Raw genomic sequence first — 56,241 nt, forward strand, 5'->3', positions numbered from 1 at the left:
AACTCCGCCCGCACCTCCGTGAACGGCGTGACCGTCACATTCCCCTCGGGAACGGTCGTCGCCTCCGGATGCTCCGTCGGCGTGATCCGCACCGCATACGGATGCGGACCCGCCGCCGCGTCCGACGTACGCGGCGGAGCGAACGACACCTCCACCGTCCCCGTCGTCCCCGGATACAACCGCAACGACTGCGGCTCCACCCGCGCCCACGGCGCAAGATCACCCACCGGTTCGAACCGGTACTCGTCCACCACGTCACCGGTGTTGCGCACCCGCAACCGCACCGTCGCACTACCACCGGGATCCACCGTCGTCGACGCCGGCTCAAGAGAAGTCCATAGGCTCACGCAGCGACGCTACGGGCTGCGGCACGGCCCGTCAGGAGTCCCGGGGGCAGCGTCAAGTGCCCTGCGAGGCCGAGTGGTTGCCCTGGCCGCCGCAGGGGCCACCCCGGCCCGCGCCTTCGTCCCGGCCGGGGCGGAAAGGCCCCCTGCCGGGCAGGCCCTCAGGCCCGCGCAGGCCACTGACGCCGACGCCCCGTTGCCCTTCCGGGCAACACGAATGCCCCGCATACGGCACTCGCAGACGTTTGTACGACGCGCTGCGCGCGCGAGGGTGGGCGTAGACCTGACTTGTACCCCGAGGAGAGCAGAGCATGCCGTCCTACCTGTCGCCGGGCGTCTACGTCGAGGAGGTGGCCAGCGGCTCGCGCCCCATTGAGGGGGTGGGAACGTCGGTGGCGGCCTTCGTCGGGCTCGCACCATCCGGTCCGCTGAACACGCCGACACTGGTGACCAACTGGACACAGTTCGTCGCCGCCTTCGGTGCGTTCACCGACGGGTACTACCTGGCGCACTCCGTCTACGGCTTCTTCAACAACGGCGGCAGCGCCGCCTACGTGGTCCGCGTCGGCGGTGCCGCGGGCGGTGCCACCGGTGAGGCGTCCGGCGCCCCCGCCGAGGTGACCGGTTCGGCCGCGCCGGCCGCGCTGCCCGCCGGGGCACCCCAGCAGCTCGGCACGTTCACCGTGACCGCCGTGGCCGCGGGTTCCGGCCCCCTCAGCGTCGAGGTCTCCGACCCCGAGGGCGAGGGTCCCGCCGAGCGGTTCAAGCTCGTCGTCAAGGACGACGGCAAGGCCGTCGAGTCCTTCGACGTGACCGCCAAGAAGAGCGGCCGCAACTACGTCGTCACGCAGGTGAGGGAGCGCTCCAAGCTCATCACCGTGCAGGAGGCGACGCCCGCCGCGCAGCTCGTGCGCCCGGAGAACCAGACCGTGGCCCTCGTCGCCCCTGCCGCCGCGCCCGCCGCCGCGCCCGTCGCCCCGGCCGTCGCCGGCGCCACCGGGGGCCACCCCGGCCCGGCCCAGTACCTCGGCGACTCGGCGGACCGTACCGGCTTCGGCGGCCTCGAGGCCGTGGACGAGATCTCCATGGTCGCCGTTCCCGACCTGATGGCCGCCTACCAGCGCGGTGCCATCGACCTGGAGGCCGTCAAGGCCGTCCAGCTCGGCCTGATCGCGCACTGCGAGCTGATGGGCGACCGGGTCGCCGTCATCGACCCGCCGCCCAACATGAACGCCCGCGACATCCGCGTGTGGCGCCAGGAGACCGCCGGCTACGACTCCAAGTACGCCGCCCTCTACTACCCGTGGGTCAAGGTCTTCGACCCGGCGAGCGGCCAGACCAGGACCGTCCCGCCGAGCGGCCACATCGCCGGCATCTGGGCCCGCAACGACTTCGAGCGCGGTGTGCACAAGGCGCCCGCCAACGAGGTGGTGCGCGGCGCCGTCGACCTGGAGATCCAGATCACCCGCGGCGAGCAGGACCTGCTCAACCCGGTCGGCGTCAACTGCATCCGCGCCTTCCCCGGCCGCGGCATCCGCGTCTGGGGTGCCCGCACCATGTCCTCGGACCCGGCCTGGCGCTACCTGAACGTCCGCCGGTACTTCAACTACCTGGAGGAGTCGATCCTGATCGGCACCCAGTGGGTGGTGTTCGAGCCCAACGACCACCAGCTGTGGGCCAGGATCCGGCGCAACGTCTCCGCCTTCCTCGTCAACGAGTGGCGCTCGGGCGCCCTCTTCGGCGCCCGGCCGGAGGAGGCGTACTACGTCAAGTGTGACGAGGAGACCAACCCGCAGGAGTCGGTCGACCTCGGCCGGGTCATCTGCGAGATCGGCATCGCGCCGGTCAAGCCGGCCGAGTTCGTGATCTTCCGCTTGGCCCAGTTCTCCAGCGGAAGCGGGGAGCTGGAGGAGTAGGGGGAGGTTTCCCCCGCGTTCTCCGCCCTCCCATCCCCCGGTCCCGCCCCCGGCTCGCGCCGCGGGCGGGCCGCTCAAGGTCAGAAGGAAAGAAAGATAAATGAGTCTGCAGCCGGGTGACGCCCTTACGTCACACAATTTCGGCCTCCAGATCGACGGTGTGATGGTCGAGTACCTCGCCGAGGTCAGCGGCCTCAGCCTCGAGCAGGACGTCATCGAGTACCAGCAGGTCTCGGCCCAGGGCAAGCCCGTCACCAAGAAGATGCCGGGTGTGAAGAAGGCCGGCACCTGCACGGTCGTCCGCGGCATGACCCAGTCCGCGGCGTTCAACCAGTGGATCAACGAGTCGGTCAACGGCGCGATGGCCACGGCCCGCAAGAACGCCACCATCATGGTGATGGACTACCAGAACAACCCGGTCAAGCGGTACAACATGCGCAACGCGTGGTGCAGCAAGATCGACACCAGCACGGTGAAGGCCGGTGAGGCCTCCGCCCTGTCCGAGACCGTGACCATCACGTTCGAAGAACTGGTCATCGAGTAATGCGCCGTACCACTGCCCGGCCGGGATCCGTCCCGGCCGGTTCCGGTCCCGGAACCGGAACCGACCAGGGGCCCGTCGCCGTCGCGGAGAGCCCGACACAACCGGAGCAGACCACCCTGCCCACGCCGCCCGCGGAAGCGGCCCCGGCCGGTCAGGTGCTGCGCACCGAGTTCCCGTTCGAACTGCCGCGCGGGTACGTCGACGACTCCGGAACCGTGCACCGGCACGGTGTGATGCGGCTCGCGACCGCCCGGGACGAGCTGATCCCGCTGCGCGACGTCCGGGTGCAGGAGAACCCCGCCTACCTGTCGGTGGTCCTGCTCGGCCGGGTGATCACCCGGCTGGGCACGCTGCCGATGGTGCACGACGGGGTGGTGGAGAACATGTTCGCCTCCGACCTGGCGTTCCTCCAGGACTTCTACCGGCAGGTCAACGCCGAGGGCCACACCCGGGCCGGCGTGACCTGTCCCCACTGCGAGCAGCCGTTCGAGGTCGAACTCGGCGGGAGCCGCCTGGGGGAATCGTGACGTACGCGACCGACCGGCTGCACGAGGAGATCGCGTACATCGCCTACCACTTCCACTGGAGCCTGGAGAACATCCTGGACCTCGAACACGGCGACCGCCGCCGGTACACGGAGCAGATCACCTCGCTCGTCACCCGCGCCACGGCGGAGGGCTGACACGGCATGGGATTCCTCGACCGGTTGCGGAACGCGCCGGGGAGGCGGGGCGGGGCCGGCGCATCCAGCGCGGCCGACACGTCCACGCCGTCCCCGGCCACGAGTGCTGCGCAGGAGCCCCCCGGGGCGTCTCCGGGTGCGTCCTTCGCGTCCGCGGGATCCGCCGACGCCGGTGACAACGGCGGCGGCGCGTCCGTGGTGCGGACCGCCGGCTGGCCCGGACTGCCGCCGATCCAGCGGGCCACCGCCCGGCCCTCGTGGCCCGTCGCCGACTCCGGGTTCGGTGGCCGGCTGAGCACCTGGCAGAACCCGGCCTTCATGGGCACGCTCTCCCACGCCGTGCTCGACGGCGCGCCCGGCGGGCTGGTCCAAGGAGTCCTCGCCACCTCGGCCGAGCCCTCACCGGGACTCGAACTGCCCTCGCTCTCCATGCCGGTCGCCGCTCCCCGGACAACGCACCCGGAGCCCGGCGAGCACAGAACCGGGCACAGCACCGGGCACAGCACCGGGCACTCGGGCGACGGCACGGAGGTGCCGCCGGTGCAGCGCGCGGCAGCGCCCCTCACCGTCACCCGGCCCTCGGGCCCCTCGGTCACCCCCGTCCACGCCCCGGCCCACCGGCCCGCAACACTGACCCGGACGACGGCCACGACAGCACCCCTCCAACGGCGTGCCCTGCCGGTCGCCAGGGGCAAAGGCAGGGGCGGCTCCGGTACACGCCCGGCCGCCTCACCGGCTCCCGCGGTCACCCCGCCGTCCTCCCCCGCCCCGGCCGCCGGGGGGACCGCTCCCGCCGGCGCACGTCGCCGGCCGCTGCTCGGCGCGCCTGTGACGGCCCCGCCCCCGGGTTCCGCCCCGCTCACGAACGCCCCGGCCCCGGCCCCCGTACAGCGCGCGGCCGTGCGGCCCGGTACGGGTACGCAGGCCGCCGGTAGTCGGGCCGGTACGGACTCCGGCACGGGTACGGCCTCCGGTACGGGTACCGCTACGGAATCCCGTACGGGTACGGCCTCCGGTACGCGGGCCGGGGTGGAGGTTCCTCGGGGCATCGAGGGCGCCGGCCGCCCCGGCGGGCAGGATCCTGCGGTCCAACGGTCCGTCACGTCCGCGCGACCGGCGTCCGGTACGCCCGGCCCCGACCCGGCGCCGGTGTCCGTACCGCGCGGGAACACCGAGGGAGCCGCGGGGGAGCAGGCACCGGCACGAGCGGTTTCCTCCCCGGCGCCCGCCACCCCGGCGCCTCCCGTGGTGCGGTCCCTGGCCCCGGCCCGCGCGCTGGCTCCCGCCGTACCGTCCGCGCTGTCGCCGATGGCACCGAGGCTCCGCCCCGCACCCGCCGCCGTACCGCTGCGACAGACCGCGCCCGCCGTGCAGCGACGGGCGGCCCGGTCCGGCGGCGGTGCCACGAGCACGCGGCAGCCCGACGCCTCCGGGCCGTCGGGCGGCCCAGGACCCGGACGGCCCGGCCCCGGCCCGGCGGACGACGGTGGCGGTGGCGGTGGCGGTACTGCGACTCCCGCTTCGGTGCCTTCCGTTGCGCCTTCCCTCGTGCCTTCCGCGCTCTCTTCCGGTACGCCTTCCGTCGCGCCTCCCGCGTCCGGTGCCGTGAGCCCGGCAGCCATGCCCTCGGCGGCGCCTTCGGCCGGCCCTTCGGGGACGCCGGTCACGTCGTCCGGAGCGTCGGTGGTGCAGCGCGCACCGGCCACCCCCACCGGACCGTCGGCCGGCCCTCCTGGGAGCGCCCGCGGCAGCACACCCACGCCCGCTCACGGCGCGTCCGCGCCGACCACCGGCCCCGTGCCTGCCGTGCAGCGCCTCGCCCGGCCCGGTGCCACGGCACCCGCCGCGCCGATCCGGCGTGTCCCGTCGTCGTCACCGGCGCGCCGGGACACGACCGTCCCCGTATCCCCCGGGGCCACGGCCACGCCCGGTTCCTCCCCGTCCGTCGCCGCGGCCGCCGAGGTGAGCCCCGCCCAGCGGGCCCGGAACACGCACATCGCATCACCGTCCGGTGCCCCGGCCACCACTCCGGCACCCGCAACGGCCGCTCCCGGAGCCACCGCTCCGACCGTGCAGCGCCACACGGGCTCCGGAGCGACGATCCCGGCCACCCCCACCCCCGCTCCGACGCCCACAACGGCCGCCCCCGGAGCCACCGCCCCCGCCATCCGGCGCCGTACGAGCCCTGGGACAACGACCCCGACCGCCCCCGCGCTCCCCGTCGCCGCCCTCGGCGACACCCCCGCCATGCCCGGCAGCCGCGCTCTCCCCGGCATATCCGCACCCCCTGCCGTCCAGCGCCGTCCCGGCCCCGGGGCGTCAGCGGAGGGCGCGGGGCGTGCCGCGCTGCCGCCGCTCGGTTCCACCTCCGTCCCCGTGCCGAAGCCGAGCCGCACCGCTTCCGCCCCGGCGTCCGTCGCCCCGGCCTCCGCCGCCACTCCCGTCGGGCCCCCCATCCAGCGGCTCGCGGCGCCCCGGCCCAAGCCGCCCGGTCCGTCCATCCCCCTGGCCACGCCCACCGCACCCGTGGTCCAGCGCTCCGGTTCCGCCCGGCCGACCGAGTTCTCCAAGTCCACCGGCTCCGTCGGTTCCGTCGGTTCCGTCGGCAACAGGAGCGCGCCGCCCGCACCCGTCCCCAGCACCCTTCCCGTACCCCGCGCCGAAACGGACGCGCCCGTGCAGCGTCTCGCCCTGCCCGGCTCAACGGAGCCCGCCCGCCCGGCCGGCTCCGCGCCCGCACGGCATCGCCCCGCGCTCTCCGTCCCGCAGGTCAAGGCTCCCTCCGCCCCCGCACGGCCCGGTCTCGGCGCTCCCCTCCAACGCCGCACCACGCCTACGCCTACGCCCGCACCTGTACCTGCTCCTGCTCCTGCTCCTGCGTCCAGCTCCGTCCCCGAGAGTTCTCCGGGCGCGCTCGCGTCCACGCCCTCCGCCAAGTCCCCGACGCCGTCACCCGCGTCGCCGCTGTCCGCACCCGCACCCGCACCCGCACCCGGGCAATCCGCGCTGCCCGGGGCACAGGGCGCCGTCCCCGTCCAACGCACCGCCTCACAGAGCCCGGTGAAGAGCCCCATGTTCATGCCCTCGATTCCCTCGTCCGCGGCGCCCGCCTCACCCGCCCCGGTCCCGCTCCGCGCACCCGCCGCTTACGCCCCCGCCCTCCCGGCCCCCGCCGTTTCCTCCGCGCCGCCCGTGCAGCGGGCGACCACGGCGGGCCCGTCCACGACGGCCGCCCCCTCCGTGGCCCGGTTGCACGCCCCCGCCGCCCCGGCGCTTCCCGACTTGCCGGTCCCCGTCCAGCGCGCCGTGCCCACCGCGCTCAAGTCGCTCTGGAAGAAGTTCACCGGCTCGCCATCGACGAACACCCCCGGCTCGCCACCGACGAACACCCCTGGGCCCCCACCGCCGTACACCCCCGGGCCGCCCCCGCCGCCGTACACCCCGGAGCCGCCCCCGCCGTACAGCCGCCGCGACCCGCATCCCGGCGGAGGAGGGTCGCACTCCGCGCAGTCCTTCGACCCTCGGACCCTGACCGACGGGCAGCTCGACGAGCTGACGCATCGTCTGATCGGCCCGCTCACCCGCCTCCTGCGCACCGAACTGCGGATGGACCGGGAACGTATCGGCAGGCTCCGCGACCCCCGCACCTGACCCGCGCCTGACCCGCTTCCGGCCTCGCGCCTGCCCACCGAGACCCACCACCCGCCCCCGAAAGGCCCTCCGATGCCCAGCGATCTCGACCCGGGATCCACCATCTTCTTCACCCTCACCATCGACGGGCAGAGCCTCGGCGCGTTCAACGGATGTGAGGGCCTGGCGTCGACGGTGGAGATCGAGCAGCACCAGGAGGGCGGCAACAACGGGTTCGTGTGGCAGTTGCCGACCCGGGTCACCTTCTCCACCATCCGGCTGACCCGCCCGCTGACCCCGGAGACCTCGAAGGTCGCCGCCTGGATCTCGTCCGTGACCACCGGCGTCACCCGCCCCACCGCCCAGATCTCGGCGCTGCGCGCGGACGGTTCGGAGGTGGCGCGCTGGGGGCTGATCGACGTACTGCCGGTCAGCTGGCAGGGCCCCTCCCTGGACCCCGCGAGCCCGGGCGTGGCCACGGAGGTCCTGGAGATCGCGCACCACGGATTCACGGACTGAGCGGGACCGGAGCCACGGACCGGGCGGACTCCACGGACGGACCACCACACCGCCCCGCACCACCGCACCACCGCACACCAAGCACCGCGTACCGCGTACCGCGTACCGCGTACCGCGTACGAAGTACCAGTACCAGTACCAGCACCAGCACCAGCACCAGCACCGAGGACGGAGACGAAGGACCATGGCAGCCAAGGGAGGCAAGGGCTCCAAGGGCGGCGCAGGCAAGAGCCTGGTGCGGGCCACGCTGGCCATCCACGAGCCCCCGATCGGCGACAGCACCACCCCGGGCGGTCTGATCAGGACCTTCGACTTCGACTTCAACCCGGCGCAGCTGACCCTCACCCGTCGCGCCCAGTGGAAGAGCACGCCGTCCGCCGCCCTGCGCGACGGCCCGCTGCCCGAGTTCATGGGGGCCGAGGGCCGGAACCTGACGATGGAGATCTTCCTGGACTCCTCCGGTGACCCCGGCGACAACAGTGTGCTGAAGAAGGTCGAGGCGTTGTTCTCCTGCTGCGAGGTGACCAGCAAGAGCATCGCGGCGGACCAGCCGTCCACGCCGTGGGTGGTGTTCGAGTGGGGGTCGTTCTCCACGGCACGGTTCACCGCGTACATCAGCAGTGTGGGGGCGAACTACACGCTGTTCGGGACGACGGGCGTGCCGATCCGTGCGGCCTGCCAGGTGGAACTGAACGAGATCCCCAGCCAGACCAAGGGCCAGAACCCGACCTCGGGCGCGCTCACCGCGCGGCGCGTGCACCGGGTCGTGGCGGGCGACACGCTGCAGTCGCTGGCCTGGCGGGAGTACGGGGACGCCTCGGCCTGGCGCACGATCGCCGAGGTCAACGACATCGACGACCCGTCCCGACTGCCCAACGGCACCGAACTGATCCTTCCGGCGGCCGGGGAGGTCGTGTTCTGATGGTCAAGCCCTCCTTCTCCAACATCGTCGACGTCACGTTCGACGGCAAGCCGGTGCCGCCCTACTTCGCCCCGCTGCTCGTCGGCGGCTGGGTCGACCTGGGGGCCGGGGTGCCGGGCGCCTTCCGGGTCACGTTCCGGGACGCGCACGGGCTGGTGCTCGGCAAACTGGGCATCAAGTTCGGCACCAAGGTGGTGATCTCCCCCGTCGCCCACGGCAAGGGCGCCGGCGACCCGCTGCTGACCGGCGAGGTCACCGGCATGGAGACCGACTACGACGGCACCGGCACCTTCACCGTGATCCGCGGCTACGACCGCGGCCACCGCATGATGCGCCGCCGCCGGGTCGCCGCCTACCGCAACCAGACGGCGTCGGACATCGCCCGCACCCTGGCCGGCCAGGACGGCGTCGCCGTCGGCGAGGTGCAGTCGACCAGGACGGTCTACGAGTTCATCAGCCAGGCCAACGTCACCGACTGGGACTTCCTGTCCCGGCTCGCCGACGAGAACGAAATGGTGATGTCCGTGGACCCCAAGGGGAAGTTGCGGTTCGTCAGCCCCGATCCCGCCTCCGGCGCGCCCCCCACCAGCACCCCGGGCGAGAAGAGCCCGTTCGTCCTCCAGGCCGGCACCGACGTGCTGCGCTGCAGGGCCGCGGTGACCGCCGCCGACCAGTACGGCCGCGTCGAGGCGCGCGGCTGGGACGTCGTCGCGAAGAAGGAACTGACCGCGACGGCACCCACCACCGCCAACCCCGGCATCTCCATCGGCACCACCCCCCAGAAGGCCGCCTCGGCGTTCGGGATCGTCACCCTCGTGGAGACGGAGAAGCCCTACGACCGGCAGAACGAGGTGAAGTTCGCCGCCGACTCCCTCGCCGACGACGTGACCTCGTCCTTCGCCGAGCTGGAGGTCGTCGTGCGCGGCAATCCCAAGCTGCGTCCCGGCGTCCCCGTCACCCTCACCGACGTCGGCGCCCCCTTCGAGGGCAAGTACACGGTGACGTCCGCCCGGCACGTGTTCGGCGACGGCAAGCACTACGAGACCTGGATCACCGTCAGCGGCCGTCAGTGGCGCTCCCTGTTCGGCCTCACCTCCGGCGGCTCAGGCACCGGCGCGGCCGCGCCCCGCCTGCCCGGTGTCGCCAACGCGCTGGTCACCGACGTACAGGACCCGCTCAAGCAGGGCAGGGTCAAGCTGAAGTTCCCGTGGCTGGACGACACCTACGTCTCCGACTGGACCCGCACCGTGCAGTTGGGCGGCAAGCGCGGCGGCGGCATCTTCCCGCTCGACGTGGGCGACGAGGTGCTGGTGGCGTTCGACCGGGGCGCCCTCGACCATCCGTTCGTCGTCGGCGGGCTCTACAACGGCGTGGACAAGCCGTCCCCCGTCCGGGACGTGCCGCTGCACGACACCGTGAAGCGGCGGGCGATCCGGCACACCCTGTCCGACCGCGAGGCCAACCGCGTCGACCTGCTCAGCCAGACCACCGGCGCCCGCAAGCAGGGCGTCCGCGTGGCCTCCGGCGACGACAAGCTGATCATCAACCTGGACCGTACGAAGACGGAGATCACCGTCGACAGCAAGGGCACCGTCGTCATCAAGGGCAGCCGCTCGGTGTCCGTCGAGGCGGGCACCGACCTCACCTTGAACGGCAAACGGTCGGTGACCATCAAGAGCGGCGGCCGGCTCACCCTGGAGGGCCGCGGCGCGGTCAGCCTCAGCTCGTCCATCGGCGCCGTCAACGTCGACGCCAAGGGCGCGCTCTCCCTGAAGGCCATGGGCACGGCCAGCCTGTCCGCGATGGCGAGCGTGCAGATCAACGCGGTGGCCAGCGTGGGCATCCGGGCCGCCACCGTTCCGATCATGGGCATCCTCACCGCCAACGGAAAGCCGGTGATCTGATGGCCGAGCAATTCGTCGGATCCGGCTGGGCGTTCCCCCTGCGCATCGGACCCACCGGGGGCATCGCCCTGGTCAGCGGCGAGAAGGAGATCGAGGAGGCCATCCGGCTGGTGCTGGCCACCGCGCCCGGCGAGCGGCCGATGCGCCCGGAGTTCGGCTGCGCCATCCACGACATGGTGTTCGCCCCCGTCAACGAGGCCACCGCCGGCCGCATCCAGCACGAGGTGTACGCGAGCCTCGACCGCTGGGAGCCCCGCATCGAGGTCGAGGACGTGGAGGTCACCGCCGGCCCCGGCGAGGGCGTCCTGCACATCGACGTCCGCTACTCCGTCCGCGGCACCAACAACCCGCGCAGCCTCGTCTTCCCGTTCTACGTCATCCCCTCCCACGACGAGCCCGGCACGGCAGGCACGGCCGGTGCGGGCGAGTCGGGCGGCCCCCTCCCCGAAAGCGACCGCTGATGGCCCTGCCCTCCCCCCATCTGGACGACCGCCGTTTCCAGCAGTTCGTCGACGACGCCAAGCGCTACATCCAGCAGCGCGCCCCGGAGTGGACCGACCACAACGTCTCCGACCCCGGAGTCACGCTGGTGGAGGCGGTCGCGCACATGGCGGACCAGATCGTGTACCGCCTCAACCGGGTGCCCGAGAAGAACCACCTGGCCTTCCTCGACCTCGTCGGCATCACCCTCTTCCCCCCGACGGCCGCCCGCACCGACGTCACCTTCTGGCTGTCCGCGCCGCAGGACGAACCGGTGGTACTGCCCGAGGGGACCGAGGTGGCCACCACCCGCACCGAGCGCGACGAGGCCGTGGTCTTCGCCACCGAACGCGAACTCACCGTCGTCCCCTCCTCGTTGCGCCGGCTGGCCGTGCAGAACCAGGGCGCGCCGGTCGCCGACCGCACCGACGACCTGACCGAGGGCAAGGACGTCCTCTGCTTCGCCGAGGCCCCCCGCCCCGGCGACTGCATGCTGTTCGGCCTGAGCGCCGCCGTCCCGCACTGCGCCGTCGCCCTCGAACTCGACAGCCGCGTCGACGGCGTCGGCGTCGACCCGCGCCAGCCCCCGCTGGTGTGGGAAGCGTGGACCGAGGACGGCTGGACGGAGTGCGAGATCGACCGCGACGTCACCGGCGGCCTCAACCGGCCCGGCGAGGTCGTCCTGCACGTCCCCGGCGGACACGTGCTCTCCCGCAACGGCGGGCACGAGGGCGGCTGGCTGCGCTGCCGGGTCACCGAACCCCTCGCCGGCCAGCCCTTCTACACCACCTCCCCGTCCGTGCGCTCCGCCGAGGTGTACACCCTCGGCGGCACCACCGGCGCCGTGCACGCCGAGACCGTGCACGACGAGGCGCTCGGCGAGTCCACCGGCCTGCCCGGCCAGCGGCTGCGCCTCGCCCACGCCCCCGTCGTCGGCGACACCCCGCCCGTCCTGCTGCAGACCGCCGAACACGACGGCTGGACCGACTGGGACGTCGTCGCCCACTTCGCCGCCTCCCGCCCGCGCGACCGGCACATCACCCTGGACGCCGCGACCGGCGAGATCGCCTTCGGCCCCGCGGTACGCGAACCCGACGGCACCCTGCGCCAGTACGGCGCCGTCCCCCCGAAGGGCGCCGTCATCCGCGCCCTCCGCTACCGCACCGGCGGGGGCAGGGCCGGCAACGTCGCCCGCGGCGCCGTCCGCGTCCTGCGCCGCTCCGTGCCGTACGTCTCCGAGGTCGTCAACCGGGAGGCCGCGCGCGGCGGCGTCGACGGCGAGACCGTGGACGAGGCCAAGACCCGGGCACCCATCACCCTGCGCGCCCAGGAACGCGCGGTCACCCTGCGCGACTACGAGGAACTCGCCCGCCGCGCCGCCCCCGACACCGCCCGCATCACCTGCCTGGAGGGCGAGGAGAGCGAGCACGGCGCCTACGCGGTACGGGTCCTGGTCGTCCCCCAGGCCGTGGCGGACCCCGGCGGACGCCTGCGCTTCGAACAGCTCGTCCCCGGCGACGCGCTGCTCTCCCGCATCACCCGCTACCTCGACGAACGCCGGCTGATCGGCACCCGCCTCGCCGTCGGCCCGCCCTTCTACCAGGGCGTCACCGTCGTCGCCACCGTGCACGCCTTCCGCGGCACCGACACCGACCGGGTCCGCCGCCAGGCCCACGACGCCCTCTACCGCCACCTCGACCCGCTCACCGGCGGCACCGACGGCACCGGCTGGCCCTTCGGCCGGCCCGTACAGGCCGGGGAGATCTTCGCGGTGCTCCAACGCGTGCCCGGCGTGGAACTCGTCGACCAGGTCCTGCTGCACCCCGCCGACCCGATCACCGGCAAGCGCGGCGAGGCCACGGACCGGATCGACCTCTCCGCCCCGTCCCTCGTGTTCTCCTTCGACCACCGGATCCGCGTGATCGGGGACGGCGCATGAGGGGCTCCGTCGACGGGCTCGCCTCCTCCGCGCCGATCGGCGCGATGCTGCCCGCGATCTTCGCCGACGACGATCTGGCGCAGCGCTTCGTCGCCGGGCTCGACGAGGTCCTCGCGCCCTTCCTCGTCGTCCTCGACAACCTGGACTCCTACTTCGACCCCGCGCTCGCCCCGGTCGACTTCACCCGCTGGCTGGCCGACTGGGTCGGCGCCGAGACCGACGGCATCGAAACCGACGGCGGCATTGCTCTCGGCACCGGGACCGGCGGCGCCGCGGCCGGTGGCGCCGAGGGAGAACGCCGGCTGCGTGCCGCCGTCGCCGCCGCCACGTATCTGCACCGGGTACGGGGCACCCGGCGCGGCCTGTCCGAGGCCGTTCGCCTGGTGTTCGGCGTGACGCCGCAGATCACCGAGAGCGGCGCCGCCGAATGGCACGCCCGGCCGCTCGGACCGGTCCCCGGCGACCGCCGCCCGCACCTGCACGTCTCGCTGCCGCTGCCCGACCCGACCTCCGCCGACGAATACCGGCTGGACGCCCTGGTCGCGGCCGCCCGCCCCGCCCACATGCCGTACACGGTCAAGGTAACCGCCGCGACCGCTGCCGAAAGGACCACCGACAGATGACCAGCCAGACCTCCGGACCCGGCCGGGCCGCCCCCAGCTGCGCCGAGTGCGGCACCCCGGCGGAACCCGGCCAGTCCTTCTGCGACTCCTGCGGAGCGGTCCTCAGCTGGGCCGACAGCAGCCGGCCGGGACGGACCGAGCCCACCGGACGAGCCGAGCCCACGGGACGGGCCGCGACGGCCGACGCCCCCGCCCGGACCCGCACCACGGACGGCCCCGGCACCGACGACCGGCCGGGCCCCACGGGCCGGACCGGCACCGACGACGGGGCCGGACGGGCCGCCGGCGGACGCAGGGGCGACGCGGACGACTGGCCCGGCACCGACAACAGGGCCGCGCGCGCGGCCCGCAGGGGCGACACCGACGACTGGCCGGGAGCCACCGGCCGGACGACCGGCACCGACGACAGGGGCCAGGCCGCGATACCGCACCCCCGGACGGGAGCGGCGGACGACGGCGTCCGCACGACCACCCCGGCACCGGCACCGACCCCCGCGTCGGCACCGACGACGCACGCCGACGAGCGGACCACCGCGCCGGAGGCACCGGAAGCACCGGAAGCACCGGGGACAGCCACGCCCCACGCCTCGTACGGACACGACGGAACGGACCGCGCCGCCGGAACCGCCGCAGCAGCAACCACCGCGCCCGACCAGCCCCGCGGGCGCCAGGGCGACGACGGCCAGACCCCTGCCGCCCCCCGGCCGGCCGACCCGTACAACACGACCCCCGACGGCGACACCGAACCCCTGCCGCACGCGGCGGGCTCCCCCCGGCCGCCGCACCCCCACCACGACGACGACGCCGCCGCGCGGGCCAGGTCCCTCCTCGTCCCCGTCGCCGACTCGGAGCCCCGCGCCCCGGACGAGCCCGCCGTCGCGCCGGTCCTGCCCGGACGCCCCGTCGCCCACCGCCCCCAGGTCCGCGCCGTCGGCCCGCAGGCAGGCGCCGAGGGCGGCATCCCCTGCCCCTGGTGCTCCACCCTCAACCGGCCGGAGCGGCACTACTGCTCCCGCTGCGCCATGTCGATGACCCGCGGCGACGACACCCCGGAGCGCCTGCCCTGGTGGCGCCGGATGTTCGGCGACCGCAACGGCGAGTCGGCCTGGGCGGGCGACCGCCCGCGACTGCGCCGGGGGTTCGGCCAGGTCTGGAACTGGATCGTCGCCGCCGTCGTCATCGGACTGGTCATCGCCCTGATCGTGAACATGGGCGCGATGATCCAGGCCACCCGCGACCACTTCGCCAAGCGGGCCCCGATCGGCCCGTCCAGCGTCAAGGCGTCCCGCTCCTACGCCGAGCACGGCGCGGCCCTCGCCTTCGACAAGCTCAACAACACCTGGTGGGGTCCCGGCATCTCGCAGTCCGCCGAGGGCGAGTGGCTGGAGGCCACCTTCGACCAGCCGACCCGTCTGCTGGACCTCGTGATCACCCCCGGCGTCTCGACCAAGTCGGAACAGCTGCAGGAGTCGGCGCTCCCGCGCCGGCTCGAGGCCCAGATCACCCTCGCCGACGGCAAGAAGATCACCCGCACCATCACCCTGGACCAGGCAGCCGGCGGCCAGCGCCGCAAGTTCCGGGTCGGCGAGGTGACCGCCGTGCGCTTCGTCCTGCGCTCGGCCTACGGCGCCGACCCGAAGAAGCAGGTGGCGATCGCCGAGATCGAGTTCTTCGGCCGCTCGAGCAACAACACCTAGTAACCGCAGCACCCCCTCCACCGACGGGCGCACACAGGGCCCCGAAGGGCCCGCCATACCGCACCCGGCCCGCACCACGTTCGCCCCGCACACGGAGCAGCGCGGTGCGGGCCGACGTGGTGCGGGCCGACGGTCCTGCCTCCGCCCCCGCACCCGTCGCGCACCCGTCGCGCACCCTCTGCGCGCTCGACGTACCCCCGTCACCATTTTCGCCATGTCCACGTACAACCCTCCCCGCCCCTCGCCGGTCTCCTTGTCGGTGTTCGCCGGGTGATCACCCGGCGAACCCGTGGCCCCTCCAGGACGAACACGGGCGACCCATCGCACCGGCCCCGTCCCGCCGGCCGACCGGTCCCATCGGCCGACCGGCCCACCCACCCCAGGAGACCCCCTTGCGCAGACAGACCGCCGCCGCCCTGGCCGCCACCCTCCTGGCCTCCGGCCTCACCCCGGTCCTCCTCGCCACCCCCGCCTCCGCCGCCGTCGCCAAGCACTACGACGACTTCAACGGCGACGGCCACCGCGACCTCGCCTACGGCGGCACCAACGACGTCGACCGCGAGGGCGGCACCGTCACCGTGCTCTACGGCACCGCGAAGGGCCTCAACACCACCCGCCCCCAGCTGATCCACCAGGACAGCCCGGGCATCCCCGGGGCCGGCGAGGAGGACGACCAGTTCGGCGAGACGCTGGCGAGCGCCGACCTCAACAAGGACGGCTACGCGGACCTCGTCGTCGGCAACCCCAGCGAGCACGTCGGCAAAACCAAGTACCGCGGCACGGTCACCATCGTCTGGGGCTCGAAGTCCGGCCTGTCCGGCGGCACCAACGTCGCCCCCAAGTCCGGTGCGGGCGGGTACTTCGGCCGCGACCTGGCCACCGGCGACTTCAACGGCGACGGCTCGCCCGACCTGACGCTGATCGGCGGCAGCGAGGCGTGGCTCCACCGCGGCCCGTTCACCAAAGCCGGCAAGACCGGCAGCGTGAGCAGGATCGACAAGACGGGAGGGGGCTGGTACTCGCACGGCCTCGCCGCGGGCAAGGTCGACAAAGACGGCCGGACGGACCTGGTGATCCTCGGCACCCAGTTCGCCTCCGGCAGCGACAAGCCCCTCCACCGCGTCTGGTTCCTCAAAGGGGCGTCCTCCGGCCTGACCTCCGGCCCCTACAAGACCTTCACCAGCGAACCCCGGGCCGCCACCATCGGCGACTTCGACAAGAACGGCTACGGCGACATCGCCGTCGGCCTGCCCGACCAGAGCAACGGCCGGGGCGCGGTCACCGTCTGGCGCGGCACCTCCTCCGGCCCCGGCGGCTCCACCACGTTCACCCAGGCCACGGCCGGCGTCTCCGGCTCCCCCGAGGCGGACGACAACTTCGGCTACGCCGTCTCCGCCGGCGACGCGAACGGCGACGGCTACGCGGACCTCGCCGTCGGCGTACCGCACGAGGCCGTCAGCGGCCGGGCCTATCAGGGCAGCTTGCACTTCTTCCGCGGTGGCTCGGACGGCCTCAGCGGCTCCCGCTCCTCCTCGATCCCCCAGACGGTGCTGGGACCGGCCGAAGCCGACACCTTCTTCGGGAACTCCGTACGCCTGCGCGACCTGAACGCCGACGGCCGCGCCGACCTCGGCGTCGGGGCACAGGACCGCGGCATCCTGCTGCGCGGTACGAGCACCACCCCGACGGCGAAGAACGCCGTCAAGCTGCCGGAGTTCAGCGGCGGCTTCGCCGACTGACGCCCACTGACGCCGGCCGGCCCCGGCTCCGTCCTGCGGAGGACCGGACCGGCCCCCAGCCCTCCGCAGGACGGAGTACCGGGCTGACGACCCCTTAGGGGATGTCACAGCTCGGCCGCAAAGGCGGGCCCGAAACCCCGGGCCCGGCACGCGGCCCCCCGGGACCAGGTACGTTCGACAACGTGGCTGGATTCAGGATCGGACGCGGCCGGGACAACAACGGCGCTCCTCACGCGCGACCGCAACAACCCCCGTACGGACAGCAGACGCCGCCGGGGCCGTCGTACGGCTCCCCGCAGGCGCCTCAGCCGTACCCGCCCCAGCAGCCGCCCTACGGCAGAGGCGGCAACAACGGCGGCGGCACCGGCGGCGGCTGGCCGCAGATGAACCGCGGGCCGAACGGACCGAACGGACCGGGCGGTCCGGGCGGTCCGGGCGGTCCGGGCGGCTACGGCGGGCAGCACCGCCCCGGTGCCGGCGGCGGCCACGGCGAACCCGAATACTTCGGCGACGGCGGCGCGTACCCTCCCGGCCCGCACGCCCCACACGCCCCCCACGACCCGTACGCGGCCAACAACCCGGGCCACACCCAGGCCTTCCGGATCAGCGAGGACCCGTATCCCGGCGACGCGGACCCCCTGCCCGGCCCGGTCGGCCCCCGCCTGCGCTGGAAGGACCTGCTCAAGGGCATCGTCACCGCCCCTGACCGGACCTTCCTGCAGATGCGCGACTACACGGTGTGGGGTCCCGCCCTCACCGTCACCTTCCTCTACGGCCTGCTGGCGATCTTCGGCTTCGAGGGCGCCCGTGAAGAGGCGATCGACGCCACTGTCACCAGCCTCATACCCATCATCCTGATGACGGGCGTGGCCATGGTGATCAGCTTCCTCATCCTGGGCGTGGTCACCCACTCCCTGGCCCGCCAGCTCGGCGGCAACGGCGCCTGGCAGCCCACGGTCGGCCTGTCCATGCTGATCATGTCCCTCACGGACGCACCCCGCCTGATCCTCGCGATGTTCGCGAGCGGCGACGCCGGCTTCGTCCAGATCGTCGGCTGGGCCACCTGGGTCGCGGGCGGCGCGCTCCTCACCCTGATGGTCAGCCGCTCCCACGACCTCCCCTGGCCGAAGGCCCTGGGCGCGTCCGCGATCCAGCTCCTGGCCCTGCTGTCCCTGGTGAAGCTGGGCACGCTCTGACCACGAGCAGCACACGAGGCACACGAGGCACACGAGGAAGGGGGCTCCCGATCGGGAGCCCCCTTCCTGTTGATCTGCCCTCGGCCGCTCTCTACGCGTCGAGAACCTGCCCGCTCACACCTGACTCCGGTGGAAGTTGAGGAAGGACCGTGAGGCGGTGGGCCCGCGCTGCCCCTGGTAACGGGACCCGTACCGCTCACTGCCGTACGGGGACTCGGCGCGCGAGCTGAGCCGGAACAGACACAACTGGCCGATCTTCATACCGGGCCACAGCTTGATGGGCAGCGTGGCGAGGTTCGACAGCTCTAGGGTCACGTGCCCGGAGAAGCCGGGGTCGATGAACCCGGCGGTCGAGTGCGTGACGAGCCCGAGCCGCCCCAGCGAGCTCTTCCCCTCGAGCCGCGAAGCGAGATCGTCGGGCAGCGAGATGACCTCGAACGTACTGGCCAGCACGAACTCACCGGGGTGAAGGATGAAAGGCTCGTCCCCCTCCGGCTCGACGAGCCGGGTCAGCTCCGCCTGCTCGATGGAGGGGTCGATGTGCGGGTACCGGTGGTTCTCGAACACCCGGAAGAAGCGGTCGAGACGGATGTCGATACTGGACGGCTGCACCATGGATTCGTCGTAGGGATCGATCCGTACCCGCCCGGCGTCGATCTCGGCCCGGATGTCCTTGTCTGAGAGAAGCACTCCCCGAGGATACGCAAGGCGCGCGGGCCGGCCACCATCGCGCCGCCCCACGCGCCCACGCCCAAGGTGTGCCGCTCCGGCCCACCGCTCGGTCTCACGACCGGCCGGCGGGCCGAACCCGGCCCTGCCCCCTACCGCTTCTCGAAAGCCACCGGTACGACGCTGCGAAGCCGCGCACAGCGCGGACACCGCAGCAACCGACCGGGGCCGAGTCGCTCGGCCTGCTGCATCGGGAACGAAGTGGCGGCGAATACGTGCCCATCGGCACAGCGGACGACGGTGCGCTCCATCAAGTCCAAGAGTCCCTTCCCAAGAACCGCATCTGGCTTCCTGCCCTGACGACAAAAGCCACATTACGGGACCAAGGAGACGACCCTGCGGGCGGCACCCCCGCCCGCACACCCCCACTCGGGGCCCCACCGTACGCCCCAACTCCAGCCCTCCGCACATGCTTCCACCCCTGAAACGCCATCAGGCCCCCGGCACGGAAAACACCGGAGACCTGGCATGGGGTACAGTGGGCGAGCATCCGGACACCGGTCGAGACCAGCGCCCTGGATCACAAGCGGGTGTAGTTTAATGGTAGAACATCAGCTTCCCAAGCTGAGAACGCGAGTTCGATTCTCGTCACCCGCTCCATGAAGAAGGCCCAGGTCATCAACCTGGGCCTTGCTTGTTGTCTAGGCCAATTACAGGGCGGCGTGCCCTCCGCGTGCCCTCCGCGTGCCCTAACTGATCGTTGTCAGAATGCCGTCCTGCGGAGAGGCTGGCGGCCCCATGGAACAATTCCTTGAGTCACGGGCTCAGGGGGATGACGCCGTATGGAACGGGTTGGGGCTGCACGAGACCTCGTGCTCGGCTACGTCCACGCTCTGAACGCGATTGACGAGGCCATGAGGGTCGCGATCCCTTCGCTTGAGCGGCTGGCGGGCGTCGTCGGCCTGGCCCGTTCGCGCCGGATCAGCCGGAGTGATCACATCGGCACCTACTCCTACAAGGTTCATGGGGCAGGGTGCCGCTTCGTGAGCGACAACGGCACTGAGGTCGATGTGGACTTCGCAGCAGACGGGAGCGAAGTCTTCGACCTCTGGCGGCTGCGCCGGTATGGGCTGAGCCTGCCGGAGCCTCTTGACGTCACGGATGAGGACATTCGGTTCGCAGTGCGGTCGCTGCAACCGCTTCTGACCGAGGTGCGGCCGGGGTGGTTCAGCGTAGCCAACTGATCGCTCAGGGCGAGGTTCGCAGGCGGCGGAGACATATGAGGCTGCGGGCCGGTTCGAGCAGGCCCTGGTGGAGACCGGCGCGTCGTTCGTAGCGGGTGCGGAGCCGTTTGAACTGGTGCACTCGGTCGGGAACACGCAGCCGCCCGGGGTGGCGGCGGCGCCGCTCGGGTGCAGGCGGCAGCAGCGGGGCCACCCGCTCCCACAGGTCGTCAGGAACAAGATCAGCACGCACCCTGGATACCCTGTCGACCAGTCTCGCCGAGCACAAGACCCGAGAAAAACTCATTCTGAAACGATCAGTGAACCGGCCTGCGGACCGACGTGAGGGTCCGGGGGCGTCGGTCTTCCCTCGGCGCCCCACCGTCCCGGTTCCTCCTGGCCGGTTCGGCGGGGCGCGGTCCAGAATGCCGGGCATGGAACCCACACAGGACACCTCCCCGCTCACCCACATCGGCGCCCCGGACGGCGTGGCCCCCGGGACGGGGTACACCCACGTGGTCACGGGGACCGGCCGGCTGGTCGCCGTGTCGGGGCAGGTCGCGTTCGACGCGGACGGCAAGCTGGTCGGGGAAGGTGATCCCGCCGCGCAGGCCCGGCAGGTCTTCGAGAACCTCCGCCGTTGCCTCGCCTCGGCCGGCGCCGACTTCGGCAACGTCGTCAAATTCACCTACTACGTGACCGACGTGGCCTTCCTGCCCGCCGTGCGGGAGGCGCGGGACCAGTACATCGACATCGAGCGGCCACCTGCGAGTACCGCAGTCCAGGTGGCCGCCCTCTTCCGGCCCGAACTGCTCCTGGAGGTGGAGGCGCTGGCGCTCCTCCCGGCGTAGGACGACCGCTCCCGACGCTTCCTCCGTCCGGAACGGCCGGCCTCCGGCCGTTCCGGACGCCGCCGGGCCCGCGCCGTGCGCACGACTCGGGAGGCGAGGACACGCCCCCGGGGCGGAGGCGGCCTTCGGCCCCCCTGGGCCCCGGCACCCGCCGACGCGCCGCGGCCGGGCAGTCGGCAGGACCAGGAGAACTCCGCCGAGCATGCCGTGACATCTTGATCCGCAGAGCGCCGTCGGCGCGCTGCGCATGCTCGGCGCGGACCATGTCGTCGAGCCCGGCGGCCATGTCGCGCTGTCGCTCCTCTCCGGAGTGCTGACAGACCAGCGCGACTTTCTCGGAGGACTGGCCGTTCGCAGAAGCGGAAGCCGGCTGGGAGACCGACGGCTGTGCGGGTTCCACGTCGCTTCCGGCCGGAGGAGGCGCACCGGAGGCCGCCCGCTTCTCAGGAAGCGTTGTTCACGACTGTGGACCGGGGGCCCGAACGATCCGTACCGCGCCGAAGCGGGCCTGCGGTGTCGACGTCCGGCCCCGCGAAGGCAGTGTCACAGCGCGGAGAGAGGTCGTTGGGTGGTTCACGAGGGGGAGCGTCGCCGTGGTGGCCACCGCGCGGTCAGGCGGGCGACCGTGGCCGGAAGGCCGGTTCCGGTCCCGAGCGGGGGCCGTCCGGTGGTCAGCCGGAGGGCTCCCACGGGGTCAGTGCTTCGGTTGCTCCTGCGAAGGGGACACGACGGGGCACGCGTGGTCCGACTCCGTCATCGTCCATCCGTCCCCGAGCACATGGAGGCTGAGGGACATGGCGGAACGGGGCGCGGTGCCGCCGGCGGCTTCCGCGTGGTTCACCGTGCACGTCAGCTGGAGCATGGCCCGACGGCTCAGCGGAGCCGTCTTACCGGGGAGTTTGACGAAGAGAATACCGCCGTCGATCGCCACCCGTGGCGCGTCCGTCAGGCGGGGCAGCTCCGTGGTGGCCGTCGCGGTCTCGTTCGCGGCCGACGCCTCGAACAGCATGTGTACGACGGCCTCGAGGTCCCCGGCGTCGTCGATCCGGTGGGGATAGGGCATCAACTCCCCGTCGCGCAGGAAGAAGAGGGAGATGGTGGCGGGCGTCGAGGGTGGTGTCGGACTGGGGGAGAACATGCCGCTCGCCGGCGCACCGGTCTCGATGACACCGGACGGGGGGACTCCGCACGCCGTGAGCGCGACCGCGGCCACCGCCGTGAGCCCGGACAGCAGCGCTGCCGTCCGCGAGCCCCTCACAGGGTGCCCCCGTCGGCCTCGGTGTCGGTGTCGTCGTGGTGCAGCGGGAGTTCGACCGTGAACACCGCGCCGCCCCGGGGCAGGTTCGCCGCCCGGATGCGCCCCCCGTGCAGGCGCACGTTCTCCGCCGTGATGGCCAGACCCAACCCGCTGCTCTCGCTCCTGGCCCGTGAGGTGCTCGCCTTGTAGAACCGCTCGAAGAGGTGCGGCATGGCCTCCTCGGCGATCCCCGGTCCGTTGTCGGTCACCTCGATGACGGCCCACGCCATGCCCGCCCCGTCCACCCGTACCCCCATGGTCAGCCGCACGGGCGGCTCTCCGTGCCGCAGCGCGTTGCCGATCAGATTGGCCGTCACCACGTCGAGTCTGCGCGGATCGACGCGCGCGCGGAGCTCACCCGGTCCGGGCAGCCGGGTCTCCACCTGCTCCTGCCGCCACCGGGAGGCGACGGTGCGCCGTACGGACTCGGCCAGGTCGATCTCGTCCCGGTTGAGTTCGGCCGCCCCCGCGTCGAAACGGGAGATCTCCATCAGGTCGTTCACCAGTCCGCTCAGCCGGTTCGTTCCCTCGCTGATGAGCCGCAGCGCCTCACCGGTCTCCCCTTCCCCCTCCAGGTCCAGCACGTCGGTGACCGCCGACATCGCCGCCAGCGGCGTGCGCAGTTCGTGGGAGACGTCCGCCACGAAGCGGCGTCCCTGGGCCTCCAGGCGACGCAGCTCCCGTACGGTTCGCTCCAGTGCGGCCGCCGTCTCGTTGAAGGACTGGGAGAGATCGGCCAGTTCGTCGGAACCGGTGACGTCCAGCCGTACGTCGAGGTGCCCCGCGGCCATCCGGCGCGTCGCCCGGCGCAACGCCCGTACGGGTCGCAGTACGCCGCTCGCGGCGAGCAGCGCCAGGACGACGGCGAGGCACAGGGCCACCAGGGTGGCCCGCTCGATGCCGCTGACCATGGCCTCGACGTACCCCTCCTCGGTGGTCTGCGGGACCTCCAGATACATCACGAACCCGGAGAGCCTGGGCTCCGTGCCCTCGCCCGAGGTGTACGTGACGGGCATGCCGACGACGAGACGAGGACGCCCGTCGACGTTCATCCGCTGGAACACCGCGGCACGCCGGTCCCGGACGGACCGGAGCAGTTCGGGGCTCGGCTCGGTGAAGCCGGCGCTCGGCGCGTAGGCGCGGTGGCCGCCGTACGCGGCCATGACCCGCCAGCCCGAGGAACGGTTCGCGTACAGCACCTGGTCCACCGCGAACTGGAGGTCCGACCGGTCCGGGGCCAGGGGGATGCTGGGCGCGACGGCGTCGACGCTCGTACGGAACTGGTTGATGACGGAGTCCTGGCTCTGCTGGAGCACCCCCGTGCGCGCCTCGCGGAAGGCGAGGGCCCCGGTGCCCAGGGCGCTGGCCACGGCCACCAGGACGAAGGACGTCAGCAGGCGGGGGCGCAGGCCGCGCAGGGGGAGCGGGATGCGCGCCAGTGCCGCCCGGAGGAACCACCGGGGGCCGGCACCCGGTACGGCGGCGGACGTCCGGTCGCTCATGAGGTGCCGAAGCGGTAACCGAATCCGCGTACGGTCTGCACGTAACGGGGATTCCTGCCCTCGCCGAGCTTGTTGCGCAGTCGCTTCACACAGGCGTCCACGAGCCGTATGTCGCCGTGGTAGCTGTGTTCCCAGACCGCTTCCAGCAGCTGCTGGCGGCTGAACACCTGGCCGGGCGAGGCCGACAGGGTCAGCAGCAGCCGCAGTTCGGAGGGGGCGAGGGTAACGGGTTCGCCGCGGTGCGTCACCACGAGCCCGGCGCGGTCGACGACCAGCTCGCCGTGCGTCTCCGTCCGGGGACGGGTGCCGTCCGGCAGCGACGCGTCCTGTCTGCGCAGTACGGCCCGTATCCGTGCGTCGAGCACCCGGGCCTGCACGGGCTTCACCACGTAGTCGTCCGCACCGGTCTCCAGTCCCACGACCACGTCGACGTCGTCCCCCCGGGCCGTCACCATGATGATCGGCACCTGGTCGCGGTCCCTGATCCGGCGGCACACGTCCAGGCCGGACATGCCGGGCAGCATGAGATCGAGTACGACGACGTCCGGCCGGAAGGGGCGGAGCTGTTCCAGCCCCTCCTCCCCCGTTTCCACGGCGAAGACCTCATGCCCCTGGTGCCGCAGACCCAGTTGGACGGCCCTGCGGACATCTAGGTCGTCTTCGACGATCAGGACCCGTGGCATTTCGGCAGTGTAAGCAGACCGGACGAGGTGACCGTCCCGAGGAAGGTCCCTCTCCGACCGCCGTTACACAACGATCACATGGGCCGGGGAACGCGGGGCGTCGTTATCTTTCCGTGACGGCACCGGCTCATGGGGATCATCTGGGATCACCAGATTGAGCTGCCATGCATTCGGCACGACAGCGGCAATCCGCACCCGCCACCGGCAGCACCACGGCCGGTCACCGCGCCGGTCACCGCGCCGGTCGCCGACGCCGGTCCGCCCATCGCCGGGAACGGCCGCGCCGCCGGGGCCAGAGCCTGCTGACCAGCCTGCTGGTGACCGCCGGCCTGCTGGGTTCGGCGGCGTACTTGCTGGAAGGCGGGCGGAGCGACGCGTCGGGCGGTGCGCCGCACCCGCGGAGCACGCACGTCACCCCCACTCCCACACCGCCCCCCTCCTCCCCCTCCCCCTCCCCCTCCCCTTCCTCCCCCTCCCCCTCTCCCACCGCGAGCCGGACCGAGATCGACGTTCCCCCGACGGGCAGCGGGACGTTCGTCACCGCGCAGGCCAGTGGGGAGAAGGTGGGCAGCGGCTCCCGCCCGGTGCGCTACGTCGTGGAGGTCGAGACCGGCCTCGACATCTCGCCGTCCCAGGCGGCGAACGAGATCGCCGGGATACTCGCCGCCCCGCGGGGCTGGACCCACGACCCGGACAACGCGTTCCAGCTGGTGGGCGCGGGATCGCCGCACGACATCACGATAAAGATCGCGACACCGGCGACGGCGGACGCCCTGTGCTGGGCCGGCATCCAGCAGGACACCGGAGGCGAGTACAACTGCGAGGTTCCCGGAGGGGTGGTGGTGAACCTCAAGCGCTGGGTCAAGGGCTCGCCCACCTTCGACGGGCCGATCCATGACTACCGGGCGCTGATCATCAACCACGAGGTGGGGCACTTCCTCGGCCACTCGCACGTGACCTGCGGGGGCGCCGGGCAACTGGCCCCCGTGATGATGCAGCAGATCAAGGGCCTGCACGGGTGCGTCGCCAACGCCTGGCCCTACGACGAGAACGGTGACTTCGTCACCGGGCCGCCCGTATGACCGGCGCCGGTCCCGAGGCCGGCCGTCACGGCGAACGGCCGTTACAGCTCGGTCATGTACCGGCCCCAGGGCCATGAACTGCCGGCACCACTGTGAACTCCGCGTTCTCCTGCGTCCGCAGGCGGAATCCCCCTCCCTTCCGATCGGATGGAAGTAGATGACTCGATCCCGCACTGTCCGAAGACTGGCCGCGGCGGCGGCGGTCAGTTTGCTGCCGCTGCTGGCGGCTTGTGGCACCGACACCGACACCGACACCGACACCGGCTCGGAGTCCCACGCGTCGGACGGTGAGAAGACCACGGACGGCTCGTCGGGGCAGCTCGACATTCCCGCCGACGCGAACGCCGATCTCAAGAAGCAGTACCTCTTGGAGAACGCGATCGCGGCCTGCATGAAGAAGCAGGGATTCACCTACACCCCCGTGGCCCCCGAAGATCCCGCCGCCTCCTGGAGCACTGACGGGGCGGACTACGAGCTGACGAAGAAGTACCGGCAGAAGTACGGCTTCGGCATCTACGCGGGCATCGTCTACCCCGGCGACGCCGGCGCGTCGGGCAGTGCGGCCGCCCGGCAGGACTCGGACCGGATGCCCAACGCGGACTACGTGGACACGCTCACTCCCGAGCAGAAGGCCGCGTACAACGAGGCGTTGGGCGCCATCCCCGACCCGAAGACCGGTGAGAAGAACTGGACCGGCTGTCAGGGTGAGGCCGACAAGAAGGTCTACGGCTCCGCGTCGGCCCAGGAACGGGACACCGCGACCGCGAACCGGAACCAGGCCAACGCGCAGGCGCTCAACGGTGATCCGAAGCTGGTCGCGCTGGCGCAGTCGTACGCCTCGTGCCTGAGGAAGGAAGGCATCTCCGTCACGACCACGCAGCCGACCGGCATCGGGGAGATGGTCAAGCTCCAGGCGTTCAGTTCCACTCCGGCCGGCGCCAGTGGCGCCGTCGACGAGAGCGGGAACGCCCAGGAGTCCCTGAGCAAGGAGGAGGCCCTCCCGCTGCTCACCACGGACATCGAGCTGGCGATGCGGGACCTGGAGTGCGGCAAGGAGTTCCGGGCCGCCTACTTCCCGAAGTTCCTGAAGGCCCCGACCAGCGGTGGCGGTGCCGGGTGAGGCAGCGTCCCCAACCGGCCGGCACCCGTCCCGGGCGGTTCCGCAAGCTGGTCGGCACCCGTTCCGGACAGCTGACGGTCGTCGTCACCGCGGTGGCGCTGGTCGGAGCGGGCGGCTGGTTCGCCGGATCGCGGATGCAGTCGCCCGCGGACGCCGCCGCCGCGCACCGGCCGCCGGAAGCCGGTCCCGTCACCGTCACGGTCGAGCGGCGCTCGCTCACCGCGAGCGTGGTGGCCCAGGGCTCGGTGGAGTTCGCCTCGCCGCAGAGCGTGACCCTGGCCGGGCCCGTCGGCTCTCCAGACTCCGGGTCCGGCGATGCGGGGGCCGGCGACAGCGTCACCCAGCGGGTCACCAAGGCACCGGCGGCCGGGGCGGAGGTGAAGGAGGGCGATGTGCTGATGCAGGTGAGCGGGCGGCCGGTCCTGGTGCTGCGGGGCACCGTGCCGATGTACCGGACACTGGGGCCCGGCGCCTCCGGGGACGATGTCGAGCAGCTCCAGCGGGCGCTGACCCGGCTGAGCTTCAACCCCGGTTCGACGAGCGGGACATACGGGCAGTCGGACGCTGCGGCGGTGAGCCGCTGGTACGAGAGCAAGGGCTACCGCGCCATGGAGCCCACCGTCGCCGACAAGCAGCGACTGGGGACGCTCGAAGCGGCGGTGACCACCGCGCAGCAGGCCCTCCTCGCGGCACGGAACCCGGGCGGCGGGTCCGGGGGGACCGGAGGCTCCGAGGAGCCCGGCGGCGGTTCCGGGAAATCCGGCAGCGGCTCCGGGGAATCCGGCAGCGGCTCCGAAGACGGCTCGGGCACCGGCGGGGACGCCGCTGAGCTGCAGCTCAAGTCGGCACAGCAACAGTTGGACGCGGCCAACGCCGCGCTCTCCGCCTTCCAGGCCGGTTATGGGACCAAGGTCCCCGCCGGTGAGGTGGTCTTCCTGCCGGAACTGCCGGCCCGGCTGGACAAGGTGTCCGTGAAGACGGGGGACACCCCCTCCGGACCGGTCGCCACGGTGACCAGCTCCGAGGTCGTGGTACGGGCCGTGGTCCCGGCCGACGACGCCGAGCTGCTCCACAAGGGCATGCGGGCCCGGGTGGAGACCACCGACGGCACGGAGGCGGACGGCGAAGTAGTGGCACTCGGCGACGACGTACCGAAGGACGCTCCGGCCGACACCGACAAGCAGCAGGGGACCTCGGACGGCGGGAGCGGCGACAGCTCGGCTCCCGTACCGGTGCAGATCTCCGTGCCGGCGGGGACGCCGGCCGAGAAAGCCGCCGAATCCGCGAAGGTCACCATCGAGGTGGGCTCGTCGGAGGGCAAGGTGCTGACGGTGCCCGTCGCCGCGCTGCACACGTCCGCCGACGGGAAGGCCCGGGTGCAGGTCGTGCGCGGCGGCGAGGTGGTGGACGTCCCCGTCGAGGCCGGGCTCTCCGCGGGCGGTCAGGTGGAGGTCACCCCGTCGTCCGGTGCCGCCTTGAAGTCCGGCGACCAGGTGGTGGTCGGGCGATGAGCGGTCCGCCGTTCTCCGTCGTGCCCGACGCGGACACGGTCATCCAGCTGATCGCCGTGGACCGGACCTTCGACTCCGAACCGCCGGTGCACGCCCTGCGCGAGGTGAACCTGACCGTTCGGCGCGGCGAGCACCTGTCGATCGTCGGCCCGTCCGGTTCCGGCAAGTCAACGCTGCTCAACACCCTGGGGCTGCTGGACCGCCCCACCTCGGGCACCTACTGGCTCGACGGGGTGGAGACCAACGCGCTCGGCGACCTGGAGCGCACCTCGTTGCGTGGCAGCCGGATCGGGTTCGTCTTCCAGTCCTTCCACCTGCTGCCGTACCGGACCGTGGAGGAGAACGTCATGCTGGCCGAGACCTACCGCCGGCCGCGCCCCGGGCGCGGCCGGGCCGGCCGCCGTACCAGGGCCGAGCAGGCACTGCGACGGGTGGGTCTGGCGCACCGGGCCGGCTTCCGGCCTGACCGGCTCTCCGGCGGTGAGAGACAGCGGGTGGCGATCGCCCGGGCGCTGATGAGCGAACCCGCCCTGCTGCTCTGCGACGAGCCCACCGGCAACCTCGACAGCGAGAACACCGAGTCGGTGCTGGACCTCTTCGGCCGGCTCGGCGAGCAGGGCATGACCCTGGTGGTGATCACGCACGAGAAGGCGGTCAGCGGGCGTGCCCACAGACGGGTGAGGATCAGCGACGGACGGCTCACCGAGGAGCACCGATGAGGTCCCAAAAACGCGTCCCGCAAGCCGCGGCTTCCACGGGCACGGCACGGGCCGGGGGAAGAGCACGGGCCGGGGGGACCGTCGAGCGCCCCTGGATGGACTTCAGGGACCTGTGGTCCGAAGCGCTGGCGGGGGTGCTCGCCCGCCCGATGCGCTCCGCCCTGACCACGCTGGGCACCGTCCTGGGCATCACCACCCTGGTCATCACCATCGGGGTCTCGTCCACGGCAGGCAACCAGATCGTGGGCCGGTTCGACGCCCTGACCGCCACCTCGGTCACGGTGGGGGTGTCCTCCGTGGCCTCGGCCGGCTCCGGTCCGCTCGTGGACTGGTCGGGGGTCGACGCGGTGCGCCGGCTGGCCGGGGTCGAGTCGGTGGCGGCGATCGCCGCCTCCCAGGAGACCGCGGGCGTCGAGGTGCGTGCCAACGACGTGGTCGCTCCCGGCGAGGTCAGCGGTCAGACCATGGCGGTCGTCGCCGCGTCCCCCACGCTGCCGGCCGCGGTACGGGGCGGGATGACCACCGGACGCTTCCTCGACGACGGGGACATCGCCCGGCACGACCGGGTGGCGGTCCTCGGCGACCAGGCGGCACGGCTCCTTGGCATCAGCTCGGTGGAGAACGCTCCCGCGGTCTTCCTGAAGGGCCAGGCGTACACGGTGATCGGGATACTCGGCGGAGTGGAGCGGGAACAGCAGCTCGCCACCGCGGTGATCCTGCCGCCCACGACGGCCGCGGACCGGATGGGGCTGGGGACCGTGACCCGGGTGCTGATCAACACCGCGCTCGGCGCGGCCGGCCAGGTCGCCCGCCAGGCGCCGATCGCGCTGGCCCCCGGCGCCGAGGCTTCCCTGACCGTGACGGCACCGGCCGATCCGGCCGAGGCCCGCAAGGGAGTGCAGGGCGACGTCAACGGCCTGTTCCTGGTCCTCGGGCTGGTCTCGCTGGTGGTCGGGGCCATCGGTATCGCCAATGTGACGCTGGTGACGGTCATCGAGCGGATCGGGGAGATCGGACTGCGCCGCGCCCTCGGGGCCTCGCGGCGTCAGGTCGCCGGCCAGTTCCTGGTGGAGTCGACGACGATCGGACTCCTCGGCGGTGTCGTGGGTGCCGCCCTGGGCATGGTCGTCGTGGTGATCGTCTCCGCCGTCAAGGAGTGGACACCGGTCCTGGACGTCCGCCTCGCCCTCGGAGCCCCGGTCGCCGGAGCCCTGGTAGGACTCCTGGCCGGCCTCTACCCGTCACTGCGGGCCTCCCGCATGGAACCGGTCGACGCCCTGCGCTCGTAGTCGTGCCCCGCGGGGAGGCCGGGCAGGAAAAGCCTGTGCGCGCTTCCGGGAAGTTCGGGCACGTGGAAGGCATGAGTTCTTCACCCACACGACGGCTTCACCGCTCCCGGCACCGACGGGCGCCCCTGACCTGTGGGTTCGCCGCGCTCATCGCGACTCTCACCTGTGCGAGCCCTCAGCCTGCCGTTCCCGCGGCGGATCGGCCGCGAACATCCGCAGGGCCACACCCGAGTGGGTGCGGCCCTGCGTCATGACGGAGAGCACCTGCGCGCCTCAGCGGTGGTGGGGCGAGGTCAGGTAGTGCTGCCTGAGGAGCTCTTTTCCGTAGTCGTTGCCGTTGGGGGTGCGGATGACGGAGTGGACGTGCTTCTGGGTCGGGCCGTCGCCCTGAGAGGCTCCATAGGCGTCGGCGAGGGGGCCGGGGCCCTGGCAGTCGACCTCGACCCACACGACGGGGCTGTGCACACGGACGGAGAAGGCCGAGTCGCCCTCGATGCCTCCGGCCCAGGTGACGTAGGTGTCGGCGAGGTGCTTGCCGACTTCGGCCATCCTCACCTCGGCGTCGGACTTTGCACGGCCCACGAAGGCTTCGACGACGCCGAGGAGCTTCTTCTTCTGCGCGGCGGTGAGCTTGTTGCAGCGCAGGCCCTCGTACGCCTGGACCGTGTTGTCGGAGAACGCGCCCGCCTTCATGGACTCGTTCGACTTGGTCGAGGAGGCGATGGCGGCCTTCCGCTGGGCCTCCGTGAGGGAGCTGACGAAGGCCAGGCTCGCCGCGACCTCCTCGTGGCAGACCGTGACCGTCTCGCCGTCGATGTCCATCGAGGTCGGCTCCGAGCCCCGGAAGCAGGGGCTCATCACGACCTGGTCGCCCAGAACGAAGTAGTTGACGACCAGGTGGTGGCCGTCGAACTGGAAGCCCCAGGGCTCGGTGTCGGACGGGGTGCCCAACACCGTCCAGTAAAAGGCGTCCTCGTTGAAGGCGTTCGTGTTGCCGATGGCCTCGCCGGCCGCCTGGTTGATCCTGCGGATCTTCTCCGTCGTCTCCAGGCCGTCGGCGCTCAGTGCCGCCTTCAGCAGGGCGGTTCCGAGAGCCTTCTGGTCGTCGCTCAGATCGGCGAGGGAGACGCCCTGGCGGTCGTAGGCGTCGACGTTGCTCCACAGGCGCCACTCGGTGGAGTGGACGGTGAACTGGGTCGAGGCCTTCTGCTCGTCGCTGAGGCCGCCTCGGTGACGGCCCACGACAGCAACTCGGCGAGCTCGGGCTCGTCATCGACGATCAGCACACGCACCGCGCCCCGGCGGGTCCCACGAACGGCAGGCATACCACGGACTCTCTCCCACCTCCCTGAGAGCAATCTGTGGGTGATCCATCACCCGGTCATGGGTTCGGGCAGCCGTCTGCACAAGCGGAAGGGCGTCAGGGAAGGACGTCCGAACGAGCCGAGCCAGGGGTAGTGGACGTTCGCGCACACGTTCTGACCGTTGCTCTTCGGAGCCTGTGCCCACAGCGTGCCCGTAAGGGCGGACAATCACGGTCAACAGCGGTGCGATCAGGCTCGCGCGCCCGTGTCGACACATTGGAACCACACAGGTCAGCAGCTGTGTGGCTACGCAAGCGCCATCACTTCCCAAGCTGGGGACGCGAGTTCGATTCTCGTCACCCGCTCCGTGCAGAAGGCCGGGTCAGATGCCCGGCCCTCTGCGCTGCCAAGGGCTTTCCCTGCCCGCGCGGGTGCTTCCACGGCTTCTGGAGCGCGCTGAAGAGCTGTCCCTGCCGGGCGGGCGGGAGCGGCAGCCTGCTCAGGCCACGGTGTACTCCGCGTCCCCGAAGTCCGCGACCACACGCAGTCGGCCCCCGAGTGCTTCCACATAGGCTCGGAGTGTCGCGACCTCGGCCCGGTCCAGCTCGCCGTGCTCGATCGCGGAGACACGAGGTGCCGAAACTCCCATGGACGCAGCGACCTGGCGCTGGGTCAACGCCTGGTCACGTCGGACCTCTGCGAGCTTGTGGGCGCGCACCTCGGCGGTCAGCCTGTCCATGGCCACCTGCTTTTCCTCGGCCGAACGCACCGGCAGCCCAGCGGCCTCACGCCGCTGGCGGGCGTTGCGCTTGGTCTCCTCCCAACCGACCGTCCTCATTCGTACTCCCTGGTTTCAAGATCGGTCACATGTATCCGGTAGCGCTTCTCGGCGACCGGAATATTGTTGTCGTACCAACGCTGCCAGTTTCCGGCTTTGTCACCGGCCACCAGGAGCACTGCCCGACGCACCGGATCGAAAGCAAAGAGAATCCGGATCTCGCTGCTCCCGGACGATCCCGGCCTCAGCTCTTTCAAGTGATGACTGTCGGCGCCCTTGATGCGGTCGACCAGCGGACGACCCAGCGTCGGGCCCGTGGCCGCCAGCATGTCGATGGCGTCTTCCACCTGCTCTGCACTGTCCCAGTCCTCCTCGGCCAGCGCTTCGAACCACGCTGCGACCTCCGCGACAAGGACCACTTCCCATTGAGCCACGAGCCCTATGTTAATGCAAGCGTTAACTCGGGCTGTGCTGAAGAGACCGGTGACTGAAAGCCGACACAGTGGTCCAGGAGGCGGTCCGCCGCTCGTCCGCCGAGGGCATGACGGCCCGGCCGGGCTCCGGATCAAGCCCCGCTCCGGTCCGGGTCGGTCTGTGGTGCGTACGCACCAGGACGGGGGAGGGGCTGGTCCGGGCGCACCAGGGGACGACGGCGCCGGGGGACGATGCCCGGCGGGGCGCCGGAGGGCAGCGTGGGAGGCGCGCGGAATCTCGCGCATTTTCCTTGCCTCGCGGTGTCTGGAGTGATCGACAGGTGGCGACATTTCTTTACCGGACCGGACGGTGGGCCTTCCGGCGGCGCCGGCTCGTGGGTGGCGTGTGGCTGGCCGTCCTGGTGCTGGCCGTGGTCGCCGCCGCCATGGCGCCGGCCGGGCAGGAAGAGGACCTCTCCATGCCCGGCACCGAGTCGCAGAAGGCGTTCGACCTCCTGGACGAGCGCTTCCCCCGGAGCAACTCCCAGGGTGCCGGGGCCCGCCTGGTGTTCCGGGCCCCGGACGGGCAGCGGGTGACGGCCGGGGAGAACAGGGCGGCCGTCGAGGAGACGCTGGGCTCGCTGGACGGAGGCGATCAGGTCGCGTCGGCCACCGACCCCTTCGAGGCCGGCGCTGTCAGCGAGGACGGCACCATCGCCTACTCCACGATCACCTACACCGCGGACGCCGTCGACCTGACCGGGACGACGAAGAGCGCCCTCGAGGACGCCGTGAGCCGGGCCAGGGGCGCGGGGCTGACCGTGGAGACCGGCGGCTCGGCCCTGGAGGCGGAAGTGTCACCGGGCGGGACGACGGAGATCATCGGCGTGCTGGTGGCGGCGGCGGTACTGGTCCTCACCCTCGGATCGCTGGTCGCGGCCGGACTGTCGCTGCTGACCGCCTTCCTGGGCGTGGCCGTCGCCCTCGGCCTGGTCTCCGCGCTGGCCGCGCCACTGGGCCTGACCTCCACCGTCGCCATCCTCGCGCTGATGCTGGGGCTGGCGGTCGGCATCGACTACGCGCTCTTCATCACCTCCCGCTTCCGCGACGAGCGGGCCCGGGGCAGCGAGCCCGAGGAGGCGGCCGGCCGGGCGGTGGGCACGGCCGGGTCCGCCGTCGTCTTCGCCGGAGCGACCGTCGTCATCGCCCTGGCCGGGCTGGGGGTCGTCGGAATCCCCGAACTCACCAAGATGGGCATGGGTGGCGCGGGCGCCGTGGCCCTTGCCGTACTCGTCGCGCTGACCCTGGTCCCCGCGCTGTTCGGCCTGTTCGGCCGGCGGGTACTGTCCCGCACCGTCCGCAAGGCCGCCCGGCCGGGAGGCGAGCGCCCGCACAGGGTGCCCACCGCGGCCGGCCGGCCGGGGCTCGGCACCCGCTGGGCGCGGTTCGTGCTGCGGCGGCCGGTGGCCGTGCTGGTGACCGCCGTACTCGGTCTCGGTGCCGTCGCCCTGCCGGCGCTGAGCCTCGAACTCGGGCTGCCCGGAGACGAGTCCAAGCCGGTGGAGACCACCCAGCGCCGTGCCTACGACCTGCTGTCGGAAGGCTTCGGCCCTGGCTTCAACGGCCCGTTGACCGTGGTCGTGGACACGTCGGAGGCCGCGGACTCCCGGGCCGCCACGGACCTGGCCGTCAAGACCGTACGGGAAGTGGACGGGATCGCGTCGGTCGGTGACCCGGTGCTCAGCCGGACCGAGGACACGGCCGTCTTCACCGCCGTCCCGCGGACCGCGCCGAACAGCGGCGAGACCAAGGACCTGGTGCACGCGATCCGGGGCGCGGTCTCCGGCGTCGAGGCCGACACGGGCGCCGGCGTCCTGGTGACCGGCACCACCGCGCTGAACATCGACATCTCCCAGGCCATGTCCGACGCTCTCCTCCCTTATCTGACCGTGGTCATCGGCCTGGCGGTGCTCCTGCTGTCGGTGGTCTTCCGCTCGGTCCTGGTCCCGGTCAAGGCCGCGCTCGGCTTCCTGCTGTCGGTGGGTGCCGCCTTCGGCGTGCTCGTCGCCGTCTTCCAGTGGGGCTGGGCGGCCGATCTGGTCGGCATCGAGCAGACCGGACCGGTCATGTCGCTGATGCCGATCCTCATCATCGGGATCGTGTTCGGTCTCGCCATGGACTACGAGGTCTTCCTCCTCACCCGGATGCGGGAGGCCTACGTCCATGGCGCGTCCCCTGGCGAGGCGATCGTCGACGGTTTCCGGCACAGCGGACGTGTGGTGGCCGCGGCGGCGGTCATCATGATCAGCGTGTTCGCCGGATTCATCGGGATGAACAGCCTGACCATCCAGACGATGGGGGTCGGTCTGGCCTCCGCCGTCACCTTCGACGCCTTCGTGGTCCGGATGGCGATCGCACCCGCGGTGCTGGCACTGCTCGGCCACCGGGCCTGGTGGCTGCCCCGTACCCTGAACCGTGTGCTGCCGAACGTGGACATCGAGGGTGAGGCACTGAGCAGGCACGTCCCGGCCGCCTCCGCGACCGGACCGGACGCGGCGGTGCGGGGGCTCCCCGCCGGCCGGGGCTGAGCCGGCCATGACGAACCCGGGGGGCGGTGGCCCGCGACCACGCGGCACGTGGTGGCGGGAGGCAGCGATCACGGCGGCGGCGTTCGCGCTCTGTCTGCTCGGCGGGGTGATTCAGATCGACGACACGCTGTCAGCGCCGTCCGCCGCCGCCTACGCCGTCGCCGTGGTGTCCTGTGCCGTGCTGCCGGCGCGGCACCGGGCACCCCTGGCCGCCCTGGCGGCCACGACCGCGGTCGGCGTGCTGGTGCCGCCCCTGGGCCTCCTGCTGACCCCGCTCATCGTGGCCCCCGCCGTGATCACCGCCTACTCCTACTCGCTCGCCGCGCGCACCGAACAGCGCGCGGCGAGCGCGGTGTTGCTCACTTCCGTGGTGCTGGCCGCCGCCGTCCCCCTGTTCGGCGACTTCTCGTGGAAGGACGCGAGCAGGATGGGAGTGGTGGCGGCGTTCCCGCTGGTGGCCGGCGCACTCGGCCACTCGGTGCGGAACCGACGGGCCTACCTGGCGGCCGTGGAGGAGCGGGCCCGGCGGGCCGAGGAGAGCCGGGACCGCGAGGCGCGCCGGAAGGTGGCCGAGGAACGGGTGCGCATCGCCCGGGAACTGCACGACCTCGTGGCCCATCAGATCACCCTCGCCAACGCGCAGGCCACGGTCGCCGCACACCTCTTCGACACCCGCCCGGAGCAGACCCGCAAGAGCCTGAAGGAGCTTGTCGAGACCACCCGCCACGCGCTCGACGAACTGCGGGCCACGGTCGGTCTGCTGCGTCAGTCCGGGGACGCGGCCGGGCCCGCCGAACCGGCACCCGGACTTGCCCGGCTTCCCACGCTCCTCGAGTCCTTCCGCCGCGCGGGTCTGGAGGTGTCGGTGCACCAGGAGGGCGCGGCCAGGCCGCTGCCGCCGGGAGTGGACCTCACCGCCTACCGCATCGTCCAGGAGGCCCTGACCAACGTGACCAAGCACGCCGGTACCGGCAGCGCCCGGGTGCGCCTCGCCTGGCACCGCGATCGCGTGACCGTCAGTGTCGCCGACGACGGAGGGGGCGCCCGTACGGTGCCGGCCGCGTCCACGGGACCGGCCGCCTCCACGGGACCGGGTGCGTCCACGGGACCGGGTGCCTCCACGGGACCGGGTGCCTCCACGGGACCGGATGCGTCCACGGGACCGGATGCGTCCAACATGCCGGACCGTCCGCCCGGTTACGGTCTGATCGGCATGCGTGAACGTGCCACCGCGGTCGGGGGACACCTCTCCGCGGGCAGGCGCCCGGAGGGCGGTTTCCTCGTCTCCACCCGGCTGCCCCTCCCGCCCGCCGACGGAACGACAGGCGACGGCGCGTCAGGCGACGGACAGACAGGCGCCAGACGGACGGACGACGGACGGACGGACGACGGAGAGGCCGGGGACGCACCATGACGCTCCGGGTACTGCTCGCCGACGATCAGGCCCTGCTGCGCGGTGCCTTCCGAATGCTTCTCGACAGTACCGACGACATCACCGTGGTCGGTGAGGCCGGCGACGGCAGGGAGGCGGTGAGACTCACCCGGGAGCTGCGCCCGGACGTGGTGGTCATGGACATCCGGATGCCCGAGGTGGACGGTCTCACCGCCACGGCGGAGATCTGCGCGGACCCGGAACTGCGTGCCAGCCGCATCCTGATCCTCACCACGTACGAGACCGACGAGTACGTCGCTCAGGCGCTGCGCGCGGGGGCCGGCGGCTTCATCGGCAAGGGCATCGGGGCCGAGGAGCTGGCGGACGCCGTGCGTACGATCGCCGACGGCGACACTCTTCTGTCCCCCGCCGCGACCCGCTCCCTGGTCGCCCGTTTCCTGGCCACACCGGACGACGCCCCGCCGCACCACACCGAACAGCTCGCCTTACTCACCCCGCGCGAACGCGAGATGGTGGCCCTGGTCGCGACCGGCCTGTCCAACCAGGAGATCGCCGAGCGGATGTTCCTCAGCCCTTTCACCGTCCGCGCCCACGTGCAGCGCGCCATGACGAAACTGCGGGCTCGCGACCGGGCGCAACTCGTCGTCATCGCCTACCGGACGGGCCTGGCCCGCGGTGGCACCGACCGCCTGTCGTAGTCCGGCACCGGGCGCCCTTCGCGGGACGGTCCGCCAAGACCGTCCCGCCCCCGCGCCGTCCTGGGACACTTCCCACACTCAAGCCGTCGACCAGCGGCAAGGGAGAAGTCCGGCCGACGTGTCAGGTCACGGCATCGGAACGAATTCGGGCAGCGTGAGGGCCGAGTGGGCCGGCCGCACTGCCGCGGAGGGCATGGTGACGAGGCCGCGCAACACGGTGTTGCGTTGCTCCAGGGCCCGCGCCGTGGTGGGGAAGAGCGTAGCCGCGCCGTTGTCGACCAGTGCCTGGTTCATGGCCACGAACGCGCGGACGTCGCGTTCGTAGGCGGCGAAGGCCGCGGTGTGGTCCCGGTTCGCGGCCAGGGCGTGGGCGAGCATGTAGGCACCGACCAGCGCAAGGCTCGAGCCTTGTCCGGTGAGGAACGAGGGCGCGTACGCGGCATCGCCGACGAGCGCGACGCGGCCGCTGGACCAGTGGGGCATACGGATCTGACCGGCCGTGTCGAAGAACAGGTCCTCCGCGTCGCGCATGGCGTCGACCATGCCGGGGACCTCCCATCCCGCGCCCGCGAAGACCGTGGCGACCAGGTCCCGCTGGGCGTCGGGGTCCCGGAGGGCGTCGAACGGCGGGTCCGGTCGGTGGAAGTTCAGGAAGGCGTGCACCTCGTCGTTGTCCCCGACGGCGTAGAGGGCCGCGGCTCTCCCCGGGGTGTTCCACATCATGAGTTCGTGGGAGAGCCCGAGGGTGTTCGGCATGGTGAAGAGGCCGAAGCAGTAGCCGAGGTAGCGGTGGAACTGCTCTTCGGGGCCGAACAAGGACTCCCGGGTATGCGAGTGCGCACCGTCGGCTCCGACCACCAGGTCGAACGTGCGCTGCCGCCCACTGTGGAAAGTGACGTCGACTCCTTGTCCGGCCTGGTCGAGGGTGTAGACGGAGTCGCCGAACAAGAACTCCACGTCGTCGCGGACCAGCGCGTAGAGGCTCGCGGCCAGATCCCCACGACGCACCTCGAGGTCCTGTCCCTCGACACCGCCGGCAACGGCGCGCGGACTGACCGAGGCCACTTCACCGCCATCGGCGTCGAGGAAAGTGCAGCGACGCGAGTCGATGTGCGCGTCCCGCAGTCGCGGCAGTATCCCCATCCGCCGGACCACCTCTGTCGCGGTACCGCGGACGTCGATCGGGTAACCACCGTCGCGCAGTGCGCCTGCCTTCTCCACCACGGTGACCGCGCATCCGGACCGGTGCAGCCAGTACGCGAGCGCGGGGCCGGAGATACTGGCCCCGGAGATCAGAACTTTTCGTTTCGCGGTCATGCCCGGGCTCCTTTTTTCGTGATGCGGACAACGAGCAGGGACAACGCGGCGACGAGACCGGCGGCGGCGAAACCCGTCACGAAGGCCGGTTCGGCCGGCCGGCCCGTCATCGGGGCGGCCCCGGCGGCGAGGATCGCGCCGCCGGCCTGGACGCCCAGGGCGACGCCGATCACCCGTGTCACCACGAGCAGGCTGGTGGCGATGCCGATGTCCTTGGTCTCGACGGCGGTGGCGGTGCCGGCGAGCAACGCCGTGGTACCGACGCCCGCGGCGAACGCGGTCAGCACCTTCGCGAGGACCAGCTGCCATGCCGCGGTGTGCATCGACGCCAGGGCGATCATCGTGGCCGCCGTGACGACGGCGCCCACGACGACCACGGCACGCGGACCGAAACGCCGTGCCGCGATCCCGCCGACCGAATCGCTCACCGCCCCGGCGATGGCACCGGGCAGCAGGAACAGTCCGATGTCGGTGGTGCCGGCTCCGAAGCCGTACCCGTCGGCCGGTACCGCGAACAGCTGCGGGAGCAGGAAGGCCACCATTCCGAAACCGGTGGTGATGACCAAGGTGAGCAGGCACGCGTTCCACATCGCGGGCTGTGCCAGCATGCGCAGATCGACCATCGGCGAGGCTGCCCGGCGCTCGACGACGACCCATCCGGTCGCGAGGGCGGCCACGACCACCGCGAGGGCACCGACCGCGCGTGGTGGCAGGCCGGCGCTCGTCACCGTCACGAGCCCGAGCATGAAAGCGAGCAGCGTGCCGCTCAGCAGAACCACGCCGGGCCAGTCGATCCTGTCGTCCGACCGGATCGGCGGATCATGCGGCATCAGCCACGTCACGACCGACGTCGTCGCGATGACCGCGATCGTCGGAAGCGCGAACATCCCATGCCAGGACAGTCCTTCCGCGATCGGCCCGGCCATCAGCGTTCCCACCATGCCGCCTGCCGTGAACAGCGCGACGACCAGCCCGATCGCCACCTGTGACTCCCCTGTCGGGAGGTGTTTGCGCACCAGGATGAAGGAGAGGGGCAGCGCACCCACCATGGCGCCCTGCAACACCTGACCGAGCAACAACACCGGCAGGTTCGGCGCCAGGGCGGCCAGCAGACCACCGGCCGAGACCACGGCCATCAGCCGGACCAGCACCCGCTTCCCGCCGTAGCGGTCGCCGAGTTTGCCCGCGACAGGTGTGACGACCGCGCCGGTGACGAGTAACGCGTTGGCGATCAGTGCTCCTTCGGCAGGACTGACCCCCAGCTCACGTTGGAGCAGCGGGAGCGCGGGCTCCACCACTGACTGCAGTGTGCCGAGGGCGAGTGCCAGAACGCCGAGGGCGCCGATGGCGCCGATCGACAGCCTCCCAATGCGGACCGGGGAAACCACGGCTTCGGAGACGGACGTCTTTTTCATCGGCGCTCGTCCAGCAGGTCCGACATCCTCCGCGACGTGGTGCCGGGCACCGAGAGGTTCACGAGCCGGCGCCGGCGGAAGGCCCACCGTCCGGTCCGGTAAAGAAATGTCGTCACCTGTCGATCACTCCAGACACCGCGAGGCAAGGGGAATGCGCGAGATCCCGCGCGCCTCCCACGCTGCCCTCCGGCGCCCCGCCGGGCATCGTCCCCCGGCGCCGTCGTCCCCTGGTGCACCCGGACCAGCCCCTCCCCCGTCCTGGTGCGTACGCACCACAGACCGACCCGGACCGGAGCGGGACTTGGTCCGGAGTCCGGCCGGACCGTCATGCCCTCGGCGGACGAGCGGCGGACCGCCTCCTGGCGCCCCCGGGTGAGGGAGGTCGCCGGAGAGCACCATGTGTGGCGCGAACACTTCGACGGCGCCGGAGAGGCGGCCGTCATCCCGGCCGCGTACGCCCCGCCGCCGGCCATCCCGGTGCCCGGGTATCGCTGCGTCGGCGCGGGCACCGACTGCCCGACGACGAGGTCCTGCCGTCGGCACTTCCGTTCGCGGGCGTTCTCATCGCCACAGCCCTGTGGCTGCCGCCGCTCCGCCACCTCCACCCCATGACTCTGCCGGCTTCTCCCGCGGCCCTCACGTGGACGGCCGCGGGACCGCTTGCCAAGCCGGTCCTCTTCATCCGGGACTGGCGCGCGACCCGCATCCGTGCACCCCGGGAAGCCGCAGCGGCAACCCAGAGCCTCCGACGAGGACGTGTTCCCGGCCGCCCGCCTCCTGGAAGCCACCGACTACAACCCGAACGGCCTCGATACCCACAGGGTTCTCGGGGGCGGCCCGCCCTCAGTCACACCCCCCGGACCGGGCCGATCTGCGGCGATACGGATCCCGGTGCAGCGGCTCACCGTCAAGGGCGTACGGTGCCTCCCCGGCAGCGACGGCGACGCCGTCCCCCGAAGCCGGCACATCGCCGAGCTCGACGACGCGGGCCGTGACTGCCCTTCCCTGCGGCCTGCGCCAGAGACGGCCCGAGAGCTGATTCCCACCAGCACACGCCCGGGCGCCGTCGCTTACCAAGCTGAGAACGCGAGTTCGATTCTCGTCACCCGCTCCATTGTTAAGGCCCCAGGTCAGCAACCTGGGGCTTGTTTGTTGTAGCCGGACTCAAGTCGAAGGGCACCTACGACGTCGGCCCGCGCAGAAGTGCGCCGGAGCTGATCGCCGGGCCGTCGGAACCACGCGCCCATGCGCATATGGAAAGGGATGGCGAGCACCACGAAGACGTCGTTCCCCACCATCGGTGGCATCAGGAGGAACCTGCTACACCCCTTATAGAGGGTGCGCCGCCGAGCAGGACGAGTGCCCAGCTTTCCCGAAGCCGGTTCCCGCTCTCCTGGCAGACCTCGAGACACCGCCGCAGCAGGGGCATGAGCTCCTGGGGCTTGTCCGGACGATCACGCGACGACCGCACTGGTCCGTCCCGTCCTCGGTGCCGCCACTCGCGGTCCGGTCAGCGGGTGAGGCCAGATTTCCAGGCCCAGGCCGCTATCTCAACCCGGTTGCGGGCACCGAGTTTGCTCTGGATGTTGGTGAGATGGGTCTTCACCGTGCCCGCGCTGATGTGCAGGGCGGTGGCGATCTCCGTGTTGGTGTGGCCGCGGGAGACGAGGGCGGCGACCTCGGTCTCGCGCTGGGACAGGGGCGAGGGACGGGCCGGGGCGGCAGCGGCGGCGGGGCGGGCGAACTGCTGGAGCAGGCGGACGGTGATGGAGGGGCTGATGAGGGCCTCGCCGGAGGCGGCGGAGCGGACGGCCTCGGCCAGCAGGCGAGCACCCGCGTCCTTGAGAAGGAAGCCGCAGGCACCGTTGTGCAGGGCCTGGTGGACGTACTCGTCGTCGTCGAAGGTCGTCACCATGACGACCTTCGGGGTGTGCGCGGCCCCGGAACGGTGCAGGTGCCTCAGCGCCTCGATGCCGTTCAGCCGCGGCATGCGGATGTCCATGAGGACGACGTCGGGGCGGTGCTGGTCGGCCTGCTGGATCGCGGCGACCCCGTCGGCGGCCTGGGCGACGACCTCGATGTCGTCCTCGGCCGCCAGGATCATGGCCATGCCGGTGCGGACGATCGTCTGGTCGTCCGCGAGAAGGACGCGGATGGTCATCGAGACACCTGCCGTAGAGGGAGTGGGAGTTCGAGTTCGACGTGCCAGCCGGCCTCGGGGCCGGGTCCCGCGGTCAGCGTGCCCCCGGCGGCGTCGGTGACCTCGCGCAGGCCGCGCAGGCCGTAGCCGGTGCCGTCGGGCGGGCGGTGGTGTCCGTCGTCGGTGATCCACGCGGTCACCCGGCGGTGGGAGACCTCCAGGCGCACCTGCGCGGTGGTGCAGTCGCGGGCGTGCTTGCGGATGTTCGTCAGTGCCTCCATGACCACGCGTTCCACGAGGTGGGCGGCGTCCGCGGGGAGGCTGTCGGCTGGGCCGGCCTCCGTGAAGTCGACCCGGGCCCCGGGCAGTCGGCAGTCGGCGACGAGGGCACGGACGCCGTCCGCGCCCGGTGCCCGCGTGTTCGGGACGGTGTCATCGCGCAGGGCGCCGACCATCTTGCGCATGGCGGTCAGCGCCTCCGCTCCGGTGGTCTCGATCAGCTCGAGGACGTCGCCCACTGCCTGGGGTTTCCTGGCCGCGACGGCACGGGCACCCTGCGCCTGGACCACGATGCCCGATATGTGGTGGGCGACGAAGTCGTGCAGGTCGCGGGCGAAGCTGAGGCGCTGTTCGAGTCTGATCTGCTCCTCGCGCTGTCGGCGGGAGACGACGACCAGACGGACGGTGAGGCCGGAGGCCAGGGCGCCGCTGGCCACCAGCGTCAGGATGAGCGCGACGATGCTGCTGGCCTCGTCCACCTCGATCACCAGCGGACGCAGGATGAGGGCGGTCATCAGCAGCGGCAGGGCGACGGCGGTGCCGGCCGGGGAACCCCGCCGCGCCGTCACGTGCAGCAGCACCATCAGGGCGGTCGGCTCGAACAGGGTGTAGGTGTCGGAGGCCTGGTCCAGGTTCGAGCCGCTGCCCGCCGCCACGCGCAGCCCGACCGAGCAGGCCAGCGACACCAGGGCCACTCCGCACGCCGCCCACGCCAGCACCGCGGGGGGCAGCTTGATCCCCACGGCCGGGAAGGCGCCGGCCGCCGCCGCGGCCGTCGACAGGAACAGCAGGACCCCGATGCCCTGATGCCCGAGGGTGCCGGTGTCGACGTCGATCAGCAGGGCCGCCCCGAGGACGCAGAGCAGCAGAGCGCTGCCGACGAGCCGACCGGCAGCCGCAGCGCGCGGTGATCTGAGCATGGTGAGCACCCTAGCCGCGCTCGCCGCAGGGCCCTCTCTGCCGAAAGTCGTAGCCGTCCGCCGAGGAATGGACCTTTCGGGAGATCCGCCGGACCTGGTCCCGGAAGGAAGCTGAATCACGTCAGCACCGCTCGCCCCGACCGAAGGATCAGCCCCTCATGGACATCCGTTTCCAGGTGGACTCCGCACCCGTTCTCGGCCCCCTGCTCGTCCTGTTCGCGGTCGGCACCGCCGTCCAGGTGCGGCGCGATGCGTGGAACATGCGCCGCGCCCTGCTGCAGCTGGCCGCCGCCGTCTACGTCGCCGCCGTACTGTCCCTGACGATCTTCCCGCTGAACGTGACGTGGGGTGAGTACGCCAACCAGGCCCCCTGGATCAGTCAGATCAACTTCATCCCGCTGCTCACCGCGGACATCACCATCGTCCCCAACGTCATCATGATGGTGCCGGCCGGCTTCCTGCTGCCCCTGGTGTTCCGGCACGCCACCTCACCGTCGCGGGCGACCCTGATGACGGCGGCGGCCAGCCTGTCCGTGGAAGCCGCCCAGCTGCTGTCGTACATCGTCCTGAACAACGGCCGTTCCGTGGACGTCAACGACCTCCTCGCCAACACGCTCGGCGGACTCGCCGGCTACGCCCTGGTGACCCTCGCCCTGCGCGTGCCGGCCCTGCGCGGGCCCCTCCTCGCGGCCTCGCTGCCCCGCTCCGCGGCGCTGCAGGACGACCGCCGACGGACAGCGACCGCCGACGGGCCCCAGCCGGCCCCGATCGCGGCCCCCGTCGTCCGTCCCTGACCCCGCCCACTCCCGTACCACCTCCGTACTACCCCCGCTTCACGCGAAAAGAGCAGCTCACCCGCTTGTGAAACGGGGCAAGGGTGATCCTGTGGTAGGCGGTCAGTGCACTCCCGAGGTGGCGGACCATCTCGCTGGAACCGTCTCAACGCCGCTGAGCACCCGGCTCGCATCGTCACCATGTGCCGGCGGCTGGGAGTGTCAAGCGCAGTTGATAGCCGCCGTCCGTTGTGGGGCCGCAGGTGACGGTGCCGCCGAGAAGCTCGGCACGCTGGCGCAGGCCGACCAGGCCATAGTTGGCGCCAGGAAGGGAAAGAGCGGGCCGCGTCGGCGGCGAGTTGGTGACTGTGACGCGGACCGTTGCGTGCTCGTGGCGGATGCGTACGGTTGTTGTCGCGCCGGGTGCGTGCTTTCGCACGTTGGTCAGCGCCTCCTGGACGGTGCGGTAGATGGCGCGTTGGACCGGCGGTGGCAGGCTGTCCGACAGGTCCGTCTGCAGCTCGGTTTCGATACCGCTGTTGTCGATCAGCCGCTGAAGATCAGCGAGAGAGGGCTGCGGAATCAGTTGCACAGGATTGCCCCCGGCGGTGCGCAGGACGCTGACCATGTGCCGCAGCTCTTCCAGCGTCTGCACACTCAGCTTCCGGATCGTGGCTGCGGCTTGTCGGACTTCGGCGTTGCGGCTGCCGACCTGGAGTGCCCCGGCCCGCACCGCGATGAGGCTGACCTGGTGAGCGACGACGTCATGCATTTCGCGGGCGAGTGTCGTGCGTTCCCTGGCCAGCACGGTCTGGGCGGTCAGCTGCCGCTCATGGTCGCGTGCCCGGGAGATCTCTGCGAGTCGCAACGACAGATCGCGCCGGGCCTGCACGAGCTGACCGAGGAAGACCGGTGCGGCTGCCGTCGCCGCCGTGTAACCCAGGGCGATGAAAGTCGATGGTGCCGAAAAGTCTAATCCCGGCGATGGCAACGAGATCAGATCGCTGAAGGTGAACGCCACGGCGCAGACGACCGGCAGAGTGCGACCGCGGGTGAGCGAGGCGAGCGTGTACAGCGCGGCCAGGGCGGCGAAGACCGCGTCGGAGAGGAGAACGGCAGGAAGGGTGAGCAGAAACGTGAGCCTCGGCAGGCGCCGGCGCAGGAGAAGGACGAATGCAGCGGCCAGGGCGCAGGCCACGCGCAGCGGCTCGGAGGCATCGGCATGAACCCAGACATCGAGCAATGCCGCTGCGACGAGGGCGGCGTCCAGCAGTGGGGCGGGCGGGCGGCGGGTGCTCATGGTTCCTTCTGGTCCCGCGGTGGTCTGAGGAAGCCGGCGCGTTCCGCGAGCAGGGCGGCCTGGACGCGACTACCCACCTCCAGCTTGGCAAGGATGGCGCTCACATGGTCCTTGACCGTGCCGGTGCTCAGGTGCATCCGTGCGGCGATGTCGGCGTTGGTCAGGCCCTCGGCAGCGGCTGCGAGTACGGCACGCTCGCGGTCGGTGAGCCGGTCGAGGCTGCGGGCGGCCTCCTGCTGCGGGCCGGCGTTCAGGTAGCCGTCCACGACGGTTCGGGTGACCTCCGACGACAGAACGGTGCCGCCGTCTGCCAGAGTCCGCACCAGGGAGGGCAGTTGCTCCGGGTCGGTGTCCTTGAGCAGGAAGCCGGCGGCGCCCGAGCGAAGTGCCGTGGCGACGTACTCGTCCATGCCGAACGTCGTGAGCATGGCCACCACCGGAGGGTGCGGCAGTCCGCGGAGGTCGGCCAGGACGGTGAGGCCGTCCACGTCAGGCATTCGGATGTCCAGCAGTGCGACGGCGGGGCGTCGTTCCTGTGCCGTTCGGACCGCCTGGCCGCCGGGAACCGCCGCCACGACCTCGATGTCGTCTGCCGCCTCGAGAATGTGCTGGAAACCTGTACGGATCAGCGCCTCGTCGTCGACCACCATCACCCGGATCATGCGTGCTCCACTCGCCATCGGGCCCCACTGTCCGATCCGTACCCACCGCCGGGCGCGCTTCACGGTGCTGAGACCGATAGCCACCAGGTGGCGGGGCTGTTCCAGCCGGTCGGCGGGGACGCTCCGGACATGTGCCGGATGGGTTCATAAGCGGCATTGCCCGACTGTGGAGGCAGTAGTCGATGCCTTGTCCCACCACCCGGACCGCGTGCTTGATCAACTGATTGCAGGCTTCAGCCAGCCACTGCGTCACAGTCAGCGCTCAGGCAATCGGCCGTATCGCGCCGTTCTGTCCGCTGCTGGGCAGGAAGGAGATCAGCCAGATGCCGATCTGTCTGACATTTCTCTGTTCGATCGCCGGGGACGACACGAGCAGGCCGATCTTCGATGACGTTGCGGTGCGCGAGCCCGGCCTGGCCGGCGCAGACGCCGTCGGAGCAGCCCTGCCCCGACACTCGGTGGCCGTCCGGGCGCCTTCCCCCCGCTGCGCGCGGACCGCCCATGCTCTCGCCCTCACGGCCAAGGTAGAGCCTGCGCTGCGCGACTTCGACTACGGCAAGTGGCGCGGCCGTACCGCTGCCGAAGTCGCCGCTACCGATCCTTACGGGCTCTCCGCCTTGCTGACGGACCCGGATGCCGTACCCCACGGGGGCGAATCCGTGCGCCAGCTCTGCCAACGAATCAGGAACTGGATCAGCGGCCTGCCGCCACACACGGGGCGCGTAGTGGCCATCACCGAACCGGCCGTAACCCGGGCCGCGCTAATCCACGCTCTGTCGGAACCGGTAAGCGCGTTCTGGCACATCACGGTGCCGCCACTGGCCACGGTGGTCCTGTCCTCCCAGAACGGCCATGGGCACGTGCGCCTCGGTCCCACACCTCGGGTCGTGCCATGACTCGATCCTTTCATTAAATCGAGTCTCCATTCGGGCCGGGGCGGTTCACCTCGGCGAAACACTCACCGAGGTGAGCAGCGCGTACTGCGCACCGGACGACCGCCGGCAAGCCGAGCGGCCGTACACATGCGCAAGGCCTGCCTCCGACGCCATCCTCGCCGGGAGGCACGGCAAGGGCTGGAGCCCGTTGCCCCTCGCACCGGGTCACCCATCGGCAGGTCGTGTCCACAGCGTGCCCTTGAGAACGGACAACCACGGTCAACAGCAGTGCCGCCAGGCCCTCATGCCCGCCGCAGCATAAAAAATCTGCCCGGATCAGCGGCCATACAGCCACGCAAGCGCCGTCGCTTCCCAAGCCGAGAACGCGAGTTCGATTCTCGTCACCCGCTCCAGAAACAAACCCCAGGTCGGCGACCTGGGGTTTGTTGTTGTCCAGTCCGACTGAGGCCGACGACCGCTCTGGCATGCGGGCGCCTACAGGAAGCACTGGAATGATCAGCTCCCACGACTCGTCCGGCATCGGCCGCTTCGGTCGTCCCCGCCCTGTACCGTCCGCCTCCTGCACCGTCCGCCTCCCGGGAGTCACTCGTCCGACTCCCGTTCGACGGACGGAGCGGCCGTCCTGGGCTGTCCGGCGGATGAGGAAACCCTCGCGTCCGCCGGGGCGGTCAGCGGTGTTCGGGGTTGTCCGCGTCCGGGCGGCAGCCGGCGTCCCACTGCGAGCGCTGGTTGCCGTGGGTGGGGATGCCTCCGGCGCGCTTCAGCAGGGCGGCGAGGTGCATCAGGTTCCAGGTCATGAAAGCGGTGTTGCGGTTGGTGAAGTCGTTCTCCGGGCCGCCCGAGCCGGGGTCGAGGTACGACGGCCCGGGGCCGGCCGCGCCGATCCAGCCGGCGTCCGCCTGGGGCGGGATCGTGTAGCCGAGGTGCTGGAGGCTGTAGAGGACGTTCATGGCGCAGTGCTTCACGCCGTCCTCGTTGCCGGTGATCAGACAGCCGCCGACGCGGCCGTAGTAGGCGTACTGGCCCCGGGAGTTGAGCAGTGAGGAGCAGGCGTAGAGACGCTCGACGACCTGCTTGGTGACGGAGCTGTTGTCGCCCAGCCAGATCGGGCCGGCGAGCACGAGGATGTCGGCGGCCATCACCTTCTCGTAACAGCTCGGGCCAGGCGTCGGTGGCGAAGCCGTGCTCGGTCATGTCCGGATAGACGCCGGGTGCGATGTCCTGGTCCACGGCGCGGATCAGGTCCGTGGTCACGCCGGCGGCGTCCATGACGGCCCGGCTCCTGTCGATCAGGCCCTGGGTGTGGCTGAGCTGCGGGGACGGTTTGAGGGTGCAGTTGAAGTAGAGGGCGGTCAGGCCGTCGTAGCGGTACGGGGTGTCGGTGGAGGGTGATGCCGTCATGGGCGGCAGCCTCTCGCACGATTTCCGGTTTGCCCTGGTTCGACGCACCCGCGCACACCTCCCCCACATGCCTGACGAAGTCATGGCCTGCGGGCGCGGTCCCGTGGCGCGGCACCGGTGCGGACCTAGCGTGGCCGTATGCGCGTACTGGTCACCGGCGGCGCCGGGTTCATCGGATCCCATGTCGTGTCCGTGCTCCTGGAGCGCGGACACGAACCGCTCGTGTTCGACGTGCGGAAGGATCCAGGCTCCGACGTGCGGGACCCGGCAGCCGTCGGCCGTGCCCTGTCCGGTGTGGACGCCGTGTGCCACCAGGCCGCGATGGTCGGGCTCGGCGACGGGGTCGCCGACGCGGCGGAGTACGTCTCGCGCAACGACCTGGGCACCGCCGTGCTGCTCGCCGCCATGGCGGAGGCCGGCGTCGGGCGTCTCGTGCTGGCCGGGTCGATGGTCGTCTACGGGGAGGGGCGGTACGAGTGCCCGCGGCACGGAGTCGTACGGCCCGGGCCGCGTGCCGTCGCCGACCTCGACGCGGGCCGGTTCGAGCCCACCTGCCCGGTGTGCGGGGACGGCCTCTCCCCCGGGCTGGTCGGCGAGGACGTCCCGGCCGATCCCCGGAACGTGTACGCGGCGACCAAGCTCGCCCAGGAGCACCTGGCCGCCGCCTGGGCCCGCTGCACCGGCGGGTCGGCGGTGTCGCTGCGCTATCACAACGTGTACGGGCCCGGAATGCCCCGCGACACCCCGTACGCCGGTGTCGCCTCTTTCTTCCGCTCGGCGCTCGCCCGGGGCGAAGCGCCGCGCGTGTTCGAGGACGGGCGGCAGCTGAGGGACTTCGTGCACGTCCGGGACGTGGCGGCGGCCAACGCGGTGGCGCTGGAGGCAGAGGCCACCGGGGGTGTACTCACGGTGTACAACACCGGCAGTGGTGAGCCGCACACCGTCGGCGAGATGGCGCGGGCGCTGGCCCTCGCGTACGGCGGGCCCGAGCCGGTCGTCACCGGCGAGTACCGGCTCGGGGACGTACGGCACATCACCGCGGACTCGTCACGGCTGCGGGCCGGGCTGGGGTGGCAGCCGGAGGTCGGTTTCGAGGAGGGCATGGCGGAGTTCGCGCGGGCCGGAATGCGAGGGGCGTAGGACCGCGCCGTCGCCGGTACGCGCCCGAACACCGTCCTGGCCTTGGACGTCCGCGTTTCACAGGGAGCGAAAGCCCGGTATGCCCGATTCATATTTGTAGGGTGACCCCGTGACGACGACTCCTTCGGACGTCGACGTGGTGCTGCCCTGCCTGAACGAGGCCGAGGCCCTTCCCTGGGTGCTCGAACGGATCCCGCCGGGCTGGCGCGCCCTCGTCGTCGACAACGGTTCCACCGACGGCTCGGCCGAGGTCGCCCGCGCGTACGGCGCGACCGTCGTGCACGAGCCGCGCCGGGGCTTCGGCGCCGCCTGCCATGCCGGACTGACCGCCGCCACCGCCGACGTGGTGTGCTTCTGCGACGGCGACGCCTCCCTCGACCCGTCGCTCCTCGTCCCCTTCGTCCGCGAAGTCCAAGGCGGCGAGGCCGACCTGGTGCTCGGCCGACGGCGTCCGCGCGGCCGGGGCGCGTGGCCCGCGCACGCCCGCGCCGGCAACCTCGCGCTCGCACGGATACTGCGCCGCCGCACCGGGCTGCGCCTGCACGACCTCGGTCCCTTGCGCGCCGCCCGCCGCGCACCCCTGCTCGCCCTCGGCCTCACCGACCGGCGCAGCGGCTATCCGCTCCAGATGGTCGTCCGCGCGGCCGACGCCGGCTGGCGGATCGCCGAGCACGACGTGCCGTACCTGCCGCGCACCGGGGCGTCGAAGGTGACGGGCACCTGGCGCGGCACCTGGCAGGCCGTACGGGACATGAGGCGCGTGTTGCGCGAGCCCCCCGCGCACGGGGGAGGAACCGTCCGTTGACCACGCTCCTCGTCATCGCCAAGGAGCCGCGGCCGGGCCGGGTCAAGACCCGGCTCACCCCGCCGTTCACGCCCGGTCAGGCGGCCGAGCTGGCCGAGGCGGCCCTCGCGGACACCCTGCACGCCGTGGCGGCCACGCCCGCCTCCCGGCGCGTCCTCGTCCTCGACGGCGTCCCCGGCCCCTGGCTGCCGCCCGGCTTCGACGTCGTACCGCAGTGCGCGGGCGGGCTGGACGAGCGACTGGCGGACGCCTTCGCGCGCTGCGACGGCCCGGCCCTGCTCATCGGCATGGACACCCCGCAGGTGACGCCGGAGCTGCTCACCGTGGACTTCACCGACTGCGACGCCCACTTCGGCCCGGCCGAGGACGGCGGTTTCTGGGCCCTCGGTCTGGCGCACCCCGATCCCGCCCTGCTGCGGGGCGTGCCCATGTCGACCCCGGGGACGGGAGCGGCCCAACGGAACCGGCTCCTCACCGCCGGCCTGCGGGTGCGCGACCTGCCGCCTCTGCGCGACGTCGACACCGCTGCCGACGCCCACGCCGTCGCCGCCCTGGCGCCGCACGGCCGCTTCGCCGCACAGCTGGCCCGGTGCACGGTGGTCGCGGGGCCGGATGCGCGGCCGGTCACGGGGATCGACTCGCCACCGGCCACGGGGGTCGACTCACCGCCGGTCACGGAACCGGACTCCGGGCCGGGCTCCCCACCGGGCCCCTGACCCGTCGCGGAGCCGACTCCGCACCCGGCCGCACCCCGATGAGCACTCCGTCCCCCGCCGGCCGGTCAGTGGACGGCCGGCGGACGGTGCTTCGCCGCTCTGCGCAGCCGCCGCAGCCGCCGCAGCCGCAGCACCAGCAGCAGCAGCGCCGAGCCGCCGAAGAGGACGGCGGTGATCAGCAGCCAGCGGGCGAGGAACACGTCCGCCGACAGCCCGGTGCCGAGCCGGTAGCGCCGCTCCACCCTCCCGCTGATCAGCGGGAACCACACCAGAAGGAGCAGTCCGGAGAGGGCCGCCGGTACGCGTACGTACGGCACCCACTCCCGGCGCCGGATCGCGCCGAGCCCCCGTGCGACCGCCCGGTCCGCGACCGTGTACAAGGGCAGCAGCACGAGGTCGTGCAGCAGCGCCGCCCCCACGAACCACAGCGCCACGCCGAACCAGTCGTCCGCGAGCAGCCGCACACCCGCGTAGGCGGCGAGCGTGAACGAGCAGGCCAGCAGCAGGAGTTGCAGGGGGCTGCCGATCGGAACGCGCGGAATCCGTGGAAGTCGCGGAATCCGCGGAAGCATCACAGGTCTCCGAACGTCATCCGGGCCACCCACTTGGTGTTGAGCACACCGGGCGCGGCGGGCACGATGATCCGCGCCGGGTGGCCGTGGTCGGGGGACAGCTCCTCGCCGTTGACGTACAGGGCGAGCAGGGAACGCGGGTCGGCCACCTGGTTGGCGCGCAGGGCGGCTTCCCGGAAGGCGCCGCTCCGCTGGAGGGACTCGACGAACACGTCCGGCGGGTCGTCGTCGTACCCGACGAGCGCCGCGAGGTCGCGCAGCCGCACCCCGCGCCACCACTGGTCCGACGTCGACCAGCCCTCCACGCAGGCGATGGGCAACGCCGCGCTGTGCAGGGGAAGCCGGAGCAGCTCGTCCCGGCGGAGGCGGACGGTGCCCGCGCGTCCCGTGACGACGAGCCGCCACGCGTCCTGGCCCGTCTCCGCCGCGTCGATCCCGGCGTACGCGGCGGTCTTGTTGATCTGGAAGCCGTTCGGGCCACTGCCGGGATCGCTACCGCCGCGCGGTGCGAGGAGGGCGGTACGCCGCAGCGGACCGTCGAAGTTCTGCCCCACCGTGGTGGCGAACAGCAGCAGCGAGCCGCCCCCGACGAAGCACAGGGCGCCCCGCCGGGAGACGGTCGGCTCGGCGGGGCGCGGAGTCACCAGGTCGTTCCGCTCCTCCCGCAGGTGGCGCAGATTGCGCAGCGCCGTGGGCATCCTCAGCAGCACGTGGGCGACGAACGCGGCGAAGAACACCCACGCTCCGTAGAAGTGCAGCGGGTAGAAGGAGCCGGGGAAGACGTAGTCGAGCTGGATGTTGAGCACACCGGTCACGAACTGGAACAGTGCGCCGCCCACCAGGAGCAGCAGCGAGATCCGCTCCAGGGCGTGCGCGAGCGAACGGGCCGGCGGCAGCGCGAACAGCCTCGGCACCACGGACCACAGCTTGGCGAGCAGGACGGGGATCAGGGTGATGCCGAGGGTGACGTGGACGCCCTGGTTGAGCCGGTACAGCCAGTGCGGGTCCGTCGGCCAGGCGAAGAGGTAGAAGCCGAGGACCCCCTTGTCCGGTGTCTTGTCGTTCACCGGCGACAGGCCGGGGTTGTAAGCGGCGTACGAGACCAGGCCCGTCACGAACAGCACGGTGATGCCGACGAGCAGGACGAGGCCCAGCACCGAGGTGAACCAGGGGCCGCGCAGGGGGCTGCGCCAGAAGCCGGGCGAGGAGGGAAGCCGTGGGGCGTCGGGGTCGCGCATGTCCCGACGGTAGGCCGGAACCACCCGGCGAAAGGTGCGCAACTCGTGACGAAACGCCGACATCGGGCCCGGACAGCGGTCCGTGACCGGCCGCGCGGCCTAGCGTTCCGGTGTGATCCGCACCCCGCCCTCCGCCGAGCCCGGCGCAGCGCACTCCGGCGTGTCCCGCGGCCCGAGCCGTGACCTGTACGCCGCCGGGGCCGCCGTGCTGCTCGTGACGGCGGCCGTGCTGGTCGGCCGCCACATCCAGGGGACCAGCCGTACGCTGTTCGCCGACTGGCCGCCACTGCTGGCGTCCTGGGGCCCCCACCTCGGCCCCGGCACTCCGGCGGCCGTCCTGGTGGCGATCGCCACCGTGGCGTACGGCCCCGCCCTCGCGGCCCGTCTCCCCTGGCGGGCCCTGGTTCCCCTGACGTGGGGCACGGCCATGGCGTGGACCTGGTCCCTCGCCCTGGTCGACGGCTGGCACCGGGGCATCGCCGTCCGGCTCACCACCCCCCACGAGTACCTCCAGGTCATCGACCGCTTCCAGGACATCCCGGCGACACTGCGGGACTTCACCCAGCACATCCTGCTCGGCTCCCCCGACCACTGGCCCGCCCACATCGCCGGCCACCCGCCCGCGGCCACGCTCACCTTCGTCCTGCTCGACCGGATCGGGCTGCGGGGCGGGGGCTGGGCCGGGGTGTGGTGCATCACCGTCGGGGCGACGGCCTGCGCGGCCGTGCTGGTCACGATCCGCGCCCTGGCCGACGAGGCACTCGCGCGAAGGGCGGCACCCTTCCTCGTCCTGGCCCCGGCCGCCGTGTGGATGGGCACCTCGGCCGACGCGTACTTCGCGGCGGTGGCGGCGTGGGCGGTGGCGCTGCTCGCACTGGCGGTCACCGGACGGTCTCTGTGGTGGGCGGGGGCGTCCGGGCTGCTGTTCGGCCTGGCCTGCTACCTGTCGTACGGCCTCACGCTCGTCGCGCTGATCGCGGCGGCGGTCATGGTGCTCGGCCGACACCGGATCCGGGGGCGCCCCGCCCTGCTGGTGCCCCTGCTCGCCGGACTGGCTGTGGTCCCGACGGCGTTCACGCTCGCCGGGTTCAACTGGTGGGAGGCCTACCACCTGCTGGTCACGCGCTACCACCAGGGCGTGGGCGGCATCCGTCCCTACGGCTACTGGGTGTGGGCCAACCTCGCCTGCACGGTGCTCGTCACGGGTTTGGCGACGGCGGCGGGCCTGCGGCGGACCGGTGCGGTGCTCGCCCGCCACCGCCGCGACACCCCCGACCGGGCGGCCGAGGCCCACCTCGCACTCCTCGTGTCCGCCGCCCTCCTCGCCCTGCTGGCCGCCGACCTGTCCGGGATGAGCAAGGCGGAGACGGAACGCATCTGGTTGCCCTTCACGCTGTGGCTGCTCCCGTCCTGCGCGTTCCTCACCCTCCCCCAAGGTCTCGGCTCCTCCCCCAAGTTCTCGACTTTGCTCGAACAGGGGGGACCCCCACGAGCAGGGGGGATCCCCGTCCGCGCTTGGCTCACCGCCCAGGCACTGCTCGCCCTGCTCCTCAACCATCTGCTGCTCACCCGATGGTGACCGCTTCCGAGGAGGCGGAAGCCCGAGGCCATGACGACCGACGTGACGGCCGGGCGCGTCCTCCCCTGCGCCCGAACGCGTCACCGCGCACGACCCGCCACGGTTGCCGGACATGATCTCCGTGGCCGGCCCGACGCCCCTGCACGTCACCCACCCCTTCGAGGCGGTTCACCGCCTCCGAGCGGGGCCGAGGAGCAACAGAGCTGAACGAGTCGGATCAAAGGCGAAACGATCCGGATCCCGATGCTTGCGTGGGTGCAGTCGCCTCCGCGGAGCAGCAGTTCGCAGAGGGAGCGCCGTCCATCCGTCGCCGGCAGGACCGGCGGCTTCCACGTCACCGACAAGAGCGTGGGCGTTGCCTGAACGGAGGACGACACCCTGGTGGGGGCGACCGCTCTGCCGGCCGCCCCCACCTGAGCCGTCAGGGATTTTCGATGGTGATGAAGGGGTCCCACTGGAAGTACCCCTTCAATTGCCGATGGTGGTCCAGGATCTGGAAGGAGAAGTGGTACACGACCTTGCCGGCCCTCTTGACCGTCGTCCGCCAGTAGTGGTCCTCGTACTCCTGGGTCGTGAACGCCGGACTGCCCTCGGTCCCCTCCTTCGGCATCGGATAGATGCCGTCGATCACCTCGATCTCCGGTGTCCTGATGAGCACGCGCTCGTTGTCGCTGCTCACGTACCGGTACAGGAGTGCCTTGTAGTCGGTGCCGAGCGACAGCGTCGTCTCCCGCCATTTGACGCTGTCACCGGGTTCGGCCCGGAGGTTCAGCTCGGCGCCCGATGTGCCGATGATGTGGTCATGGCGCGTCGTCATGTAGATCAGGCTTTCGTCGACGTAGGTCGGCGCGTCGGGGTTCCTGGACGCGTTGGGATTCCGCTCGACGATCGTGGCCGCGTCGAACGCGATCAGTACGTTGAGATCAGCCATTTCCTGCCCCCTTCGGATACGGGTTTCTCCTGGCACGCCGCCTTGGCGTGCCTCTTGCTCCCTCCGGGCCGAGCGGCCCGTCAGGCGGTCGTGACGGGCTTCGGCACCTTGTACGCCATCGCCCGCGGGTAGTCGTGCCGGCGCAGGCGGACGCGGACCAGCAGCGGTCCGGCGTTGACCGGGTCGGCCGGGTGGGCGAGGCGGGTCAGCAGGGCGTCCATCTCGGAGGTGTCCGCGACGACGATCCCGTTCGCCGGGGTGTTCCTGCCGGCGAAGACGGCCGCGAGGCGGTCGTAGTGCCACGGGTGGAGGACGTTGTAGAAGTCCGGGCCGTCCGGGCCGTCCGAGTCGGCGGAGCCGTCCGAGCCCGGCTCGGCGTAGTAGGACGGGTGCACCAGCATCTGCTCGATGCCGTAGAAGTGTCCGTTGTCCATGACGAACACCACCGACCGCAGCCCGAGCCGGGTGTGGGTGGAGATCTCCTGACAGGTCTCCTGGAAGGCGCCGTCGCCGACGAACACCATCGGGCGGGCGGGCGTGCGCTCGGGGGCGAGCGCGGCGCCGGTGGCCGCGCCGACCGACCATCCGATGGACAGCCAGCTGACCTGGGACAGGAACCCGCCCGCGGGCAGGGACAGGTTCATCGAGCCGATGAGGGAGAAGGCGGCGTCGGAGACGACCGTCCAGTCCTCCCGGGTCTCATGGCCCAGGAAGTGGTTGATCCGGTCGAACACGCCGTCGTAGGTGAGCCGTTCGGGGTGCCGGGACGGCGAGCCGGAGACGCGGAGTGAGGCTCGGTGGTGTTCCAGGGCGGCGGGGCGGTCCTCAGGTGCTCCGTGGTGGGCGTGGGCCTCGGCGTAGTAGTCGGCGGCCAGGCCCCCGGATCCGTAGCCCTTGACCAG

General features: G+C 71.8%; 48 protein-coding genes, 1 tRNA gene and 3 pseudogenes (1 of these 52 only partly in view). 31 read left to right on the forward strand and 21 right to left on the reverse strand.

The features are described 5' to 3' along the window. A pseudogene (locus ACFYQA_RS29295) lies at positions 1-347 on the reverse strand (hydrolase); the annotation flags it as partial. Between the two features lie 308 nt (positions 348-655). Here ACFYQA_RS29295 and ACFYQA_RS29300 point away from each other — a divergent pair. The 4 genes from ACFYQA_RS29300 (at position 656) to ACFYQA_RS29315 (ending at position 3,486) form a co-directional block, all read left to right on the forward strand. Next, positions 656-2,260 (forward strand): phage tail sheath subtilisin-like domain-containing protein, encoded by a 1,605-nt coding sequence (locus ACFYQA_RS29300; protein ID WP_388924013.1) that lies wholly within the window; start codon positions 656-658, stop codon positions 2,258-2,260. 100 nt (positions 2,261-2,360) lie between these two features. Continuing rightward, complete coding sequence (locus ACFYQA_RS29305) at positions 2,361-2,804, forward strand: phage tail protein (protein WP_065004200.1); 444 nt, start codon at positions 2,361-2,363, stop codon at positions 2,802-2,804. Further along, the gene (locus ACFYQA_RS29310; RefSeq protein WP_388924018.1) at positions 2,804-3,331 is read left to right on the forward strand and encodes a hypothetical protein; all 528 of its coding nucleotides are present in this window, start codon (positions 2,804-2,806) and stop codon (positions 3,329-3,331) included. The genes ACFYQA_RS29305 and ACFYQA_RS29310 overlap by 1 nt, the downstream gene beginning before the upstream one ends. Continuing rightward, positions 3,328-3,486 carry a DUF6760 family protein gene (locus tag ACFYQA_RS29315; protein WP_215209509.1) on the forward strand — a complete coding sequence of 53 codons (159 nt, stop codon included), beginning with the start codon at positions 3,328-3,330 and terminating at the stop codon, positions 3,484-3,486. The genes ACFYQA_RS29310 and ACFYQA_RS29315 overlap by 4 nt, the downstream gene beginning before the upstream one ends. 1,766 nt (positions 3,487-5,252) lie before the next feature. Here ACFYQA_RS29315 and ACFYQA_RS29320 read toward each other — a convergent pair. Then, complete coding sequence (locus tag ACFYQA_RS29320) at positions 5,253-5,546, reverse strand: hypothetical protein (RefSeq protein ID WP_388924021.1); 294 nt, start codon at positions 5,544-5,546, stop codon at positions 5,253-5,255. Between the two features lie 10 nt (positions 5,547-5,556). On the opposite strand from ACFYQA_RS29320, the gene ACFYQA_RS29325 reads away from it, so the two are divergent. The 10 genes from ACFYQA_RS29325 to ACFYQA_RS29370 all read left to right on the forward strand — a co-directional run bounded on the left by ACFYQA_RS29325 (position 5,557) and on the right by ACFYQA_RS29370 (position 18,135). Beyond that, positions 5,557-7,137 (forward strand): hypothetical protein, encoded by a 1,581-nt coding sequence (locus tag ACFYQA_RS29325; RefSeq protein WP_388924024.1) that lies wholly within the window; start codon positions 5,557-5,559, stop codon positions 7,135-7,137. A gap of 72 nt (positions 7,138-7,209) precedes the next feature. Further along, positions 7,210-7,635, forward strand: a complete 426-nt coding sequence (locus tag ACFYQA_RS29330; RefSeq protein ID WP_386393086.1) for a phage tail protein — start codon at positions 7,210-7,212, stop codon at positions 7,633-7,635. A 184-nt stretch (positions 7,636-7,819) separates the two neighbouring features. Beyond that, positions 7,820-8,557 (forward strand): LysM peptidoglycan-binding domain-containing protein, encoded by a 738-nt coding sequence (locus tag ACFYQA_RS29335; RefSeq protein ID WP_388924027.1) that lies wholly within the window; start codon positions 7,820-7,822, stop codon positions 8,555-8,557. Next, positions 8,557-10,461 carry a VgrG-related protein gene (locus tag ACFYQA_RS29340; RefSeq protein WP_388924030.1) on the forward strand — a complete coding sequence of 635 codons (1,905 nt, stop codon included), beginning with the start codon at positions 8,557-8,559 and terminating at the stop codon, positions 10,459-10,461. Before ACFYQA_RS29335 ends, ACFYQA_RS29340 begins: the two co-directional genes overlap by 1 nt. Then, positions 10,461-10,922 carry a GPW/gp25 family protein gene (locus tag ACFYQA_RS29345; RefSeq protein WP_386393079.1) on the forward strand — a complete coding sequence of 154 codons (462 nt, stop codon included), beginning with the start codon at positions 10,461-10,463 and terminating at the stop codon, positions 10,920-10,922. The genes ACFYQA_RS29340 and ACFYQA_RS29345 overlap by 1 nt, the downstream gene beginning before the upstream one ends. Beyond that, on the forward strand, positions 10,922-12,880 hold the full coding sequence (locus tag ACFYQA_RS29350; protein WP_388924034.1) for a putative baseplate assembly protein: 1,959 nt from the start codon (positions 10,922-10,924) through the stop codon (positions 12,878-12,880). Before ACFYQA_RS29345 ends, ACFYQA_RS29350 begins: the two co-directional genes overlap by 1 nt. Next, positions 12,877-13,503: a phage tail protein gene (locus tag ACFYQA_RS29355; RefSeq protein WP_388924037.1), complete on the forward strand. Its 627-nt coding sequence runs from the start codon at positions 12,877-12,879 to the stop codon at positions 13,501-13,503. Before ACFYQA_RS29350 ends, ACFYQA_RS29355 begins: the two co-directional genes overlap by 4 nt. Continuing rightward, complete coding sequence (locus tag ACFYQA_RS29360; protein ID WP_388924040.1) at positions 13,500-15,200, forward strand: zinc ribbon domain-containing protein; 1,701 nt, start codon at positions 13,500-13,502, stop codon at positions 15,198-15,200. Before ACFYQA_RS29355 ends, ACFYQA_RS29360 begins: the two co-directional genes overlap by 4 nt. A 392-nt stretch (positions 15,201-15,592) precedes the next feature. Beyond that, the gene (locus ACFYQA_RS29365) at positions 15,593-16,939 is read left to right on the forward strand and encodes an FG-GAP and VCBS repeat-containing protein (RefSeq protein ID WP_388924043.1); all 1,347 of its coding nucleotides are present in this window, start codon (positions 15,593-15,595) and stop codon (positions 16,937-16,939) included. Positions 16,940-17,040: 101 nt separating this feature from the next. Then, entirely contained in the window at positions 17,041-18,135 is a 1,095-nt protein-coding gene (locus tag ACFYQA_RS29370; protein ID WP_388924045.1) for a Yip1 family protein, read from the forward strand. Between the two features lie 114 nt (positions 18,136-18,249). On the opposite strand, the gene dcd is transcribed toward ACFYQA_RS29370, so the two are convergent. Continuing rightward, complete coding sequence (gene dcd / locus ACFYQA_RS29375) at positions 18,250-18,825, reverse strand: dCTP deaminase (RefSeq protein WP_388924048.1); 576 nt, start codon at positions 18,823-18,825, stop codon at positions 18,250-18,252. Positions 18,826-19,390: 565 nt separating this feature from the next. Here dcd and ACFYQA_RS29380 point away from each other — a divergent pair. Together ACFYQA_RS29380 and ACFYQA_RS29385 are read left to right on the forward strand one after the other, a co-directional pair. Next, positions 19,391-19,464: transfer RNA gene (locus ACFYQA_RS29380), tRNA-Gly, on the forward strand. A 212-nt stretch (positions 19,465-19,676) separates the two neighbouring features. Then, positions 19,677-20,048: a DUF6896 domain-containing protein gene (locus ACFYQA_RS29385; RefSeq protein WP_388924051.1), complete on the forward strand. Its 372-nt coding sequence runs from the start codon at positions 19,677-19,679 to the stop codon at positions 20,046-20,048. Positions 20,049-20,052: 4 nt separating this feature from the next. On the opposite strand, the pseudogene ACFYQA_RS29390 reads toward ACFYQA_RS29385, so the two are convergent. Beyond that, a pseudogene (locus tag ACFYQA_RS29390) lies at positions 20,053-20,169 on the reverse strand (IS5/IS1182 family transposase); the annotation flags it as partial. A gap of 292 nt (positions 20,170-20,461) precedes the next feature. Here ACFYQA_RS29390 and ACFYQA_RS29395 point away from each other — a divergent pair. Continuing rightward, complete coding sequence (locus tag ACFYQA_RS29395) at positions 20,462-20,878, forward strand: RidA family protein (protein ID WP_388924054.1); 417 nt, start codon at positions 20,462-20,464, stop codon at positions 20,876-20,878. A gap of 694 nt (positions 20,879-21,572) precedes the next feature. Here the strand turns inward: ACFYQA_RS29395 and ACFYQA_RS29400 are convergent. From ACFYQA_RS29400 to ACFYQA_RS29410, 3 genes are read right to left on the reverse strand one after another with little or no spacing between them, the layout of a single operon-like run. After that, the gene (locus tag ACFYQA_RS29400; RefSeq protein WP_388924057.1) at positions 21,573-22,136 is read right to left on the reverse strand and encodes a hypothetical protein; all 564 of its coding nucleotides are present in this window, start codon (positions 22,134-22,136) and stop codon (positions 21,573-21,575) included. Further along, a complete protein-coding gene (locus ACFYQA_RS29405) occupies positions 22,133-23,677 on the reverse strand; it encodes a sensor histidine kinase (RefSeq protein ID WP_388924060.1) in 1,545 nt (514 codons plus the stop codon). The genes ACFYQA_RS29400 and ACFYQA_RS29405 overlap by 4 nt, the downstream gene beginning before the upstream one ends. Continuing rightward, positions 23,674-24,360: a response regulator gene (locus ACFYQA_RS29410; RefSeq protein ID WP_388924063.1), complete on the reverse strand. Its 687-nt coding sequence runs from the start codon at positions 24,358-24,360 to the stop codon at positions 23,674-23,676. The genes ACFYQA_RS29405 and ACFYQA_RS29410 overlap by 4 nt, the downstream gene beginning before the upstream one ends. A 164-nt stretch (positions 24,361-24,524) precedes the next feature. Here ACFYQA_RS29410 and ACFYQA_RS29415 point away from each other — a divergent pair, with 164 nt between their 5' ends. The 5 genes from ACFYQA_RS29415 to ACFYQA_RS29435 all read left to right on the forward strand — a co-directional run bounded on the left by ACFYQA_RS29415 (position 24,525) and on the right by ACFYQA_RS29435 (position 30,081). Beyond that, on the forward strand, positions 24,525-25,442 hold the full coding sequence (locus ACFYQA_RS29415; RefSeq protein ID WP_388924067.1) for a DUF3152 domain-containing protein: 918 nt from the start codon (positions 24,525-24,527) through the stop codon (positions 25,440-25,442). A 157-nt stretch (positions 25,443-25,599) separates the two neighbouring features. Next, positions 25,600-26,562: a hypothetical protein gene (locus ACFYQA_RS29420; RefSeq protein ID WP_388924070.1), complete on the forward strand. Its 963-nt coding sequence runs from the start codon at positions 25,600-25,602 to the stop codon at positions 26,560-26,562. Further along, the gene (locus tag ACFYQA_RS29425; RefSeq protein WP_388924073.1) at positions 26,559-28,073 is read left to right on the forward strand and encodes a Tat pathway signal protein; all 1,515 of its coding nucleotides are present in this window, start codon (positions 26,559-26,561) and stop codon (positions 28,071-28,073) included. The genes ACFYQA_RS29420 and ACFYQA_RS29425 overlap by 4 nt, the downstream gene beginning before the upstream one ends. Next, positions 28,070-28,792 (forward strand): ABC transporter ATP-binding protein, encoded by a 723-nt coding sequence (locus tag ACFYQA_RS29430; RefSeq protein WP_388924076.1) that lies wholly within the window; start codon positions 28,070-28,072, stop codon positions 28,790-28,792. The genes ACFYQA_RS29425 and ACFYQA_RS29430 overlap by 4 nt, the downstream gene beginning before the upstream one ends. Positions 28,793-28,887: 95 nt before the next feature. Further along, on the forward strand, positions 28,888-30,081 hold the full coding sequence (locus ACFYQA_RS29435) for an ABC transporter permease (protein ID WP_388924079.1): 1,194 nt from the start codon (positions 28,888-28,890) through the stop codon (positions 30,079-30,081). A 273-nt stretch (positions 30,082-30,354) separates the two neighbouring features. On the opposite strand, the gene ACFYQA_RS29440 is transcribed toward ACFYQA_RS29435, so the two are convergent. The 3 genes from ACFYQA_RS29440 to ACFYQA_RS29450 form a co-directional block, all read right to left on the reverse strand. Next, positions 30,355-31,323, reverse strand: coding sequence for a DUF3500 domain-containing protein (locus ACFYQA_RS29440; protein ID WP_388924082.1), 969 nt, complete (start codon positions 31,321-31,323; stop codon positions 30,355-30,357). Between the two features lie 561 nt (positions 31,324-31,884). After that, positions 31,885-32,223, reverse strand: coding sequence for an XRE family transcriptional regulator (locus tag ACFYQA_RS29445; protein ID WP_388924085.1), 339 nt, complete (start codon positions 32,221-32,223; stop codon positions 31,885-31,887). Next, positions 32,220-32,606 (reverse strand): type II toxin-antitoxin system RelE/ParE family toxin, encoded by a 387-nt coding sequence (locus ACFYQA_RS29450; RefSeq protein WP_388924190.1) that lies wholly within the window; start codon positions 32,604-32,606, stop codon positions 32,220-32,222. Before ACFYQA_RS29450 ends, ACFYQA_RS29445 begins: the two co-directional genes overlap by 4 nt. Before the next feature lie 311 nt (positions 32,607-32,917). Between ACFYQA_RS29450 and ACFYQA_RS29455 the strand changes: the two genes are divergently transcribed. From ACFYQA_RS29455 to ACFYQA_RS29465, 3 genes are read left to right on the forward strand one after another with little or no spacing between them, the layout of a single operon-like run. Continuing rightward, complete coding sequence (locus tag ACFYQA_RS29455) at positions 32,918-35,164, forward strand: MMPL family transporter (RefSeq protein WP_388924088.1); 2,247 nt, start codon at positions 32,918-32,920, stop codon at positions 35,162-35,164. Positions 35,165-35,171: 7 nt separating this feature from the next. Then, positions 35,172-36,578: a histidine kinase gene (locus tag ACFYQA_RS29460; RefSeq protein WP_388924091.1), complete on the forward strand. Its 1,407-nt coding sequence runs from the start codon at positions 35,172-35,174 to the stop codon at positions 36,576-36,578. Continuing rightward, positions 36,575-37,255, forward strand: coding sequence for a response regulator (locus tag ACFYQA_RS29465; RefSeq protein WP_388924094.1), 681 nt, complete (start codon positions 36,575-36,577; stop codon positions 37,253-37,255). Before ACFYQA_RS29460 ends, ACFYQA_RS29465 begins: the two co-directional genes overlap by 4 nt. Before the next feature lie 126 nt (positions 37,256-37,381). On the opposite strand, the gene ACFYQA_RS29470 is transcribed toward ACFYQA_RS29465, so the two are convergent. The 4 genes from ACFYQA_RS29470 to ACFYQA_RS29485 form a co-directional block, all read right to left on the reverse strand. After that, positions 37,382-38,572 (reverse strand): FAD-dependent monooxygenase, encoded by a 1,191-nt coding sequence (locus ACFYQA_RS29470; protein ID WP_388924097.1) that lies wholly within the window; start codon positions 38,570-38,572, stop codon positions 37,382-37,384. Further along, positions 38,569-39,987 carry an MFS transporter gene (locus ACFYQA_RS29475; protein WP_388924100.1) on the reverse strand — a complete coding sequence of 473 codons (1,419 nt, stop codon included), beginning with the start codon at positions 39,985-39,987 and terminating at the stop codon, positions 38,569-38,571. Before ACFYQA_RS29475 ends, ACFYQA_RS29470 begins: the two co-directional genes overlap by 4 nt. Before the next feature lie 1,510 nt (positions 39,988-41,497). Continuing rightward, positions 41,498-42,148 (reverse strand): response regulator, encoded by a 651-nt coding sequence (locus ACFYQA_RS29480; protein WP_388924103.1) that lies wholly within the window; start codon positions 42,146-42,148, stop codon positions 41,498-41,500. Next, on the reverse strand, positions 42,145-43,326 hold the full coding sequence (locus ACFYQA_RS29485; RefSeq protein WP_388924106.1) for a sensor histidine kinase: 1,182 nt from the start codon (positions 43,324-43,326) through the stop codon (positions 42,145-42,147). The genes ACFYQA_RS29480 and ACFYQA_RS29485 overlap by 4 nt, the downstream gene beginning before the upstream one ends. A gap of 158 nt (positions 43,327-43,484) precedes the next feature. On the opposite strand from ACFYQA_RS29485, the gene ACFYQA_RS29490 reads away from it, so the two are divergent. Continuing rightward, the gene (locus tag ACFYQA_RS29490; protein ID WP_388924109.1) at positions 43,485-44,120 is read left to right on the forward strand and encodes a VanZ family protein; all 636 of its coding nucleotides are present in this window, start codon (positions 43,485-43,487) and stop codon (positions 44,118-44,120) included. Between the two features lie 175 nt (positions 44,121-44,295). On the opposite strand, the gene ACFYQA_RS29495 is transcribed toward ACFYQA_RS29490, so the two are convergent. Then, positions 44,296-45,399 carry a sensor histidine kinase gene (locus ACFYQA_RS29495; RefSeq protein ID WP_388924112.1) on the reverse strand — a complete coding sequence of 368 codons (1,104 nt, stop codon included), beginning with the start codon at positions 45,397-45,399 and terminating at the stop codon, positions 44,296-44,298. Next, positions 45,396-46,061 (reverse strand): response regulator, encoded by a 666-nt coding sequence (locus ACFYQA_RS29500; protein WP_388924193.1) that lies wholly within the window; start codon positions 46,059-46,061, stop codon positions 45,396-45,398. Before ACFYQA_RS29500 ends, ACFYQA_RS29495 begins: the two co-directional genes overlap by 4 nt. 323 nt (positions 46,062-46,384) lie before the next feature. On the opposite strand from ACFYQA_RS29500, the gene ACFYQA_RS29505 reads away from it, so the two are divergent. After that, positions 46,385-46,957, forward strand: coding sequence for a histidine phosphatase family protein (locus ACFYQA_RS29505; RefSeq protein ID WP_388924115.1), 573 nt, complete (start codon positions 46,385-46,387; stop codon positions 46,955-46,957). Between the two features lie 668 nt (positions 46,958-47,625). On the opposite strand, the pseudogene ACFYQA_RS29510 reads toward ACFYQA_RS29505, so the two are convergent. After that, a pseudogene (locus ACFYQA_RS29510) lies at positions 47,626-48,358 on the reverse strand (flavodoxin family protein). A gap of 138 nt (positions 48,359-48,496) precedes the next feature. Here ACFYQA_RS29510 and ACFYQA_RS29515 point away from each other — a divergent pair. The 3 genes from ACFYQA_RS29515 to ACFYQA_RS29525 all read left to right on the forward strand — a co-directional run bounded on the left by ACFYQA_RS29515 (position 48,497) and on the right by ACFYQA_RS29525 (position 51,019). After that, positions 48,497-49,498 (forward strand): NAD-dependent epimerase/dehydratase family protein, encoded by a 1,002-nt coding sequence (locus ACFYQA_RS29515; RefSeq protein ID WP_388924119.1) that lies wholly within the window; start codon positions 48,497-48,499, stop codon positions 49,496-49,498. A gap of 109 nt (positions 49,499-49,607) precedes the next feature. After that, complete coding sequence (locus ACFYQA_RS29520) at positions 49,608-50,303, forward strand: glycosyltransferase family 2 protein (protein WP_388924122.1); 696 nt, start codon at positions 49,608-49,610, stop codon at positions 50,301-50,303. Further along, positions 50,300-51,019 carry a DUF2064 domain-containing protein gene (locus tag ACFYQA_RS29525; RefSeq protein ID WP_388924124.1) on the forward strand — a complete coding sequence of 240 codons (720 nt, stop codon included), beginning with the start codon at positions 50,300-50,302 and terminating at the stop codon, positions 51,017-51,019. Before ACFYQA_RS29520 ends, ACFYQA_RS29525 begins: the two co-directional genes overlap by 4 nt. A 65-nt stretch (positions 51,020-51,084) precedes the next feature. Here ACFYQA_RS29525 and ACFYQA_RS29530 read toward each other — a convergent pair whose 3' ends face one another. Both ACFYQA_RS29530 and ACFYQA_RS29535 read right to left on the reverse strand, forming a co-directional pair. Next, a complete protein-coding gene (locus ACFYQA_RS29530; RefSeq protein WP_388924127.1) occupies positions 51,085-51,591 on the reverse strand; it encodes a hypothetical protein in 507 nt (168 codons plus the stop codon). Then, on the reverse strand, positions 51,591-52,829 hold the full coding sequence (locus ACFYQA_RS29535; RefSeq protein ID WP_388924130.1) for a molybdopterin-dependent oxidoreductase: 1,239 nt from the start codon (positions 52,827-52,829) through the stop codon (positions 51,591-51,593). Before ACFYQA_RS29535 ends, ACFYQA_RS29530 begins: the two co-directional genes overlap by 1 nt. A gap of 112 nt (positions 52,830-52,941) precedes the next feature. Here ACFYQA_RS29535 and ACFYQA_RS29540 point away from each other — a divergent pair, with 112 nt between their 5' ends. Continuing rightward, positions 52,942-54,408 (forward strand): hypothetical protein, encoded by a 1,467-nt coding sequence (locus tag ACFYQA_RS29540; RefSeq protein ID WP_388924133.1) that lies wholly within the window; start codon positions 52,942-52,944, stop codon positions 54,406-54,408. 421 nt (positions 54,409-54,829) lie between these two features. Here ACFYQA_RS29540 and ACFYQA_RS29545 read toward each other — a convergent pair whose 3' ends face one another. Both ACFYQA_RS29545 and ACFYQA_RS29550 read right to left on the reverse strand, forming a co-directional pair. Continuing rightward, complete coding sequence (locus ACFYQA_RS29545) at positions 54,830-55,339, reverse strand: inclusion body family protein (RefSeq protein ID WP_388924136.1); 510 nt, start codon at positions 55,337-55,339, stop codon at positions 54,830-54,832. An 80-nt stretch (positions 55,340-55,419) separates the two neighbouring features. Next, on the reverse strand, positions 55,420-56,241 hold the final stretch of the coding sequence (locus ACFYQA_RS29550) for a thiamine pyrophosphate-binding protein (protein WP_388924139.1). The gene runs 1,044 nt beyond the window's last position; the window shows 822 of its 1,866 coding nt (coding positions 1,045-1,866); the start codon falls outside the window, past its right edge — the gene reads right to left on this strand; the stop codon is at positions 55,420-55,422.

The sequence above is a fragment of the Streptomyces sp. NPDC005774 genome, assembly GCF_042871645.1.
Classification (GTDB): Bacteria; Actinomycetota; Actinomycetes; order Streptomycetales; family Streptomycetaceae; genus Streptomyces; species Streptomyces pratens.

What these genes read in the sequence shown, in the direction of transcription:
- ACFYQA_RS29410 (WP_388924063.1), bottom strand. Translation starts at nt 24,360, where the DNA reads ATGCCACGGGTCCTGATCGTCGAAGACGACCTAGATGTCCGCAGGGCC.
- ACFYQA_RS29430 (WP_388924076.1), top strand. Translation starts at nt 28,070, where the DNA reads ATGAGCGGTCCGCCGTTCTCCGTCGTGCCCGACGCGGACACGGTCATC.
- ACFYQA_RS29415 (WP_388924067.1), top strand. Translation starts at nt 24,525, where the DNA reads ATGCATTCGGCACGACAGCGGCAATCCGCACCCGCCACCGGCAGCACC.
- ACFYQA_RS29545 (WP_388924136.1), bottom strand. Translation starts at nt 55,339, where the DNA reads ATGGCTGATCTCAACGTACTGATCGCGTTCGACGCGGCCACGATCGTC.
- ACFYQA_RS29340 (WP_388924030.1), top strand. Translation starts at nt 8,557, where the DNA reads ATGGTCAAGCCCTCCTTCTCCAACATCGTCGACGTCACGTTCGACGGC.
- ACFYQA_RS29495 (WP_388924112.1), bottom strand. Translation starts at nt 45,399, where the DNA reads ATGAGCACCCGCCGCCCGCCCGCCCCACTGCTGGACGCCGCCCTCGTC.
- ACFYQA_RS29470 (WP_388924097.1), bottom strand. Translation starts at nt 38,572, where the DNA reads ATGACCGCGAAACGAAAAGTTCTGATCTCCGGGGCCAGTATCTCCGGC.
- ACFYQA_RS29530 (WP_388924127.1), bottom strand. Translation starts at nt 51,591, where the DNA reads ATGCTTCCGCGGATTCCGCGACTTCCACGGATTCCGCGCGTTCCGATC.
- ACFYQA_RS29505 (WP_388924115.1), top strand. Translation starts at nt 46,385, where the DNA reads ATGCCGATCTGTCTGACATTTCTCTGTTCGATCGCCGGGGACGACACG.
- ACFYQA_RS29515 (WP_388924119.1), top strand. Translation starts at nt 48,497, where the DNA reads ATGCGCGTACTGGTCACCGGCGGCGCCGGGTTCATCGGATCCCATGTC.
- ACFYQA_RS29355 (WP_388924037.1), top strand. Translation starts at nt 12,877, where the DNA reads ATGAGGGGCTCCGTCGACGGGCTCGCCTCCTCCGCGCCGATCGGCGCG.
- ACFYQA_RS29475 (WP_388924100.1), bottom strand. Translation starts at nt 39,987, where the DNA reads ATGAAAAAGACGTCCGTCTCCGAAGCCGTGGTTTCCCCGGTCCGCATT.
- ACFYQA_RS29490 (WP_388924109.1), top strand. Translation starts at nt 43,485, where the DNA reads ATGGACATCCGTTTCCAGGTGGACTCCGCACCCGTTCTCGGCCCCCTG.
- ACFYQA_RS29300 (WP_388924013.1), top strand. Translation starts at nt 656, where the DNA reads ATGCCGTCCTACCTGTCGCCGGGCGTCTACGTCGAGGAGGTGGCCAGC.
- ACFYQA_RS29500 (WP_388924193.1), bottom strand. Translation starts at nt 46,061, where the DNA reads ATGATCCGGGTGATGGTGGTCGACGACGAGGCGCTGATCCGTACAGGT.
- ACFYQA_RS29345 (WP_386393079.1), top strand. Translation starts at nt 10,461, where the DNA reads ATGGCCGAGCAATTCGTCGGATCCGGCTGGGCGTTCCCCCTGCGCATC.
- ACFYQA_RS29485 (WP_388924106.1), bottom strand. Translation starts at nt 43,326, where the DNA reads ATGCTCAGATCACCGCGCGCTGCGGCTGCCGGTCGGCTCGTCGGCAGC.
- ACFYQA_RS29480 (WP_388924103.1), bottom strand. Translation starts at nt 42,148, where the DNA reads ATGACCATCCGCGTCCTTCTCGCGGACGACCAGACGATCGTCCGCACC.
- ACFYQA_RS29435 (WP_388924079.1), top strand. Translation starts at nt 28,888, where the DNA reads ATGGACTTCAGGGACCTGTGGTCCGAAGCGCTGGCGGGGGTGCTCGCC.
- ACFYQA_RS29395 (WP_388924054.1), top strand. Translation starts at nt 20,462, where the DNA reads ATGGAACCCACACAGGACACCTCCCCGCTCACCCACATCGGCGCCCCG.
- ACFYQA_RS29535 (WP_388924130.1), bottom strand. Translation starts at nt 52,829, where the DNA reads ATGCGCGACCCCGACGCCCCACGGCTTCCCTCCTCGCCCGGCTTCTGG.
- ACFYQA_RS29405 (WP_388924060.1), bottom strand. Translation starts at nt 23,677, where the DNA reads ATGAGCGACCGGACGTCCGCCGCCGTACCGGGTGCCGGCCCCCGGTGG.
- ACFYQA_RS29305 (WP_065004200.1), top strand. Translation starts at nt 2,361, where the DNA reads ATGAGTCTGCAGCCGGGTGACGCCCTTACGTCACACAATTTCGGCCTC.
- ACFYQA_RS29350 (WP_388924034.1), top strand. Translation starts at nt 10,922, where the DNA reads ATGGCCCTGCCCTCCCCCCATCTGGACGACCGCCGTTTCCAGCAGTTC.
- ACFYQA_RS29330 (WP_386393086.1), top strand. Translation starts at nt 7,210, where the DNA reads ATGCCCAGCGATCTCGACCCGGGATCCACCATCTTCTTCACCCTCACC.
- ACFYQA_RS29335 (WP_388924027.1), top strand. Translation starts at nt 7,820, where the DNA reads ATGGCAGCCAAGGGAGGCAAGGGCTCCAAGGGCGGCGCAGGCAAGAGC.
- ACFYQA_RS29445 (WP_388924085.1), bottom strand. Translation starts at nt 32,223, where the DNA reads ATGAGGACGGTCGGTTGGGAGGAGACCAAGCGCAACGCCCGCCAGCGG.
- ACFYQA_RS29370 (WP_388924045.1), top strand. Translation starts at nt 17,041, where the DNA reads ATGTCACAGCTCGGCCGCAAAGGCGGGCCCGAAACCCCGGGCCCGGCA.
- ACFYQA_RS29460 (WP_388924091.1), top strand. Translation starts at nt 35,172, where the DNA reads ATGACGAACCCGGGGGGCGGTGGCCCGCGACCACGCGGCACGTGGTGG.
- ACFYQA_RS29465 (WP_388924094.1), top strand. Translation starts at nt 36,575, where the DNA reads ATGACGCTCCGGGTACTGCTCGCCGACGATCAGGCCCTGCTGCGCGGT.
- ACFYQA_RS29360 (WP_388924040.1), top strand. Translation starts at nt 13,500, where the DNA reads ATGACCAGCCAGACCTCCGGACCCGGCCGGGCCGCCCCCAGCTGCGCC.
- ACFYQA_RS29310 (WP_388924018.1), top strand. Translation starts at nt 2,804, where the DNA reads ATGCGCCGTACCACTGCCCGGCCGGGATCCGTCCCGGCCGGTTCCGGT.
- ACFYQA_RS29420 (WP_388924070.1), top strand. Translation starts at nt 25,600, where the DNA reads ATGACTCGATCCCGCACTGTCCGAAGACTGGCCGCGGCGGCGGCGGTC.